Genomic DNA, 55,610 nt, shown 5'->3' on the forward strand with positions numbered 1-55,610 from the left:
AGGAGCGTCTGCGGGCGGCGCAGTCGCCGCGCACAGCCGACCTGGTGTCGGCGGGAGTGCGGGCCTTCGGGGAGGTGCCGAACGCGCCGGGCGCCGATGTGGTGAACGTCTACGAGCGCCTGCTGCCCTACGCGGTGCTGTTCGGCATGGAGCGTGAGTGGGTCGACGTCATCCGCAGCGCCGCGCCGGGCGTCACGGACTCCGCTCCGCTGTTCGACGCGGTGACGTCCAACGCGCTGTCCGACGCGTCGCGCTCGATCGGTCGACTCGCCGCGACTCCCGTCTCGAGCGGCCGCTCCAGCGGAAGCAGTTCGTCGTCGCGGTCGAGCTGGTCATCGTCGGGTGGATCGTCCGGTGGCGGCTTCTCCGGCGGAGGCGGTGGCGGCGGCGGGTTCGGCGGTCGCTGACTTCCGTAGACTCACCGGGTGGCAAAACTGTACTTCCGCTACGGCGCGATGAACTCCGGCAAGTCGACGTCACTGCTGCAGGCCGCGTACAACTACGAAGAGCGCGGGCAGCACGTCCTGCTCGCCAAGCCCGAGATCGACACCAAGGGCGCCGACCAGATCGACAGCAGGCTCGGCGTGAAGCGCACAGTCGACTTCCTCATCACCCCTGACGCCGACCTGCGGGTGCTCTTCGCCGAGCACCGCGCGCGGGTGCGAGCGCAGGCCGAGGACGCGCTCATCCCGGAGTCCGCCGCGACCGGCGCTGCGCCCGATGTGGCGTGTCTGCTCATCGACGAAGCACAGTTCCTCACGCCCACGCAGGTCGAGGACCTGTTGCGCATCGTCGTGCTCGACAGGGTTCCCGTGCTGGCATACGGCATCCGCACCGACTTCCAGACCCAGGCGTTCCCGGGCTCGCGGCGGCTGCTCGAGCTCGCCCACAGCCTCGAGGAGCTCAAGACGATCTGCCGCTGCGGCCGAAAGGCGCTCTTCAATGCGCGGCTCGTCGGAGGCCGCTTCGTCTTCGACGGCAGCCAGGTCGCGATCGACGAGCTCTCGGCGGATCGGGTGACCTACGAGTCGATGTGCGCCGAGTGCTACCTGCGCGAGTCCGGCGGCCGCATCGCCGGCTCCTGACGCCCGCGTAGGCTGGTTTCATGCGTGCACTTCTCGCCGGCGGCGCCGGCTACGTCGGGGCCCACACGGCCGTCGCCCTCCTCGAAGCCGGGCACGAGGTGGTCCTGCTCGACGACCTGAGCAACGCCTCGGCGGCGGTCGCCGAACGGATCGGCCGCATCACCGGCAAGGACGTGTCGCTGGTCAGCGGCGATGCGACCGACGAGGGCGCCATCGCCGCCGTCTTCGACGAGCACGGGCCCTTCGACGCGATCGTGCACCTGGCTGCGTTCAAGGCGGTCGGCGAGTCGACGCAGAAGCCGCTCGACTACTACGACAACAACCTCAACACGACGTTCGCGCTGCTCCGCGTGGGCATGGCGCGCGGCATCCGCTCGTTCCTCTTCTCGAGCACGGGCACGGTGTACTCCGACCCCGCCGATCTGCCCTTCACCGAGGAGTCGAAGACGAGCGTCGACCTGTCGAACGCCTACAGCAAGTCCAAGCGCATGAACGAGGTCGTGCTCGAGGACGTCGCGCGCGTCAATCCCGACCTCGACGTGACGGTGCTGCGCTACTTCAACCCGGTCGGCGCCCACCCGAGCGGTCTCATCGGCGAGGACCCGAAGGGCGTCCCGAACAACCTCATGCCGTACGTCCAGCGTGTGGCGATCGGCGAGCTCGATCGCGTCGGCGTGTTCGGCACCGACTACGACACCCCCGACGGCACCGGCCTGCGCGACTACATCCACGTGGTGGACCTCGCCGAGGGCCATGTCGCCGCCCTCGAGAAGGGCGAGCCGGGCTACACCGTCTACAACCTCGGCACCGGCGAGCCGGTCAGCGTGCTCCAGCTGATCGCATCGTTCGAGAAGGCGATCGGCCGCGAGCTGCCCAAGGATCTCCTCGAGCGCCGGGCCGGTGACGTCACGGCGACGTACTGCGATCCGTCGAAGGCCGAGCGCGAGCTGGGCTGGAAGGCGAAGCTCACGATCGACGACGCCTCGCGCGACGCGTGGAAGTGGCAGTCGCAGAACCCCCAGGGATTCGCGGGCGTCTGAGACGGGGCTCATTCCCCGCCGTCAGGCGGTCTTCGGCTCCTTCGACCCGCCGCGTCGGCGGGAGGGGAGCGGGACGAGCATCGACGTGGTCCGCTTGTAGCCGGCGTACGCTGGGTACTTCGCGGCGGTGATGGACTCGGTGAAGATGGTCGACCCGATGAAGAGCAGCGTGAGCAGCGCGGCGCCGGCGATCGTCCAGTTGAGGGCGCCGCCCCACACGCCGAGACCCGCCGAGACGGCCGCGGTCGCTCCGATCGCGTAGAACGCCCACCACTGCGCCTGCTCGAAGAAGAAGTTGGGGTGGCGGCTGTAGGCGAACATGCCCGTCGTGAGGAAGCCCGGTTCGAGCGTTCCGCCCGCGGCCTTCTTCGCCCGGTGGAAGTCCCACTGCTGCTGGTCGGCGATGAACTCGCCGACCAGGAACGCCGCGAAGAGCGCCGAGAACGCGGCATCCCACCCTCCGAACCGAACCGGGTGCAGGAACGCGATGTACGCGGGAAGCGTGATGAGCACCAGCAGCGCGTTCTGGTACAGCACGATGAAGAACAGGTTGAAGACCTGGAACTGCCACGGCTTCATGCGGCCCCGCAGGATCGCCCAGCGGTAGTCCTCCATGCCGGTGTACCCGCCCTTGCGGGCGAAGTTGAACGTGAGGCGCGCACCCCACGCGGTGACGAGGACGGCCATGACGACGAGCCGCACCGCATCGACCCCCGCGGCGATGCCGGCGATTGCGAAGATCCAGACGTAGACGACCGGGACGACCGACCAGAGGCGGTCGACCCACGAGGTGTCCTTGGTGATGAGAGACGCGATCCAGCAGAAGGCGCAGGCCACGCCCGCGACGATGACGACGAGGAGGAGGGGATCCATGGGCTCAGGGTAGTGCTTGCGTGTGGTCGGACCACAAGTTACTGTGGTCTGACCATAGGAGGTGAGTGTGGCCGAGACCCGCGCATGGCAGCTCGTGCTCGAGCGCATCGAGACCGAGCTGCTCGACGGCCGGCTTCGCCCTGGCGAGCGACTTCCTCCCGAGCGCGAACTGGCGGCCACCCTCGGCGTCGGCCGGTCGAGCGTCCGTGAGGCGCTCAGGGTGCTCGAGGTCATGGGCCTCATCCGCACCGGGACCGGGTCGGGGCCCTCGTCGGGCGCGATCATCATCGCCACGCCCCAGGGCGGCATGTCCGCGCTGCTGCGGCTGCAGGTGGCTGCTCAGGGCTTTCCGCTCGACGACGTCGTGCACACCCGCCTCGTGCTCGAGTCGGCCGTCGTGGAGGCGCTCGCGTCCGACGCGGGCAGCGACACGGGCGACGCGCGCGCCGTGGCCGACGCCATGGACGCCCCCGACCTCACCCCAGCCGAGTTCCTCGCGCTCGACGCCCAGCTGCACCTGGCCTTGGCCGAGGCATCCGGCAATGTCGTCATCGCCGCCATGATGGCGGGCCTGCGCACGGCGATCGAGTCGTACGTGCAGGCGGGTGCGGCTCGGATTTCGGATTGGGATGCCGCGGCCACCCGCCTGCGGATCGAGCACCGCCGCATCCTCGATGCGATCGACGCCGGCGACGCCGCCGCGGCCGGCACCCTCCTCCACGACCACATCACCGGGTACTACGCCGAAGCAGGCCTGGCCCGCGTGAGCGACTGACTCGCCAACTTTCCCTCAGACAGAAGGCTCTTCCGATGGTCCAGCGCCAGCTCCCCAACCCCGCCGAACTGCTCGAGCTCATGAAGTTCAAGAAGCCCGAGCTCGACGGACGCAAGCGCCGCCTCGAGTCGGCGCTCACCATCGCCGACCTGCGCAGGATCGCCCAGCGCCGCACGCCCAAGGCCGCGTTCGACTACACCGACGGCGCCGCCGAGGGCGAGCTGTCGCTCTCGCGCGCCCGCCAGGCGTTCGAGGACATCGAGTTCCATCCCGGCGTCCTGCGGCCGGCGCCCGCCGTCGACACGTCCGTCCAGATCCTCGGCGGCCCGAGCGCTCTTCCGTTCGGCATCGCCCCGACCGGGTTCACGCGGCTGATGCAGACCGAGGGCGAGGTCGCCGGCGCATCGGCGGCCGGCGCGGCCGGTATCCCGTTCACGCTGTCGACGCTCGGCACGACCTCGATCGAAGGGGTGAAGGAGGCGAACCCCCACGGCCGCAACTGGTTCCAGCTGTACGTGATGCGCGATCGCGAGATCTCGTACGAGCTGGCCCGGCGGGCAGCCGCCGCCGGATTCGACACCCTGCAGTTCACGGTCGACACCCCTGTCGCCGGCGCGCGGCTGCGCGACAAGCGCAACGGGTTCTCGATCCCGCCGCAGCTCACGCTGGGCACGATCATCAATGCGATCCCGCGGCCGTGGTGGTGGTACGACTTCCTCACCACCCCGAAGCTCGAGTTCGCCTCGCTGTCGACGACCGGCGGCACGGTGGGGGAGCTCCTGGATGCCGCGATGGACCCGACCATCAGCTACGACGACCTCGCCGTGATCCGCGACATCTGGCCCGGCAAGATCGTGGTGAAGGGCGTGCAGAACGTCGAGGACTCGGTGCGCCTCATCGACGCCGGGGTCGACGGCATCATCCTGTCGAACCACGGCGGACGCCAGCTCGACCGCGCGCCCATCCCGTTTCACCTGCTGCCGAAGGTCGTCAAGGAGGTCGGTCAGGACGCGACCGTGATGATCGACACCGGCATCATGAACGGCGCCGACATCGTGGCGTCGATCGCACTGGGGGCGAAGTTCACGCTGATCGGGCGTGCGTACCTCTACGGGCTGATGGCGGGCGGGCGCGAGGGTGTGGACCGCACGATCGCGATCCTGCGCAGCGAGATCGAGCGCACGATGAAGCTCCTGGGCGTGTCGACGCTGGACGAGCTCGAGCCGAAGCACGTCACGCAGCTGCAGCGGCTCGTTCCGGTCGCCGCACCGGGGGCACCGTCGCGCACGCCGCGGGCCACCAAGGCCGCCATGGCCACGTCCGGCACCTCGCGCAGCACGAAGGCCAACCCGGCTCCGCCGGACATCGAGGTCAGCTGAGCGGATCGATCAGACGGTGGGGCGCTCGGGAAGCGCGGGGAGCAGCGCTTCGAGGAACGCCGCAGTGTCCTCCCACCCTTCGACCGCCTGGCAGGTGACGCCCATCGCGAGGACCGGGTAGTCGTTGCCGTCGGGGTCGAGGCGGTCGCCGACGAACAGCATGTCGTCGAGCGAGATGCCGGTCTGCTCGGACAGCTGTCGCATGCCGTAGGCCTTGTCGATCCCGCGGTGGGTGATGTCGACCGACGTCGACCCGCCGGAGCGGACTTCGAGGTCGGGGATGCGCTCGGCCACGGCCGCGCGCAGGAGGCTCTTCTTCTCGCCGGTCGGATCCCACGCGGTCTTGGCGTGGAGCGGCGCGCGCTGACCGAGCGCCGAGAACGTGATCTGCGACCCGCGGTCCTCCAGGATGTCGCCCCAGGTCTCGGCCTCCCAGAGTCCCAGCCGGCGCGCTTCGCCTTCGACGGCCGCCAGCGCACGCAGCTTCTGGTCTTCGGTCAGGCTGTGCGCGTACACCGTCGTGACCCCGTCGGGGGTGAGGCGATAGTACTGCGTGCCGCAGGTGGGCAGGAGATGGAGCCGCGCGAGAGCGGCGGGCGAGGCAACCGGCAGCCTGTCGACGACCTGCGTCGTGAACTGCGCGAGCTGACCGCCCGAGATGATCGCCACCTCGACGCGCTCGGCGAGCGCGACCAGCAGTTCGCCGATGCGCGGGTCGATCTGGCTCTTGGAGGGGGCCAGGGTGTCATCGAGGTCGAAGGCGACGAGGAGCGGCGGGCTTCCTTCGGTCACGGCGGTTCTCCTTGCTGGACTCATGGAAGAGGCTCCGCCTTCCGGCGGAGCCTCTTGTCGGTCGGGGTGACAGGATTTGAACCTGCGGCCTCTTCGTCCCGAACGAAGCGCGCTACCAAGCTGCGCCACACCCCGTTTTGCAACCCCCCGAGTCTACCCGATGGAGGGGGGTGCTCCGAACCGCCGTCGTCGAGGATACGCGAACGCGGTGGCGCCGAGCGTGAGGACGGTCACGCCCGCCCCTGCGATCGTGCGGATCGCGTTGGGCTGTATGCCGGTCTTCGCGAGTCCGGGCGGCTCCGGCGGCGCGGGCGGGGCAGGAGGGGTGTGGGGAGTGCCGGGCACGGGCGGGATCAGCGTCGTCGACGGGGAGGGCTCGGGCGTCGGTGTGGGTGTCGGCTCGGGCGTGGGCGTGGGCGTGGGCTCCGGGTTGGGCGTCGGAGTCGGGGTCGGCGTCGGGGCCGGTGTGACGGTCGATGTCTCCGCCGCGATGCCGCACACGCCCAGGTGGACGACGGCCCCGCTGCTGTCGATCGCGCGCTCCTGCCAGTAGTAGGTGCCCGCGTCCGCGACGGCAGGGGCGGTCACTATGACCTCGCCCGGCAAGGTGACGCGCTGAAAGGGCGACGACCAGACCAGGCGCTCTTCCACGCACGTGTCCGCTGCGGCGACACCGTCGACGGCGCGGTAGAGCGCGGACCCGACGTCGAGTCCGGCCGAAGGTACCGGGCCGTCCACGACGATCGTGTCGCTCACGGCCTCGCCCGCCATCGCCGCAGCCTGGGCGCGCGACGAGATGCCCGGCACCATCGTGATCTGGGTGGCGACGCCGAAACGCTCCTTCCACGCGTAGCCGCGGGGGAGCCGCAATGCGGCCGCATCGGGCTGGGCCGACGCGCGGATGGTCCATACCGCGACGTAGTACCCGGGCTCGTCGGCCCGCCAGTCCGAGACCACGCGGTAGGGCGCCCGGGGTCCTCTGGAGCGGTCGGTGACGAGTTGCAGTTCGCCCACCTTGACGGCGCCGGCCGGAACCTTCGTCGATGGCGTCGGCTCCTTCAGCGTGCGGTAGACCGTCGCGGACACCCGGAGTGGCAGGTACGATCCCCGCGCGTCGCGCGGCCACTCGCCCTCCTCCACGCGCACCGTTACCTCATCCACGAACGGACCTCCGGCCGAGTACGCGGACGCCACCTGGGTCGTGATCACCGGCACGAAGCCGGCGGCGCGGGGCGCGGCATCCTTCCCCCTCACCGTGAACGAGGACGTGCCTCCCGGGCCGGCGGTGTCCTGGCCGCCGGACGTCGTGTAGTGGCGCACGGCGGGCGCCACGCCGGTCTCGAAGCGTCCTGATCCGGTGACGGTATGCGGTCGGCCGGGCTTGCCCGACGCGGACCGGAGGGCGTAGGCGACACCCGAAGCCGCCCCGCTCAGCGTCGCGGTGCCGGTCTTCGCGAAGACCGCGCCCTTCAGGGTCAGCGTGCCGGTCGCCGCGGTCGTCGTGCGCGCGGTCACCGTCCCTGTCCACGGGTCGTCGGGATCGGTCGTGAAGATGAGTTCGCCGCTGGCCTTGGCGGGCGCCCGCACCGCGCGGGCCTCGTCATAGTAAGCGACGGCGCGCTCCTGGATCGCGGCGTTGTGTCGCGGCGACAGCGCCGAGAACGTCCAGTTCACGGCGCCGGCGAGCGAGTCTCCGCGGTAGCCGTAGTGGTGGAGCGTGGCATTCCAATCCGCGATCGCCTTCACCGCCCACGCCACCGACGCGGCCTGCACCGGGTCGCCGGTCTGGCCGTACTTCGTCACGAGCAGGTTGATCCCCGCGAGCTGCTGCGCGCTGAGCCCGCGCACCGAGGTGCGCACACCGTGATCGGTCGTCGGCCCCGTCGGCGCGGGCGCGCCGGGAAGGATGCAGTACGTGTGGACGCCGTCGACCAGCATCGAGCCGTGCCAGCCGTACGCCGACACCGGTTCCCACGCGCCGAAGCCCACGCCGCGCGCGGCCGCCTGGGCAGGTGCCGCCGGCAGTATCACGGACGCAGCGATGAGGGCCGCGACGATCGCCACGATGAGCGTGGCGGGGCGGTAGCGGGCACGGGCGCAGCGATCCATGTCGACTCCTCTACTCGAGACGTCGACGATCCTGTTCGATCGCGAGGGAACATCGACGGCCGTCGCACCGCACTGTGGCGGCGGGAGCGCGCGTGGGCGCTGGGGAGGAGGCGCTGGTCAGCGTCAGCCGGCGGCGGTGAGCGTGATGAGGGATGCCTCGGGCCGGCATCCGAATCGCACGGGCGCGTAGATCGAGTGACCGAGTCCGGCGCTGACGTTGAGCGGCACCGAGCGGTCGAGTCGAGTCCACTGGCTCAGGCCACGCGCCTGGCGGAGGGGGATGTCGCAGTTGGCGACGAGTGCCGCGGGAGAGCCCGGAATGCGCACCTGCCCGCCGTGCGTGTGTCCGGCGAAGATCGCGTCAGCGCCGAGGTCGACGAACTCGTCGAGCACGCGACGGTACGGCGCATGCGTGACGCCGATCATCGGCACGGTGGGGTCTTGACCCCGCAGCTGCTGGATCAGATCGGGCAGCACCTCGAGGCGGTCCCAGCCGCGGTGCGCGTCACTGACTCCGAACGCGTCGAGCCGGCGGCCGGCGACCTCGAGCGTGCCGACCGCGTTGTTGAGGTCGATCCAGCCGAGCTCATCGGTGAGGTAGCCGTCGAGAGCCTGCGTGTCGAGCGGCTCCCATGCCTGCTCGGCTCCGCCCTTGGACGGGCCGAGGAAGTACTTGAACGGGTTGCGGGGCGAGGGTGCGATGTGGTCGTTGGAGCCGTGCACGAACGCGCCCGGAATACCGCGCAGCGGGTCGAAGGCTGCGCGCAGGCCGCGCAGGCCGTGCTCATGCCCGATGTTGTCGCCCGTGTTCACGATGAGGTCGGGCTCGAGGTCAGCCAGCGCGGCCATCCACCGCTGCTTGCGGTGCTGCCACGGCGCCATGTGGGCGTCCGAGAGATGCAGCACGCGCAGGGGAGCGGAGCCCGGGGGCAGAAGCGCCACTTCGTGGAAGCGCACGGTGAAGAGGTACCGCTCGATGGCGATGCCCCAGATCGCCGCCGCCGCGCCGACCGCCCCCACCGCGCCGAGCGCGGTGAGGGCGGTGCGTGGGCCGCTCAGGACCACTAGTCGTTTCCGCGGCCGTTGCCGCCGCCGCAGTCCGGAGAGGCGTAGTTCACGGTGATCCCGGTGTTGCGGTTGGTCACGGAGCCGCCCTTGGGGCTCGTGCTCGTCACGCGTCCTTCGTTGTCGACCTTGCCGTCGGGCTTGCACTTGCCGACCTGCACGTTGCCGAAGCCGGCCTGACGCAGTTGCGAGATCGCACTGTCCACTCCCATGCCGACAACGTCCGGGACCGTGAGACCGAGCCCGTTGCTCGGGCTGATGGTGATGGTCGATCCGCCGGCGACCTTGCCCGCTCCGGGGTTCTGACTGACGACAAGGTCCTTGGCCTGATCGGAGTCCACGGCTGGACCGACGATGACATCGAACCCGCGGCCCTCAAGCTCGGCCCTGGCCTGTTCGACGGAGAGCCCGACCACGTTGGGCAGATCGGTGAGGATGAACTTCGTCAGCTCGCTGTCCGCCTGGGCGAACGGACCCCCGCCGTACGCGGCATTCGCCGCCGCCTGCACGCGCCTGGCGATCTCGTAGCGGACCTGGTAGAGAGCCCTCCCGTGCTGGTTGTAGGAGTTGAAGACGTCACCGCCTCCGTCGGCGTTGCCGACCCAGGCCACGGTGGCGACCTTGGTGCTCGATTCGACCATCCACGTCTGGATCTCTTCGTGCGTTCCAGTTTTGCCGATGAGGGGCGTGCCGTCGTACGGGTTCCCCTGGTTGCCCGTGCCGCCGTCCATGACGCCCTTCAGGGCGTAGGCAGCGGTGGCGGCGACCTTGGGCTCGAGCACCGGCGTGCACTTCCGCTCCGGCTTCGGCAGGTCGTTCCCGTCGGCATCGGTGACACGGTCGATCGCCTGCGGCTGGCAGTAGACACCGTTGTTGGCCACGGTCGCGTAGGCGCTGGCCATCGCGAGTGGCGACACCGCGTTCGTGCCGATGACGGAGTTGAGGTTGTCCATCACGACCTCTTCGCCGTTCGGCTGAGTGACTCCCATGCGCGTTGCGACCTTCTGGATGTCGCACAGGTCGAGCTTCTCTGCCATGGCGAAGAACCCCGTGTTGAGCGAGTCCGCGGTGAAGCGAGTGGGGGTGCCGTAGTACCCGCCGTTGCCGCCGAAGTTCTTGGTCGGCTTGTCGGTCGGGTTCGTCCATGTCTCGCCGCACACCGTGAGGTTCTTGAAGAGTCGCACGCGGCCATTGAGGGTCTCGTTGACGGAGTGGCCCTTCTCGAGCCAGTCGATCAGCGTGAACAGCTTGAACGTCGATCCCGCCGGGAAGCCGCCGGAGTTGCCGAACTTCTTGTCACCGGCGAAGACGAGCGACGAGAAGTTCGGGTCGCCTGCCGCGGACGCGTCCTCGTTGAATTTCGTGTTCTGCGCGATCGCGAGGATGCGCCCTGTCGTCGCCTCAACGCTGACAGCTGTCGATCCGAAGCGGCCCTTGGAGGGCACAGTCTTCCCGGTCGGCATGTCGACCGACGTGGGCGCGACATCGGTCATCGCGCTCTCGGCGGCCTTCTGGATGCGCGAGTCAAGAGTCGTGTAGACGTTCAGACCACCGCGCGACAGCGTCTCCTGGCGCTCCTCGGGCGTCTCGCCGAAGGCGGGGTCGTTGAGGATGACGTACTTGACGTACTGGCAGAAGTACGCCGCGCCGCCGGCCGACCGGCAGCCGGTCTTGGCCGGATTGATCGCCGGCGTGATGGGCCACGCAGCGGCCTCGACATACTGCTCCCGGGTGATCTTGCCGTCGTCGAACATGCGGCTCAGCACGTAGAGCTGGCGCACCTTCGTCGAGGTGTAGCCGTCGGCCGCCGCCAGTCGCTGCTCTTCGGTGATCTCGCCGGACTGCACGAGCGAGTCGAGCACCCGGATGTTGGCGCCCTCGTCGATGACGCCGTCCGGCGCCTTGTTGAACGCGGTGCCGTCGGCTCCGAAGATCGACCCGCCGGGCTTGTCGATGCGGTAGTTGTTGGGGTTCTGCACCATGCCGGCGAGCGTGGCCGCCTGGGCGACCGTGAGCTTCGCCGCCGTCGTGCCGAAGTAGTAGCGCGCCGCGGCCTCGATGCCGTAAGTGGTGCCGCCGAAGTTGGCGATGTTGAAGTAGCCGAGGAGGATCTCCTCCTTCGAGTACTTCTGCTCGAGGGCGATGGCGTAGCGCATCTCCTGGAGCTTGCGCATGTAGCCCTCGTCGCCCTCTGCCGTCGTGGCATCCTGCCAGCACTGCTGCAGGGCTTCGTCGCGCGTGACGGCGACGATCTTCTGGCCCGCCTCGTCGAGGACGGGCTCGCCCTTCTCGTCGACCTCGTACTCGACGTCGGCGTTCTGCTCGCACTTCTGGATGAGGACGTTCTTCACGTACTGCTGGCTGACGGTCGAGCCACCCTGGGTCTCGCCGCCTCCCTGGGCGTTGGAGAGGATCGCTCGGGTGGTTCCGATCAGGTCGACGCCGCCGTGCTGGAAGTAGCGCGGGTCCTCACTGGACAGCAGCGCGTCGTACATGACAGGGGAGATCTGGTCGTACTTCACCGGCGTGCGGTCCTGCTCGAGGAACTTCGCCAGCAGCACCGGCTTGCCCGAGTCGGAGTCGGTGGCGTAGAAGTTGCTCGGCAGCATCAGATCGTCGATCTCGAGGACGCTGGGCAGGTTGTCGAACATCGTGATGGCGCTGGTCGCAGCGGCACCAGACAGCGCGATGGCGGGGGTCACCGTGGCGGCGACGAGAACACCCGCGACTGCGCTGAGGCCTACGAGGCCGGTGATCCCACCGAGCACACCGCTAGCCGTTCGTTTGGTATCAGGCATAGGGTTGATCGTAAGGGAATTACCTGGGCGATTCCCTGACGGACGTGCGCCCACGCGGGTGTTTCCCAGTCTTCACCAGCCCGATTCCGCTCGCCGACTCGAGGAGCCGCGATGACGACGTGGGAGTATCTCACCACGCCCCTTCTGATCCACAACACCGCCGCGATCCTCAACAACTGGGGCAAGCAGGGCTGGGAACTCGTGCAGGTCGTGCCGGGTCCCGAGGGTGGGCTGGTGGCCTATCTCAAGCGCCCCAGCGGCGGTGGAGTGGCGAATGCCGGACTGGATGCCGCGGCCCAGGCATCCCAGCAGTTCGAGGGGAACTGACCCGGTGACCGTCTCGCAGAAGCTCGCAGACCTGGGCATCTCGCTGCCCGATGTCGTCCCGCCGGTCGCCGCCTACGTGCCCGCCAAGGCGCACGGCGACCTCGTCTTCACCGCCGGCCAGCTGCCGATGGTCTCGGGCGCGCTGCCCGCGACCGGCAAGGTGGGGGAGGGCAGCGGGCTCGTCCCGGCGGCCGACGCCAAGGAGTACGCGCGCCAGTGCGCCCTGAACGCGATCGCCGCAGCCGCCGCGGCCGTCGGCGGGGTGGACAGGCTCACCGGGGTCGTGAAGGTCACCGGGTTCGTGGCATCCGTCCCCGAGTTCACCGGGCAGCCGGGCGTCATCAACGGCGCGAGCGAGGTGCTCGGCGACGTCTTCGGCGACGCCGGCCGCCATGCGCGCTCGGCCGTGGGCGTGCCCGTTCTGCCGCTCGACGCTCCGGTCGAGGTCGAGGTCGTCTTCTCCTTCGCCTGACCCTGCCCCGGTCCTCATCGGCCCCACCACTCCTCGCGAAACCGCAACGGTGCACCGAGACCGCGCCTACTGGCTGCTGTCTCGGTGCACCGTTGCAGTCTCGCGGAAGGATGGGGGCGGGCCGGGAGGGCCGGGCTACCGGACCTGGGCGGAGATGACGCTCATCACGGCGGTGTCGGCCAGCGTCGTGGTGTCGCCGACCTCCCGGCCCTCGGCGACGTCGCGCAGCAGGCGGCGCATGATCTTGCCCGAGCGGGTCTTGGGCAGCTCGCCCACGATGTAGACGTCGCGCGGCCGGGCGATCGGCCCGATCTGCTCGCCGACCCACGCGCGCAGGGTCTGTCCGAGGCCCTCGACCGTGTGCTCGTCGAGGTAGGACTGCTTGATGATGACGAATGCGACGACGGCCTGGCCGGTCGTATCGTCCGACGCGCCCACGACGGCGGCCTCGGCGACCGCCTCGTTGCCGACCAGCGCCGACTCGATCTCGGTGGTCGACAGCCGGTGGCCCGACACGTTCATGACGTCGTCGACGCGGCCGAGGAGCCACACGTCGCCGTCGTCGTCGAGGCGTGCGCCGTCCCCGGCGAAGTAGTAGCCCTGCTTCTGGAACTTCTCCCAGTAGGTCTCGACGAACCGCTCCGGGTCGCCCCAGATGCCGCGCAGCATCGCCGGCCATGGTTCGGTGATGACGAGCAGCCCGCCGTTCCCGTTGCCCACGTGCGAACCGTCCTCGTCGACGACGTCGACCGAGATGCCCGGCAGGGGCACCTGAGCCGCGCCCGGCTTCGTCTCGGTCACGCCCGGGAGGGCCGAGATCATCATCGCGCCGGTCTCGGTCTGCCACCACGTGTCGACGATCGGCGTGGTCTTGCCGCCGATGATCTTGCGGTACCACATCCATGCCTCGGGGTTGATGGGCTCACCCACCGAGCCGAGCAGACGCAGCGACGAGAGGTCGAACTGCTTGGGGACCGCGCGCCCGATCTTCATGAAGGAGCGGATGGCGGTGGGGGCGGTGTAGAGGATGCTGACGCCGTACTTCTGCACGATCTCCCACCAGCGACCCGGGTGCGGGCTGTCGGGCGTGCCCTCGTACATGACCTGGGTCGCGCCGTTGGCGAGCGGGCCATAGGTGACGTACGTGTGACCGGTGACCCAGCCGATGTCGGCGGTGCACCAGAACACGTCGGTCTCGGGGTGGATGTCGTGCACGACCTTGTTGGTGAACGCCGCCTGCGTCAGGTAGCCGCCTGACGTGTGGAGGATGCCCTTGGGCTTTCCGGTCGTGCCGGAGGTGTAGAGGATGAAGAGCGGGTTCTCGGAGGGGAACGGCTTCGCCTCGTGATCGACGGATGCCTGGGCCACGACGTCGTGCCACCAGAGGTCGCGGCCCTCGGTCCACTCGACGTCGTTGCCGCCGCGCTTGACGACGAGCACGTGCTCGACGGTCTCCTGCGCACCCTGTCCGCGGTCGCCGAGGGCGAGGTCGACGGCGGGCTTGAGTGCCGACACCTTGCCCTTGCGGTAGCCGCCGTCGGCGGTGATGACGAGCTTCGCCCCGGCGTCGTCGATGCGCGCACGCAGGCTGTCGGCCGAGAACCCGCCGAAGACGACGGAGTGGATCGCGCCGATGCGCGCCACGGCGAGCATCGCGGCGACGGCCTCGGGGATCATCGGCATGTAGATGGCGACGCGGTCGCCGTGCCCGATGCCGAGCCCTTCGAGCACGTTCGCCAGCCGCTTCACCTCGTCGGTGAGCTCGGCGTAGGTGACGCGCCGGTCGTCGCCGGGCTCGCCCTCCCACAGCAGCGCGACACGGTCGCCGTTGCCCGCCTCGACGTGGCGGTCGAGGCAGTTGTAGGCGACGTTGAGCTCGCCGTCGGGGAACCACTCGGCGAACGGCGGATTGGACCAGTCGAGCACGCGCGTGAAGGGCGTGTGCCAGTGGAGGTCGCGCGCCTGGTCCGCCCAGAAGCCCTCGCGATCGGCGGCGGCGCGCGCGTACAGGTCGGCGGTGGCGACCGCCTCGGCGGCGAATCGCTCGGACGGCGCGAATCGGCGGTCCTCGTTCAGCAGGTGATCGATCTGGCTGCTCATTGAGCGCGCTCCTTTGCGGCGGGTGGGCGAGTGCCGGTGCTCCGGCGAGTCTGTCGAGAAATGTAGTTCCGGGTTTCCCGGGTGACTACCCCCGTTAGTAGGTGAGCCGAATTCTTCGACTCGACCGATATATGAGTGAGAAGGCTCTCATGAAGTGTTTTGCGAGGACCCCTTCCTCGCATATGCTGTCCAGCGGCCGAACATCGATTCTGGCATTGCGGCACCCAAATCACCCCCCGAAGTGGTGTGTCGCACGTGGCGGCATCCCATTCCCCCCATGGGATGCCGCCCCTGTTTTTCCGGGAGCTTGTGCGCCGCCCCTCCTCCCCAGGTCGGCGATCCTCCGCGCGCTTCCCAGAACGACCGTCCGGACGCCGCCGGTACGGCGGGCGCTCGTAGCTTCGATCGCATGCCCGAGCCCTTCGTCGTCCGCCCGCGGACCGCTCCGTTCGTGAGCGATGGCCCCGTGCGGTCGGCGGTGGCGCCGGCACGTGTTCTCGAGCCGAGCGCGCCGTGGATCCCGGCTGCGCCGGCGGTCCGCGCGCGGGTGAGGCCGCGGCATCCGTCGCTCGAACCGCTCGCCGAGTACCTCGACGATCCCGACGTGACCGACCTGTTCGTCAACGGCGCGGCCGGCCTCTTCGTCGACCGGGGCTCGGGGCCGAAGCGCGAGCCCGCGTGGCACGCGAGCGAAGAGAACGTGCGCGAGCTGGCGGTCGCGCTCATCGGGCTCGGCGGGCGGCACATCGACGACGCGACCCCGTGCGTCGACGTCCGGCTCGACGGGGGCGTTCGGATCCACGCCGTGCTTCCGCCGGTCGCCGCTCAAGGCACGGCCATCTCGATCCGGGTGCCGAGGCTCGATCGGCCGAGTCTCGACGACCTCCACGCCGGCGGCATGTTCGGCGACGAGGCGCGCGCCGGCCTCGACGACCTGATCGCTCAGCGCGAGAACATCCTGATCACGGGAGCGGCGGGCGCCGGCAAGACCACGCTGCTGGCGAGCCTGCTGAGCGAGGCGCCTCCTCACGAGCGGATCGTCACGATCGAGGACGTCGCCGAGCTGCGGATCGACCATCCTCACCACGTCAGGCTCGAGGCGCGGCAGGCCAACCTGGAGGGAGCGGGGGCGATCGGGCTGGCACGCCTGGTGCGCGAGGCGCTGCGGATGCGGCCCGACCGCCTCGTCGTGGGCGAGTGCCGCGGAGACGAGGTGCGCGAGCTGCTGTCCGCGCTCAACACCGGCCACGACGGCGGTGCGGGCACGCTCCACGCCAACGGACTCCACGATGTGCCCGCGCGACTGGAGGCGCTCGGAGCCCTCGCCGGACTCGACGACCACGCGGTGGCGCGGCAGGTGGCGAGCGCGATCGGCTTCGTCCTGCACGTCGAGCGCGCGGAGGGCAGGCGTCGGCTCGGCGGGATCGGCCGTCCGCGCGTCGACCCGGCGACGGGCCGGCTGACGATCGAGGAGCTCGCGTGGGACGCACGGTGACCGGCGCGGCCGAGAAGGTCCGGCCCGGTCCGTCGGTCGCGTCGGCCGCCGCCGAGACGGTGCTGCGGCTCGCGGTGCTGTTGCAGGCGGGTCTCTCGCCGGCTCGCGCGTGGGAGCACCTCGCCGAGGCGGGCGATGCCGCTGCGGTCCGCGTCGCGGAAGCGCTGGGGGAGCGGATGCCGCTGGCCGACGCCATCGCGAGCGTCGCCGCTCCCGCTCCCCGGCGTCGTCTCCGGCGACATGAGGCCGGCCGCGACCCGTGGCCCGACGTCGGTGCGGCATGGCGGGTCGCCACCACCGTCGGCGCTCCGCTCGCGGAGAGCCTGCGCGGGCTCGCCACGGCGCTGCGCGACGCGCAGGAGGCGGCCGACGATGTGCGCGTCGCGCTCGCCGAGCCGGCGGGCACCGCACGGCTCATGGGGTGGCTCCCGATCGTGGCGGTCGCCCTCGGAGCCGCGCTCGGGTTCGACACGCTCGGAATCCTCGTGGGCCGGCCGCTCGGCGTCGCATGCCTGGTCGGCGGCGTGATCCTCATCATCGCGGCGCAGCGGTGGAGCGCTCACCTCGTGCGCCAGGCCCGCGTCGAGAGCGGCGTCCCCGGCCTCGACGCCGAGCTGCTGGCGATCGCGCTGAGCGGCGGCGTCTCGATCGAGCGGGCGACGGCGATCGTCGCCGGCGCCGGTGGAGAGAGAGCGGATGCCTCCACCGGCGCCGTGCTCGCGCTGTCGCGTTCGGCCGGTGTGCCCGCCGTGGAGCTGCTGCGCGCGACGGCGGCGCTCGCGCGACACCGGGCGCGGATCGACGGACGCCTGCGGGCCGCCCGGCTGTCGTCGCGCCTCCTCCTTCCGCTCGGAGTCTGCACACTGCCCGCATTCCTGCTTCTCGGCGTCGCGCCGATGCTCCTCAGCGTCATGTCCACGATGCCGCTCACGTTCTGATGCCTGCACCGGCATCCCCGACCGTGCCCACGACACACCGAACACACCCGACAGGAGAACCCGATGACCCTTCCCCTTCTGACCGCCCGCCGTGCGGCGAAGCTCTTCGCCGACACCCACGCCGACGATACCGGCGCCGCGACGGCCGAGTACGCGATCGCCACCATGGCGGCCGTGGCGTTCGCCGGGCTGCTGGTGGTGATCATGCGCAGCGACGAGGTGCGCGGCATCCTCACCGATCTCATCCGCCGCGCCCTCACGGTCGCGTGATCCGCCGCAGGCTCGGCGACGACCGCGGGTCGGTCGTCGCCGAGTTCGCGGTGGCTCTACCGGCGCTGATCGTCGTGCTCATCGTCGGTGTCGGCGTGCTGGCCGCCGGTGCGCGGCAGGTGCGACTCCAGGATGCGGTGGCCGACGCCGCCCGTCTGGCCGCCCGAGGCGAGCCCGCCGGTCGGGTCGGTGCCGTCGTCGCCTCCGTCGCGCCCGGCGCTGTCGCCTCGGTCGAGCCGCGCGGCGACCTGGTGTGCGTGACCGGCACCGTGGCGGCGGCGCTTCCGCTTCCGTTCGCCCTGACCGCGACGAGCTGTGCGCTCGCAGGAGGCCTCTGATGCCCGGTTCGACGTTGACCGTCGGCCTGATCGGCGCCGCGGCGGTGCTCACCGTGGGGCTCGCGACGGTCGGGTCGGCGTCGGTCCTCGGGCAGCGGCTCGCGGGTGCCGCCGACGCCGCAGCGCTCGCCGCCGCCGATGCCGCGTCCGGTGCCGTCACAGGCGTCCCATGCGAGCGCGCCGCCGAGATCGCCGCGGTCGCGGGCGTCGCGCTGGAGGCCTGCGAGCTTGACGAGCTGGTGGCCACCGTGACCGTGTCGGCCCGGTTCGGCATCCTCCCGGCGACGGCGTCGGCACGCGCAGGCCCACCGTCATGAGGCCGGCTCACAGCGACCACTCCGATAACCGGCGTGTATGGTTTGCGACGAAGAAAGGACGCCCCCGTTGGCAGAAGGCAAGAAGCTCGTCATCGTCGAGTCACCGACGAAGATGAGGTCGATCCAGGGTTACCTCGGCGACGGCTACGAGGTGCTCAGCTCGGTCGGGCACATTCGCGATCTCGCAGACAAGAAGGACATCCCGGCCGACAAGAAGCAGGCGTACGGCAAGTACTCCATCGACGTCGACAACGGCTTCACGCCCTATTACGTCGAGAGCGAGCGCGGCCGCAAGACCGTCGCCGAACTCAAGCGCGCGCTGAAGGGGGCGGAGGAGCTCCTGCTCGCCACCGATGAAGATCGCGAGGGCGAAGCCATCGCGTGGCACCTCCTCGAGACCCTGAAGCCCAAGGTTCCGGTCAAGCGGATGGTCTTCCACGAGATCACCAAGGACGCCATCCAGGCCGCCGTCGAGCACACGCGCGAGCTCGACCTCGCGCTCGTCGACGCCCAGGAGACCCGCCGCATCCTCGACCGCCTGTACGGCTGGGACGTCAGCCCCGTGCTCTGGTTCAAGGTTCAGCAGGGGACGTCCGCCGGGCGCGTCCAGTCCGCCGCGACCCGCATGGTGGTCGAGCGCGAGCGCGAGCGCATGGCGTTCGTTTCCGCCTCCTACTGGGACATCGAGACCCTCGCTCTCCCCGCCCGACCGCAGGGAGCAGCCGAGTCCTTCGCGGCCCGTCTCGCCCGCGTCGACGGCGCGGGCCTGGCACGCGGCACCGACTTCGACGACCGCGGTGAGCTGAAGAAGGCCGTGCTCGTCCTCGACGAGGATGCGGCGCGCGAACTCGCCGCTGCGATCGAGGCTGCGGGCGAGGCATCCGTCACCTCCGTTGAGGCGAAGCCGGGCACCCGCGGCCCGCGCGCGCCCTTCACCACGTCGACGCTGCAGCAGGAAGCCGGCCGCAAGCTCTCGATGAGCGCGAAGCACGCGATGAGCGTCGCCCAGCGTCTCTACGAGAAGGGCTTCATCACCTATATGCGCACCGACTCGACGGCGCTGAGCACGCAGGCCGTGAAGGCGGCGCGCGAGCAGGCCGTCGCGATGTACGGCGAGAAGGCCGTGCCGCTCAACCCGCGGGTCTACGCGAGCAAGAGCAAGAACGCGCAGGAGGCGCACGAGGCGATCCGCCCGTCGGGCGATGTCTTCCGCACTCCGGCATCGGTCGCCGGCGAGCTCGACCGTGACGAGCAGCGCCTGTACGACCTCATCTGGAAGCGCACGATGGCCAGCCAGATGTCCGACGCGAAGTACGAGACCACCACCGTCACGCTGAGCGTCGACGCGGGCGGCCGTCGCGCCGAGTTCACAGCGTCGGGCACCGTGTACACCTTCAAGGGCTTCCTCGAGGCATACGAAGAGGGCAAGGACGAGAAGCGCGGCGACGCCGATAAGGCCGACGACCAGTCGCTGCCCGCCCTCGCCGTCGGCGACGTGCTCCGGCTGAAGGACGTCGAGCCGAAGGGGCACGCGACCAGCCCGAAGCCCCGCTACACCGAGGCGAGCCTGGTCAAGGCGCTCGAGGAGAAGGGCATCGGCCGTCCGTCGACCTTCGCGAGCATCATCGACGTCATCCTCAATCGCGGCTACGTCACCAAGCGCGGCCAGGCGCTCATCCCGAGCTGGCTGGCGTTCAGCGTCGTGCGGCTGCTGGAAGAGCACTTCGCCGACCTCGTCGACTACGACTTCACCGCCGCACTCGAAGACGACCTCGACGCCATCGCGCGCGGCGAGCAGAAGCGCGAGGACTGGCTGAAGGAGTTCTACTTCGGCTCCGACGAGCAGGTCGGCCTCCGCAACATCGTCGACAACCTCGGCGAGATCGACGCCCGCGCGCTCAACTCCACGCCGATCGGCGACGTCGCGACGCTCCGCTTCGGCAAGTACGGTCCGTACCTCGAGATCGCCAATGCCGAGCAGCCCGACGGCGAGCCCCGGCGCGTGAACATCCCCGAGGATCTCGCCCCCGACGAGCTCACGCCCGCCAAGGCGCAGGAGCTCATCGACGCCCCCGTTGCGGGCGACCGCGTGCTGGGCGAGAACCCTGCCAACGGCAAGCTCATCGTCGTGAAGGACGGCCGGTTCGGGCCGTACGTGCAGGAGACCGACCCGCCCGCGGCCGAAGAGGTCGACGAGCGGACGGGCGAGGTCGTCGAGGCACCCGCCGCGGAGCCCGCGCCGAAGAAGCGCGGGGCGAAGAAGGAGGCGGCGCCCAAGCCGCGCACCGCGTCGCTGTTCAAGTCGATGTCGGTCGACACGATCGACCTCGACACCGCCCTGCGGCTGCTCGACCTTCCGCGCGTCGTCGGCGTCGACCCCGAGTCGGGCGCCGAGATCACCGCGCAGAACGGCCGGTACGGCCCGTACCTCAAGAAGGGCACCGACTCGCGCACGCTGCAGAGCGAGGACCAGCTCTTCGACATCACGCTCGAGGAGGCGCTCGCCGTCTACGCGCAGCCGAAGTACGGCGCCCGCGGGGCGAGCAGCGCCCTCAAGGAGTTCGAGAACGACCCGGTGAGCGAGAAGCCGATCAAGGTGAAGGACGGCCGGTTCGGCCCGTACGTCACCGACGGCGTCACCAACGTGACCATTCCGCGCGGTCAGACGCCGGATGACATCACGTATGAGATCGCCGTGCAGATGCTCGCCGAGAAGCGGGCGAAGGGTCCGGCTCCGAAGCGCGCCACGACGCGGAAGACGACGAAGAAGGCGCCGGCGAAGAAGTGACCGCTGCAGGGCACCCCGGGCTCTTCATCACGTTCGAGGGCGGCGACGGCGCGGGCAAGACCACGCAGGCGTCGCTGCTCGAGGAATGGCTGACGGATGCCGGGCACGCCGTCGTGCGCACGCGCGAGCCAGGCGGCACCGAGGTCGGCACGCTCATCCGCGACATCGTGCTGCACCACCGCGGCGAAGTCGCACCGCGCGCCGAGGCCCTCCTCTACGCCGCCGACCGCGCCCACCACATCGAGACCGTGGTGCGCCCCGCGCTCGAACGCGGCGACGTCGTGATCCAGGACCGCTACCTCGACTCGTCGATCGCCTACCAGGGCGCGGGCCGGATCCTCGGCCGCGACGAAGTGCGCGACCTCTCGCTGTGGGCGACCGCCGGACTCCTTCCCGACCTCACCGTGCTGCTCGACCTCGACCCGACGGTCGCACGTCAGCGGCTCGACGCCGACGACAAGCCCTTCGACCGCCTGGAGGCGGAGCGCGAGACCTTCCACGTCCGCGTCCGCGAGGAGTTCCTCGCTCTCGCGGCCGCCGAGCCCGGCCGATTCCTGGTGCTCGACGCGACCCTCGCGCCGGCCGAGCTGGCCGCCACGGTGCGCGAGCGCGTGGCCGGCGTCCTGGGGTGAGCGGACGGCTGCGTCCCTCCCCGCGACTAGGCTGACCAGCATGGAATCCACGGCGAGCACAGCGCCCTCGAGCGCTCTCGCGGAGGTTCCGTGGGGGGCGGTCTGGGGGCAGGACGCCGCCGTCGCGATGCTGCAGGACGCGGCATCCGATCCCGCCGCACTCACCCACGCCTGGCTCATCACCGGCCCGCCCGGGTCAGGTCGATCGACGCTCGCCTACGCGTTCGCAGCGGCCCTCATCGCCGAGCCGGGCGACGAGAACGCGATGCGCCAAGTGCTCGCCGGCACCCACCCCGACCTCGCCGCGCTGCGCACCGAAGGCGTGATCATCTCGATCAAAGACGCCCGCGCGCTCGTCGAGCGCTCGTACTTCTCGCCCTCGCTCGGCCGCTACCGCGTCATCGTCATGGAAGACGCCGACCGCATGGCCGAACGCACGTCCAACGTGCTGCTGAAGGCCCTCGAAGAGCCGCCCGAGCGCACCGTCTGGGTGCTCTGCGCCCCGAGCGACGCCGACCTCCTGCCCACGATCCGCTCCCGCGTGCGCACGCTTCGGCTGCGCGAGCCCGACGTCGCCGACGTCGCACGCCTGATCGTCGAGCGCACCGGAGCCGACGCCGCGACGGCCGAGCAGTCCGCCCGGCACGCCCAGCGCCACATCGGCATGGCGCAGCGATTGGCGACGGATGCCGCGGCCCGCGCCCGCCGCGACGACACGCTGCGCGCCGTCCTGCGCGTGCGCGGCGTCGGCGATGCGGTCGACGTGGCGGGGCGCATCGTGCAGGCCGCGACCGAAGACGCCAAGGCGCTCACGGCCGAACGCGACGAGGCGGAGCGCGCCGGTCTGCTGCGCACCCTGGGCATCGCCGAGGGCGCGGCAGTGCCCCCGGCCGTCCGCTCACAGCTGTCGGCACTCGAAGACGACCAGAAGCGGCGCGCCACTCGCAGCCTGCGCGACGGCATCGACCGCGTCCTCACCGACCTCGAGTCGATGTTCCGCGACGTGCTGATGCTGCAGTTCGGGCGCGACGCCGACCTCATCAACCGCGAGCTCGAACCCGACCTCCGCGCGCTGGCCGAAGCCTGGCCCATCGATCGCACGCTCACCGTCGTCGACCGCATCGCCGAGACGCGCGAGAACGTCGAGCTCAACGCCGCGCCCACGCTCGCCCTCGAGAGCATGCTCGTCACCGTCGCGAGCGGAAGGACCCCGTGAAAACTCCCCGTCGCGCCCGTCGCGTCTCCGCCGCCGTCGCCGGGCTCGTCGCCGCGTCGCTCGCGTTGAGCGGATGCCTCTACGCGATGATCCCCGAGAGCACCGGCCCCGCCTCCACAGCGAGCCCGGAGCCCGACACCGAGGGCGTCGCCGCCGACCTGCTGCCGTTCTACGGGCAGGAGCTCGACTGGGCGGACTGCGGTGACGGGCTGGAATGCACGACCGTGACGGCCCCGCTCGACTGGGCCGAGCCGTCCGCGGGCGAGATCGAGCTCTCCGTCATCCGCAGCCGCGCGACGGGCGGCGAGGCGATCGGGTCGCTCCTGACGAACCCGGGCGGTCCCGGCGCGAGCGGCGTCGGCCTCATCCGCGACTCCCTCGAGTTCGCGGTGGGCGAGCCGTTGCGCGAGCAGTTCGACGTGATCGGCTTCGACCCGCGGGGCGTGGGGGAGTCGACCGCGGTCCGCTGCTTCGACGCGCCGGAGATGGACGCGTACCTGTTCGACATCCCCGAGAACGAGCGGGGGACGGATGCCTGGGCCGACGAGCTGCGCGAACGCCACGCCGGGTTCGCCGAGGCGTGCGACGACAACAGCGACGGCATCATCCCCTTCATCACGACGGAGAACTCCGCCCGCGACATGGACCTGCTGCGCGCCGTCCTGGGCGACCGCGAACTCCACTACCTCGGCTATTCGTACGGCACCTTCCTCGGAGCGACCTACGCGAAGCTGTTCCCCGAGAAGGTCGGCCGCCTGGTCCTCGACGGCGCGGTCGACCCCGCCATCTCGAGCCTCGACGTCGACGTCGTGCAGGGGGTCGGCTTCGAGTCGGCGCTGCGCGCCTACATGGCCGACTGCCTCGAGGGCAGCGACTGCCCGTTCCGCGGCACCGTCGACGATGCGATGGCAGACCTCGGCACGCTGCTGGCCTCGGTCGATCGCGATCCGCTCCCGGCGGCGGACGGCCGCATGCTCGGGGCCGACTCGCTCATGACCGGCATCGTGGCTGCGCTCTACTCGCAGGAGAGCTGGCCGTACCTCTCGCTCGCCCTGGAGTCCGCGCTCGAGGGCGATCCTGAGACCGCCTTCCTGCTCGCCGACTTCTACTTCAACCGCGAGAGCGGCGCCTACCTCGACAATCAGACCGAGGCGTTCCGCACCTACAACTGCATGGACTACCCGAACGAGGCGACGCCCGACCAGCTCGCCGCAGCCCGGGACCGACTCGCCGACGAGGCGCCCACGGTCGCGCCGTACTGGTTCGGCGTGAACCCCTGCACCGACTGGCCGTACCCGCCCACCGGGGTGCGCGAGCCCATCGCAGCCGAAGGGGCAGCGCCGATCGTCGTCGTCGGCACCACGAATGACCCCGCCACCCCCTACGAGTGGTCGGTCTCGCTGGCCGAGCAGCTCGCCTCCGGCGTGCTCGTCACCCGGGAGGGCGAGGGCCACACCGGCTACAACAAGGGCAGCGACTGCGTCGACAGTGCCGTCGAGACCTACCTGCTCGAAGGGACCGTCCCGGAAGACGGGCTCACGTGCGGCTGAGCGGATGCCGCGGCATCCGCTCGACTATCGGCGAAGCACTCGGCGGGCCAGGGCGTTCCCGAGGAACTGGACGCCCTGCACGATGACGACGATCACGATCACGGCGGCCCACGTCACCCACGGATTGAACTGCTTGAACCCGTAGACGATCGCGAAGTCGCCCAGGCCGCCGGCCGCCACCGCACCGGCCATCGCCGTCATGTCGACGAGGGCCACGACGATGAACGTGTAGCCGAGGATGAGGGGTCCGAGGGACTCGCGCGGGATGAGGCGGAACAGGATGCGCGAGCGGCTGGCGCCGGCGGCGCGGGCCGCCTCGATCACGCCCGGGCGCACGGTGAGGAGGTTCTGCTCCACGATGCGGCTGATGGCGAAGAGCGACGCGATCGAGATCACGAAGACACCGAAGTTGGTGCCGATGCCCGGGATGCCGACGCTGCGCGCGAGCGGCTGCAGCGCTGTCAGGAGGATGACGAACGGGATGGGGCGCACCGTGTTGACGACGACGTTGAGCGTGCCGAACACGGCGCGGTTCGGGAAGAGGCTCCCGGCGCGCGTCGCGTAGAGCGCGACGCCGAGCACCAGACCGCCGAGACCGCCCAGCACGAGGCTGAACGTCACCATGTAGAGCGTCTCGGCGGTGGCCGCCCACAGCTCGGGGAGCAGGTCGATGAGCCTATCCACGGACGTCCTCCTCGATCAGCGGCGCGAACGCCGCGGCGGCGGAGATCGCGGCGTCGACGGCGGCGTCGTCCCCGCTCAGCGACAGCGTCAGGTGCCCGAAGACGCGGCCGCGGATGTCGTTGATGCCGCCGTGGATCAGCTCGAACCGCACGCCGTGCGCCGAGAGAGCCGCGAACACGTCGGCCTGGGTGACGTCGCCGTCCCGCACGGTGAACGTGACGATGCGCCCCGGGTGGCGGTCGCGGAGAGTGCGCAGCTGCGCGCCGGCGGGGACGTCCTCGATGATGCTCGAGACGAAGCGCCGGGTCGAGGGATGCTGCGGTGCGGACAGCACGTCGAAGACCTCGCCGCTCTCGATGATGCGCCCCGCCTCCATGACGACCACGCGGTCGGCCAGGGTGCGGATGACGTCCATCTCGTGGGTGATGACGAGGATCGTGATGCCGAGCTCGCGGTTGACGCGCTGGAGGAGGCCGAGCACATCCTGCGTCGTGTCGGGGTCGAGCGCGCTGGTGGCCTCGTCGGCGAGGAGGATGCGCGGGCTCGTGGCGAGCGCGCGTGCGATGCCGACGCGCTGCTTCTGGCCGCCCGAGAGCTGCTCGGGATAGCTGCGCGCCTTGTCGGCGAGTCCCACGAACGTCAGCAGCTCGCCGACGCGGGTCGCGATCTCGGCTCGCGACCGCCCGGCGATCTCGAGGGGATACGCGACGTTCTTGGCGACCGTCCGGGAGTCGAAGAGATTGAACTGCTGGAAGATCATGCCGATGTCGCCGCGCAGCTCGCGCAGATCCCGCTCGCGCAGTCGCGTGACGTCCCGCCCGTCGATCTCGACGGTGCCGTGCGTCGGCGTCTCGAGGGCGTTCACGAGGCGCAGCACCGTGCTCTTGCCGGCTCCGGAGTAGCCGATGATGCCGCACACCTCCCCGGCGGCGATCTCGAGGTCGACGGCGTCGACGGCCGTGACCGGCGGGGCGTCCTTGGCCGGGGGCGGGAACGTCTTGGAGACGCCGCTCAGTCGGATGAGGCTCATGGTTCTTCCTGGGACGTGCGCGTGCGGCCCGCTCGGTTCGAGCGGACCGCACGACGCGACGGGCTCACTGGGTGGCGCGGACGTCTTCCTCGACGTCGGTCAGCGACGCGACGAGGTCCTCGGCGGGGGTGTCGACGAACACCGCGGTGCCGCCGGAGGCGTCCTGCACGCCGTCGAGCACCTCCTGGGTGTTCTGGTAGATCTCGACGAGCTTCAGGTACGTCGGGTTGTCGGCGTCCTCGGCACGCGCCGCGAAGATGTTCACGTACGGCAGGGCGTTCGGGTCGGACGGGTCGTCGACCGCGATCGCATCCTGGAAGCTGAGACCGGCGTCCGCGACGAAGTCGTTGTTGATGATCGCGGCGGCCACGTCGGGCAGCGACGTCGCCGTGAGGGCGGCGTCGAGCGCCTCGACGGTGACCTTCGACGACGGCTCGACATCGGCGACCGTGGAGAAGATCGACCCGCCGTCCTTCAGCTCGATGAGGCCGGCCGACTGCAGCACCAGCAGCCCGCGGGCCTGGTTGCTCTCATCGTTGGGCACGGCCACCGTGGCGCCCTCCGGGATGTCCTCGACCGACTCGTACTGCGACGAGTACAGCCCGAGCGGGTAGATCGCCGTGGCGCCGATGGGCTGCAGGTCGTCTTCGCTCGCGACGTTGTAGGTCGCGAGGTAGATCACGTGCTGGAACTGGTTGAGATCCAGCTCCCCGGCCGAGAGCGCCGGGTTCGGCTGCGTGTACTCGCTGAAGTCGACGAGCTCGACCTCGATGCCCTCGGCGGCGGCCGCCTCCTTGTAGGTCTCCCAGTAGGGGTCGCCGGCGCCCACGACGCCGATGCGGATGACCTCGTCGGTTCCCGCGGCGTCCGCACCTCCGGTCTCGGCGCTCGCGCCGGCGCAGCCGGCGAGGAGGAGGGCGAGCGGGAGGGCCGCTGCGGCTGCGATCGTGAACTTCTTGGACATGTGTGCTCCTGTGCGTCAAAGCCGCGACGGGGGTGGACCACAAGCACGATCGGGCGGACCGCGCTCGCTTCGTCGCGGTACCCGTCGACGCTACGTCGGGGCGGGAAGGGGTCCGAATCGACGCGTAACACGTCGACACCGGGCGGGCGGGGGCGTGTTCGCGAGCACCCCCGCGCTCCTGTAAGATCGTTGATCGTGCATCGCGCAAGCGAAGCGCGCCACCTTAGCTCAGTCGGCAGAGCGATTCACTCGTAATGAATAGGTCAAGGGTTCGATTCCCTTAGGTGGCTCACACCGGAGAGGCCCGCTTCTGGCGGGCCTTCTTCGTACCCGCATAAACGAAGAGGACCGATGCACTCCACGATCGACGCCGTCGTCGAGATCTTCTCGTGGGTGGGGTTCGGTCTGGGCGCCCTGGTCGCCGGCGTCGCACTGGTGATGTACCTCTTCGACGGCACCTGGCTGCCCACTCGCGGAGTGCTCGACGACGGTGAGCACGGCCGGGTCGTGCGGTGGTTCGACGAGGACGGCGGTGTCAACGAGGCGCACCTGACCCACGAGCAGGAGCGCGCCCTCGCCGGCAAGAGCATGGCCGACATCTACTACCGCCGCGGCGGTCGTGGCCGCATGCGCCTGACGCAGGGATCCCCGGCCGTGAGGGCGGTCGCGTTCCTCTCGCTCGGCCTGCTCGGCGTGGGCATCGTCGCGCTCGCCACGTCGCTCGTCCTCCTCTTCATCCGCGGCTGATCCGCACGGCGAGGCGCGGTCAGCCCAGCGCGAGCATCCCGCCGGCGACCAGCGCCAGCGCCAGACCCAGCCACTGGATCCCCGCGACGCGCTCGCGCAGCACGATGGCTGCGAGCAGGATCGTCCCCGCCGGATACAGAGCCGTCAGCGCGGAGACGATCGACAGCTCGCCCCCGCGCAGCGCCACCAGCAGGAGGACGTTGGCCGCGGCATCCACGACTCCGCACACGATCGCGAGCCACCACGCCCGTGCGACCGGAGACGCCGGCTGAGGCACCGCGGTCGCGCCCGTCGATGCGTGCTCCAGGTCGGCGTGACCGCTCGGAGTGGCGCCGACGGATGTTCCGGCGGGAGTGAGGACGGATGCCGCGGCCAGCCCGCGCCGCACGGCGACCATCGCCAGCCCGGCGACGATCGCCGACGTCACCACGACCGTGGTGGCGCGGCTCATCACGAGCGGCACCAGCCCGCTGTCGGTGGCGGTCTGATCGAGGACGATCAGGAATCCGCCGATCGCCGCGCCGGCTCCGACGGCCATGAGGAGCCCGCGGGCGCTCGGGCGCACCACCTTCTCGCCGGGGATGAAGCCGACCAGCACGACGGCGACCAGTGCGACGCCGAGACCCGCATACGCCACGGGGGAGAGGGTCTCGCCGTCGATCAGCAGGCCCCAGAGCATCGGGGCGATGGCCGAGATGACGGCGGTCAGCGGCGAGAGGATGCTCATCGGCCCGACGGCGAGGCACGCGTAGAGGAGGGCGACGGCGATGAGGCCGAAGAGCCCGGCCAGCGCGCCCCACGCCATGTCGGCGAGGGTCCAGACCCCACCGACGAGCGGCAGGGCGATAGCGAGCGCGATCAGTCCCGACAGCCCCGCGACGGCCGTGACCACGATCGACCTGAGGCGCTTCGCCGCGACGCCGCCGAAGAAGTCGGCAGCGCCGTACAGCAGCGCGCCGACGAGGGCCAGAACGGCGGAGATCATCGGATTCAGCATAGGGATGGTCGCGATCACCTATTTCGCTAGATAAACTAGTGATATGTCGACCTCTGCGCGTACCGACCGTCAACCGACCCGATGGCTGCGCGTCGGCATCCCCGCCCTCCTCGTACTCGTGTGGCTCGCCGTCGGCGCCATGGGCGGCCCCTACTTCGGCAAGGTCGACGAGGTCTCCAGCAACGACCGGTCGTCGTTCCTGCCCGAGAGCGCCGACGCGACCCAGGTCAACGAGCGCCTGCCCGACTTCCTCGGCGGGGACAGCATCCCGGCCCTCGTGGTCGTGACGGGCGACGGCGAGCTCACTGAGGATCAGCTCGCCGACGTGCAGACCCTCGCTGACGACATCGCGGCGGTCGACGGCGTGCTGGACGACATCTCGCCTCCCATCCCGTCGGAGGACGGCGAAGCGGTGCAGATCTTCGTCCCGATCGACGCCGAGGGAGACGTGGGCGAGGTGATCGCGGAGATCCGCGCGCTCGTGGCCGAGGAGCTTCCGGACGGCATGGAGGGCTGGGTGACCGGCCCGGCGGGCTTCACCGCCGACCTCGTCGAGGGCTTCCTCGGGATCGACGGACTGCTGCTCGGCGTCGCGCTCCTGGCGGTGTTCGTCATCCTCGTGATCGTCTACCGCTCGCCGCTGCTGCCCGTGCTGGTGCTGCTGACCTCGGTGTTCGCGTTGTGCGTCGCGCTGCTCACGGTGTGGTGGCTGGCCAAGGCGGGCATCGTCGTGCTCAACGGCCAGGTGCAGGGCATCCTCTTCATCCTCGTGATCGGCGCTGCCACGGACTACGCCCTGCTGTACGTCGCACGGTTCCGAGAAGCCGTCGCCGAGGGCAGGAAGCGGTGGGATGCCGTGGTCACGGCCTGGCGCGGAGCCTTCGAGCCGATCCTGGCGTCGGGCGGCACGGTGATCGCCGGCCTGCTGTGCCTGCTGCTGTCCGATCTCGCGACGAACCGCGCGCTCGGACCCATCGCCTCGATCGGCATCGCGTTCTCGGTGCTCTCCGCGCTGACGTTCCTGCCTGCCCTGCTCGCGCTGGTCGGCCGCGCGGCGTTCTGGCCCTTCATCCCGAAGGAGCCGATGGCGACGATGCCCGACGACCTCACGAAGCCCGTCAAGGGCGTGTGGCCACGTCAGGCGCGCTTCATCGCCCGCCACGCCCGCGCGGTGTGGGTCGTGTGCACGATCGTGCTGCTCGTCGGCGCCGTCGGCATCACGCAGCTGAAGGCGGACGGGGTGCCGTCGAGCGACCTCGTGCTGGGGGCGTCCGAGGCTCGCGACGGCCAGGAGGTGCTCGCCGAGCACTTCCCCGCAGGGTCGGGCAGCCCGGTGTACGTCATCGTGCCCGAGGAGGACCTCGCCGAGACCGTCGAAGTTCTCGAGGCGTCGGACGGCGTCGAGTCGGTGGCGATCGCATCCGAGGACTCGCCCACCGGTCAGGCGTCCGTCGAGGTCGAAGACGGTGAGCCGGTCTTCACCGCCGTCGGCCCGCCGGGAACCCCCGCACCCGAGCCGACGGTCGCGGACGGCGACGTGCTCGTCATCGGAACGCTGACCGATGCCGCCGACTCGCTCGCGGCCGAGGACGTCGTGCGCGAGCTGCGCACCGACCTCGACGAGGCGCTGGGCGTGAGCACGGCGCTCGTCGGCGGCGAGACGGCGACCGACATCGACTCGAACGACACCTCGATCCGGGACCGCACCGTCATCATCCCCGTGGTGCTCGGAGTGATCCTGCTGATCCTCATGCTGCTGCTGCGGTCGATCATCGCGCCGGTCCTGCTGATCGCGACCGTCATCCTGTCGTACGCGACCGCGCTCGGCGTGAGCGCGCTCGTCTTCAACGGCGTCTTCGCGTTCCCCGGAGCGGATCCGGCGGTGCCGCTGTACGGATTCGTCTTCCTCGTCGCGCTCGGCGTGGACTACAACATCTTCCTGATGTCGCGGGTGCGGGAAGAGTCGCTCGTGCACGGCACGCGACGCGGCATCCTGCGCGGACTCGTGGCCACGGGCGGCGTGATCACGTCGGCGGGACTCGTGCTGGCGGCGACGTTCGCGGCCCTCGGGGTCATCCCGATCCTGTTCCTCGCGCAGCTCGCGTTCATCGTCGCCTTCGGCGTGCTGCTCGACACCTTCATCGTGCGCTCGCTCCTGGTGCCCGCCCTGTCGTACGACATCGGCCGGGCGATCTGGTGGCCGTCGAAGCTGTGGCGCAACGGCCCCGAGAAGGGAGAGCGGATGCTGCGGCCCGAGCAGTCCCCGTCGATTGGCACGGCTCCCGCCTCCGTGTCGGACGGCGAGCAGCCGATCCCTGCTGAGACGGCACCGGAAGTGCTCGCCGAAGACGGGCACCCGCTGACTCGCGAGGAGTACCGGCGTACGCTCGAATCATGAGCAAAGCGCTGTTCATCGTCGACGTCCAGAACGACTTCACGGAGGGCGGTGCGCTCGGGGTCGACGGCGGTGACGCCGTCGCGGAGCGCATCACCCGGTACCTCGGGGCGCACGCGGGGGAGTACTCCGTCATCGTCGCGTCGCGCGACTGGCACGACGGCCACAACGACAACGGCGGCCACTTCCACCCCGAGCCCGATTTCGTCGACAGCTGGCCCGTCCACTGCGTGAGCGGCACCGAGGGCGCCGAGTACGATCCGGGCCTCGACACCGCAGCCGTGACGCACCACGTAAAGAAGGGGCAGGGAGTGCCCGCCTACTCGCTGTTCGAGGGCACGACCGACGACGGGGTGAGCGTCGCGCACCTGCTGGAAGAGCACGGCGTGGTCGATGTGGATGTGTCGGGCCTCGCGACCGACCACTGCGTGCGCGCCTCCGCCCTCGACGCCATCGAGCACGGTCGGCACGTCCGCATCCTGACCGACCTCGTCGCGGGTGTCGCCGCCGAGAGCAGCGAGGCGGCGCTCGCCGAGCTCGCCCACGCCGGAGCCGAGCTCGCCGAGTCCGGTGTCTGACCCGCACGTCCGCCGCGTCCTCGCGAGCGACGGCGAGCGGCTCCGCGCGCTCCGGCTGGAAGCGCTGCAGGATCCCGCCGCCGGAATCGCGTTCCTCGAGTCCTACGACGAGGCTGCGGCCCGGTCCGGCGAGTTCTGGGACTCACGGGCGATCGCAGCGGCACTGTCGGGCTCGGCCGCGCAGTTCATCGCCGAGATCGGGTCCACCTGGGTGGGCACCGTGACGATCCTCATTCCCGACTCGGCGACGCCCGACTACTTCGGCCGCATCCGTGACGGCGGCACGGCGCTCGCCGTCGCGGTCTACGTCAGTCCGCCGTACCGCGGTCGCGGCGTCCTCGACGACCTCATGGCCGCTGGTGCGGTGTGGGCGCGCGATCAGGGCTGCGAACGCCTCCTCCTCGACGTCCACCAGGACAACGGGCGGGCGCGGGCGGCCTACCGACGTCTCGGGTTCGAGCCCACCGGCGGCACGATCGACGGCCAGAACGGCCGCGAGCTCGAAATGGAGCGGGCGCTCGCGGATGCCTGAGCCGCGGTGCGCGCGGCGCGCGGGGCTCGGGGCCGAGGCATCCGCTCAGGAGTGAGAGTGGGCCCCGTGGGGCTCGAACCCACGACCCGCGGATTAAAAGTCCGATGCTCTACCGACTGAGCTAGAGGCCCTCAGCGATCCAGCCTACTTGGCGCGGAAGGCTCGTCGGTGCGGCCGACGGCGATCAGCGGTTCCCGTTCCCGTTGCCGTTCCCGCTGTTCCCGTTGCCGTTGCTGCCGTTGTTGTTGCCGGGTCCGCGGTTGTCGCTGCCGCCGCCATTGCCATTGCTGCCACCGTTGTCGCTGCCCGGCCCGCTGCTGTTGCCACCACTGGTGTTCTGCACCGGGGCGGGCGCGTTCTCCGTCGGCGCGACGGCCGGCTCGACCGCGGGCTCGACCGACGGCTCGACCGAGGGCTGCACCGACGGCTCGACGGAGGGCTCGACGACGGCGGGTGTCTTCGGGGAGGGAGTGGCCGCGTCCGCCAGAGACAGCGACCACGCCGCCACCACGACGGCGACGATCACGAGCACAGCGGCGACGGCGGCACCGATGCCGATCCGCCGGCGATGCGCGCGCCGATTGCGGGGTGCGTTCGACCGCCGCGTCGGGATGGGACCGCTCGGATGCTCCGAGAGTGCGACCATCGCAGCCGCAACGGGAGAGGTGGCGCGCGGGGTCATGACACCCGTGGGCCCGGTCCCAGCCCCTGCTGCTGCCGGGGCGGCGGTCGCCGCGGCCACGAGCGCAGCGCGCGTGGCTGCCGGCAGGATCGCGGTGGCTCGCGTCGCCTGCGGCATGGCCGCGGTCACGTCGGGGAGCGGCTGGACGGCGGCGTCGTCGCTCTCAGCGAGACGGCGCGCCGTGACGGCAACGTCCAGGGCGGTCGGCCGGTCCTCGGGCCGCATCGCCGTCATCCCGCGGAGCAGGCCCTGCCACGCCGGGTGAAGAGTGTCGGGGATCGTGGGCGGTGCGGCCAGGCGAGCCATCACCGTGCCGATCCCTTCCGCCTCGGCGAACGGCCGCGCGCCGGTGAGAGCCTCGATCAGCATGATTCCGAGCGCGTAGATGTCGGCGGGCGGCGCCGGCGTCTCGCCGCGAGCCTGCTCGGGGGCGATGTACGCGACCGTGCCGACCGCGATGCCCGGACTCGTCATACGCGGCGAGTCCAGAAGGTACGCGATGCCGAAGTCGGCCAGTTTGGCGCGCCATTGCGGACCCGGCATGGGCGAATGCCAGAGCAGCACGTTGGACGGCTTGATGTCGCGGTGGACGACTCCCGCCGAGTGCGCGATGTGCAGCCCCTCGGCGATGTCGACGGCGATCGACGCCATGAGTGCCGCGTCCACGGGACCGTCCGCGATCAGTTCGCGCATCGTGATGCCGTCGACGTACTCCATCACGAGGTAGCTCGCGTCGTGCTCCGAGACGTGAGCGTCGAACAGCGTCACGAGCGAGTGGTGGCTGAGCGAGGCGAGGAGGGTGGTCTCCGACAGGGCTCTCTCGACCGAGCACACCTCGTCCACCTGACCGCGCAGCACCTTGATGGCGACGGTGCGCCGCAGCGCGGCATCCTCCGCCCGGAACACACGCGCCATGCCGCCTTCGCCGATGCGCGCCTCGAGCCGATAGCGCCCGTCGAGTATGGCGCCGGTCGAGACTTCTGTGGCTTCCCGCAGGTCAGTCATGATCCTCCCGTGCCGGGCGTCGCACCCCTCCGGCGCGCCCCAGCACTTGCCGTAAACGTACGCGCGGAGGGTGCCCACAACACGCCTCTTGACGGTTGGGGGTATGTAGTGCAAGCGCACGACGAAACCGCCGGTGCCACCTCGCAGGCACCGGCGGTTCGCCGCCCCGAGAACGCCGGACGCAGCCGGCGTTCGGTCAGGAAGTCGGCGGCATCAGCACCGCGTCGATCAGGTACACCGTGGCGTTGGCCGTCTGCACACCGCCGCAGATCACGTTGGCGCCGTTGACCATCAGCTCGTCGCCGCTGCCGGTGACTTCGAGGTCACCGCCCTGGACGGTCGTGTGCGTGCCGACGACGTCGGCCGGTGCAGCCTGGCCGGGCACCACGTGGTACGTGAGGATCGCGCTGAGCGTCGCGCTGTCGGTCTTGAGCGCCTCGATGGTGGCGGGATCGATCGCGGCGAACGCCTCGTCGACCGGAGCGAACACCGTGAACTCGTCACCGTTGAGGGTGTCGACCAGGTTGACGTCGGGGTTGAGCTGTCCGCTCACCGCGGCGACGAGGGTCGTCAGCAGCGGGTTGTTCGACGCGGCGGTGGCCACGGGATCGGCGGCCATGCCCTCGACCGATCCAGCGCCGTCCGGCACCGCTTCGGCGTAGCCGGCGCAGCCGGGGCCGACGAGGTTCGCGGCGGGGTCCATCTCCTCCATGTCCTCCATGGGCTCCTCGGACTCCTCGACCGCGGGGGTCGACGGCTCGTCCGCGGGCTCAGCGGCGGAGCCGCCCATCGAACAGGCCGACAGAGCGAAGGTGGCGGCGAAGGCGAGCGCGAGTCCCGCCGAGACGCGCTTCCGGGTGATGCGTGACATGACTTCCTCCTCAGTGAGGTCCGGTTGGACCGCAGTCCCCGGTGCGGGGAGCGAGCCGCAGGAGCGGCTGCACAGGGGTCTTCGGAGACCGGTCGGAAATTGGATTGGAATGAATACATCGCGGATGCCGTGCCCCGCCGGTCGCGGCATCCGCTCGCTTCTTCTTCGCTGCCAATCCGATGCGGTGATGTGCCGCGAACAAGAGGAGGGCGCGGCCTGTGCCGTGCACGAGAGGTGAGTAAGGCATGCTGGTGGACATGGTGATCGACGGGATCGACGTGCCGGAGGACGGCGCCGAGCCCATCGACCATGTCGGCGAACTGCTGCAGCGCGTCGCCACGGGCGATCAAGCCGCGTTCGGCCGCCTGTACGACATGCTCTCGCCGCGTGCCTTCGGTCTGATCGTGCGCGTGCTCGTCGATCGCTCCCAGAGCGAAGAGGTGCTGCAGGAGGTGTTCCTGGAGGTCTGGCAATCCGCTTCGCGGTTCGCGCCGAACAGAGGTCAGGGAAGATCCTGGGTCCTCACGATCGCGCATCGCCGGGCCGTCGACCGGGTGCGGGCGTCGCAGGCGAGCACGAACCGGGATGTGCGGGCGGGGTTCCGCGATCTCGAAGTGGCCCACGACGGGGTCGCCGAACAGGTCGAGCTGCGCATCGAGGGGGAGAGGGTCGCAACCGCCCTGTCCGCCCTGCCGGACGTGCAGCGGGAAGCGCTGACCCTCGCCTATTACGGCGGTTACAGTCAGAGCGAGATCGCGGTGCTGATGGGGGCGCCGCTGGGAACGATCAAGACCCGGATGCGGGACGGGCTGTCCCGACTGAGAGCAGAGATGGGGGTGACCGCGTGATGGACGAGCAGGAGTTCGCCGAACTGTCGGCAGGCTATGCGCTGAACGCGCTGTCGCCCGCTGACCGGCGCGCCTTCGAGGCGGCGCTGGCCGAGCATCCGGAGTGGGCGAAGCTCGCCGAAGCCGACGCGGACACCGCCGTCGCGCTCGCCGACGGCGTGTCGAAAGTCGCTCCGCCGCTGACCCTGCGGTCCACGCTGCTCTCGCGGATCTCCACCATGCCTCAGGTTCCCGACATGGATGCCTCGGCCGCCGCCGCCGTCGCCGATCCGGCGTCTTCGCAGCCTGCGCCGGCGCCGTCCGACGATGACGCGCCCGTCACCGACCCGTCCCCGACGACCACCACGATCCAGGCGATCTCGCGCCGCAACTGGACGCGCGGGCTGCTGACGCTCGCCGCCTCGATGGTGATCCTCGTGGTGCTCGGCTTCGGAGCGGTCACCATCAACCAGTACGTCAACCGCCCGCCCGAGGTCGCGGCGCTGGCTGAGATCGAGGCGGCGCCCGACGCGCAGGCGGCGACGGCCGAGGTGATCGACGGCGGCACGGCGACGGCGCACTGGTCGGCGTCGGTCGGCAAGGCGGTGCTCGTGTCGAACGGCCTGCCCGAGATCGCCGACGACCAGAGCTTCGAGCTGTGGCTCCTGCGAGAGGGTGCCGACCCGATGCCGGCGGGGGTCTTCGAGCCCTCCGCCGAAGGGGCGACCGTGGTGCTGGAGGGCGAGATGGAGCCGGGCGACACGATCGCCGTGACGGTGGAGCCGCAGGGCGGGTCGCCCGACGGCACGCCGTCTGCCGAACCGATCGTGGCCATCCCCACGGCCTGAGCGCTACCGTGAAAGGGTGGCCGGCCCGCAGACTCCGCAGACCCTCGCGCACCTCCGCCGTGCGCGCGATCTGATGGACCGCGACTACGCCGAGCCCCTCGACGTGCCCACCATGGCGGCGAAGGCGCTGATGTCGCCCGCCCATTTCTCGCGCGAGTTCAAGGCGGCATACGGCGAGACCCCCTACGCGTACCTCATGACCCGGCGCATCGAGCGGGCGATGGCGCTCCTGCGGAACGGGACGACGGTGACGGATGCCTGCACCGCGGTCGGCGCGACATCGCTCGGGTCGTTCAGCTCGACGTTCACCGAGATCGTCGGCGAGCCGCCGAGCGCGTATCGCGCGCGCTCGCACGAGGCTGCTGAGGCCATGCCGCTGTGCGTCGCGAAGATCCTCACGCGTCCCGCCCGCTACGCCTGATCCCCGCGTCACCCTCCTCGAGACCGAGCAGGATCGGAGAAGCGCCGCCCTGCGGGGCTGGCCTAGCGTGGCATCCATGACCACCACCGCACTCGCCTACTGCCCGATCACGGTCGACGACGTCGAGGCCGCGATCCCGTTCTACCGTGACGGTCTCGGCCTCGAGATCGTCAATGACGTGTCATACGACGGTCACCGCTGGCTCAGCTTCGGATTCGCGGGCCAGGAGGGACTGGCCGTCGTCCTCTCCGACCCGACCGCCGGCCGCTCGCCGGAAGACGGCGACGCCCTGCAGCGGCTCGTCGTGAAGGGCTCCGGCCCCGGCCCCTACGTGTTCACCACCGACGACATCGACGCGACGTTCGAGCGCCTGCGCGCGTCCGGCGCGGAGGTGCTGCAGGAGCCGATCGTGCAGGACTGGGGGCCGCGCGACTGCGCGTTCCGCGATCCTGCGGGCAACCACATCCGCATCAATCAGGCCTGAGTCGGGGCGACGGCATGTGCCTCCCGTGGGAAGCCGCCGCCCGCCTCGCCGCGGCGGCTTCCGACTCGGCGACGGAGGAATCCGGACGCCGCGACGCCGGACTCGCGCTCGTCGGGAGCGAGCCCGAGAACCGGCCTCGCACGGAGAACCGGCCGGTAGCCTGGATCGGGTGAGCGACGAGTCCAGGGACTTCCACAAGCCCGTCAAGCGCCCCGCCGAGCTCTTCGACCGGCTGTTCGCCGCCGAGGATCCGGCCGAGGTCTCCCGGGTCGCCCACTCGACCGCTCACGCGCTGCTGGCGCGGGTGAGGGAAGACCCCGACGGGCAGGTCGTCGACCGGCTCGTGGCGTTCACCGACGAGCACGGTATCGACGACATCGCCGAGCTGTGGTCGAGGTCGCCCGCGAAGACCCTGCCGGGGGCGCTCTGGCGCCTCTACCTGCTGCAGCTCATGATCCACGACGATCCGCGCACTGCGGCGCTGCTGTACGAGCGCGGCCGCGACGAGCTGGCGTCGGCCGACGCCGTGGTCGCCGGGGCGCCGTCGCCGGCCGGACCCGATGAGCTCGTGGCGCTGATCGACCAGATCCTCCGGGGGCTGTTCGAGGGGGACTTCGCCGTCGCGCTCGACCGGGCGGCGGCGTTCTGCCGCGTGCAGGCGTCCGGGGCGACGCATCTCGCCGACGACTACGAGAACACCGAGCCCGAGCGGGCGTCGGCCTTCACGACGCGTGCCCTGCGCCTCGCCGACTACGGAATCGATCTGACTGCGTGCGCCGCGCTGTGGCGCCGGGACTCGCTGACCTGACGGCTGAGCCGGGTTGTCCGGTGCCCGGAGACGATGGTGCCGGGCCGCAGAACGCCTCTCGGCGCGAGGCCGCTCGCAGCGGCAGAAGATGGAGCCCGGGGTTACTGCGGCCCGGCCGAACAAGTGTAACCGAGTGCGTCGCGACGGTATTCCCGACGGCTTAGGCTCGGACGCATGGCCCTGAGTTTCGCGCTCGTCATCGACCCCGCGGCATCCGATGACTCCCGCACCGACTTCGCCGGCACGTTCCGCGTGATCGACGCCACCGCCCCCGCACTCAGCGTCGGCGAGCTCAGCACGCAGCGCGGCGACGGCATCTTCGAGTCGGTGGGCGTCGTCGACCGGCACCCGCAGGAGCTCATCGCCCACCTCGACCGGCTCGCGCACTCCGCGTCGCTGTGCGACCTTCCCGTGCCGAACCGCGAGCAGTGGCGCCAGGCCGTCTTCACGGCGGCCGAGCACTGCCCGGAGCAGGGCGAAGGCGTGATCAAGCTCATGCTCAGCCGCGGCATCGAGCACGGCCCCACGCCGACCGCGTGGGTCACCGCTGCCCGGGCACCCGACAACACCGGGGTGAGGGAGCGCGGCATCCGCGTCGTGACGCTCGACCGCGGCTACTCGATCGACACCCCCGCCCGGGCGCCGTGGCTGCTGCTCGGCGCGAAGACCCTGTCGTACGCGGTCAACATGGCCGCGCTGCGCGAGGCCAAGCGCCGCGGCGCCGACGACGCGATCTTCGTCTCCTCCGACGGCTTCGTGCTCGAGGCGCCGACGTCGTCGCTGGTGCTCAAGGAGGGCGACCGGTTCGTCACGCCGGCGCCGAACGGCGGCATCCTGCACGGCACGACCCAGCTCGGGCTCTTCGACCATCTCGCGAGCCTCGGCCACGAGACGGCGTACGAGACGATCCCCGTCGGGCGCCTCGCCACCGCGGATGCCGCGTGGCTGCTCTCCAGCGTGCGCCTGGCCGTGCCGATCATCGCGATCGACGGCGCCGAACTGACGGCCGACCGCGAGCTGACGGCATCCTTCAATCAGTTCCTGCTGAGCCCCCGCGCCTGATCGGGCGCCGCCCGCGCCTCGCCTCGCCTCGTCGCAACATCGGAGATCGTGTCCGACACGCCGGTGGAGGGATGCCGCGCCCGGCGTGCCGCAGACGATCTCCGATTCTGCGGCACGCGGTCGACAGGGGTCAGGCCAGATGCAGACCGCGGTCGATTGCGCCGAGGATGGCGAGCTCGACCGTCTCCCAGTCGTGGACGACCATCGCGTAGTCGAACCGGAGGGTGACGAACCCCCACGCCGCGGCGTTCGCATCGCGGACGAGATCCTTGTGCCGGTGCGACTCGCCGTCATGATTGACGACTCCGTCGACCTCGATGATCAGCCGCTCGCCGATCAGGAAGTCCACGACGCCGACCGAGGCGAGGCGCACCTGCGTGCGGATCGCGAGGCCGTAGGGCCGCAGGCGCCATCGGAGGAGCGACTCGAGTCCGCTGTCGGCATCGGAGCGGGAGAACGCGATGGCGTCTCGGCCCGCGTCGTTCGTGTGAGCCCGCAGCCACGCCAGCCCGCGCCGGGAGATGCGCCGCTGGCGCCGGGCCGACTCGAGCGCGACGAAGAAGTCCTCGACCCCGCGGCACAGCAGGATCTGCCGCAGCACTCTCGGTACCGACGGGATGCCGAACACGTTCTTCGCGCCCGCCGCGTCCCAGTGGCCGATGCAGGCGCAGTCGTCGTGGGCGTACGCGCGTCCGTGCGCTCGCAGCCAGACGTGCACCTGCTCCTCCTCCTCCTCCTGTCCGCAGACCCAGAGCCCCAGATGCCGTGCGGCGCTGACGCACGCGAGCGACCCACCATGCTCCGCCGCCCGGCGAATCGCATCGCATGCACCGTCGGAGGCGTAGACGCCCCGACGCAGCCGCACCAGCGATCCGTCGCGGAGTCCTGCGGTGACAGCCCCGCGACCGAGCCCCGCCCCGCGCAGCTCGCGCAGCGAGCGCACGGCCGGCTGGGTGGTGGAGCACATCGCTCCAGCGTGCGCGGGCCGCGGCATCCGCTCGCTGCCGAAGGCTCCGCCCGTGGACAGCCGACGGCCCAGGCCCCCTCGGGAGGAGGCGCCGCCGCCGCAACATCGGAGATCGTGTCCGACACGCCGGTGGAGGGATGCCGCGCCCCGGCGTGTCCCCAAGATCTCCGACGTTGCGGCAACGGACAGGGGCTGGGCGCCGGTCAGGCCGACGACGGTCGTGGCCCTCAGGAGGAGGCGCCGTCGTCGCAACATCGGAGATCGTGCCCGACACGCCGGTGGTGGGATGCCGCGCCCCGGCGTGTCGCGGGGATATCCGAGGTTGCCACAGTCGGGCGGGCTACCCGTGTCTCGATACGCGCTGGCGCGCTACTCGACAACCGGGTTCGGGTAGCGCTGGCGCGCTACCCGAACCGGCCGGAGACGTAGTCCTCGGTGGCCTGCACCGACGGGGTCGTGAAGATCGACCGGGTCTCGTCGTACTCGATGAGCTTGCCGGGCTTGCCGGTGCCGGCGATGTTGAAGAACGCCGTCTTGTCGCTCACGCGCGAGGCCTGCTGCATGTTGTGCGTCACGATGACGACCGTGTAGTCGTTCTTGAGCTCGCCGATGAGCTCCTCGATCGCGTAGGTCGAGATCGGGTCGAGGGCCGAGCAGGGCTCGTCCATCAGGATGACCTCGGGCGAGACGGCGATCGCCCGGGCGATGCACAGACGCTGCTGCTGACCGCCCGAGAGGCTCGAGCCGGGCCGGTCGAGGCGGTCCTTGACCTCGTTCCACAGGTTCGCGCCCCGCAGCGACTTCTCGACGAGCGCATCGGCGTCGGACTTGGCCATGCGCTTGTTGTTGAGTCGCACTCCCGCGAGCACGTTCTCCTTGATCGACATCGTCGGGAAGGGGTTCGGGCGCTGGAAGACCATGCCCACCTGCCGGCGGACGAGCACCGGGTCGACGTTGGCCCCGTACAGGTCGTCGCCATCGAGCAGGACCTTGCCCTCGACCCGCGCGCCGGGGATGACCTCGTGCATGCGGTTGAGAGTGCGCAGGAAGGTCGACTTCCCGCAGCCGGAGGGGCCGATGAAGGCCGTCACGCTGCGCGGTTCGATGTCGAGCGAGACGCCCTCGACGGCCAGGAAGTCGCCGTAGTAGACGTTCAGATCGTTGACTTCGATGCTCTTGGACACGATTCCTCGGGTTTCGATTCGGTTCGGGGGGCCGTCAGCGGCCGAGCTTGGGGGAGTAGATCTTCGCGACGAGACGCGCGACCAGGTTGAGCAGCATCACGATGACGATCAGGACGAGCGCGGCCGCCCAGGCTCGGTCGTGATATGCCTGCACGGGAATGCCGGCGTTCATGTACTGCGTGTACGCGAACACGGGCAGCGTCATCATGCGGCCCTCGAAGAGGTTGTAGTTCATCGACGTCGCGACGCCGGCCGTCAGCAGCAGGGGGGCCGTCTCGCCGATGACGCGCGAGATCGACAGCATGACACCCGTGGTGATGCCGGCGATGGACGTCGGCAGGACGACCTTGGTGATCGTGAGCCACTTGGGCACGCCGAGGGCGTATGACGCCTCACGCAGCTCGTTCGGCACGAGGCGCAGCATCTCCTCGCTCGAGCGGACCACGACGGGGATCATGAGCACCGAGAGCGCGATCGAGCCCATGATGCCCATGCGGATGCCCGGTCCGAAGATCAGCGCGAACAGCGCGTAGGCGAACAGACCCGCGACGATCGAGGGGATGCCGGTCATGACGTCCACGAGGAACGTGATGCCCTGGGCCAGACGCTTGCCCGCGCCGTACTCGACCAGGTAGATCGCCGTGAAGATGCCGATCGGGATCGAGATGACGGCCGCAGCGAGCGTGATGAGAAGGGTGCCGACCACCGCGTGCAGCGCACCGCCGCCTTCGCCGACGACGTTGCGCATCGAGCTCGAGAAGAACTCGGCGCTGAGGCCCGCGATGCCGTTGACGAGGACGGTCCAGGCCACCGAGACGAGCGGCACCATGGCGACGGCGAATGCAGCCGTCACGACGCCCGTGACGAGGCGGTCGACGCCCTTGCGGCGACCCTCGACGAGGCTTGAGATCGCGGTGATGAGTACGAGGTAGACGACGGCGGTGACGACGGCCCACCCCGCGACGCTGAACTCCGAGCCGCCGGCCATCGCGAGGATGCCGAAGACCAGCGCCGTGATGAGGGTGCTCGCCCCGAGGATCGCCCACGGCGCCCAGACCGGAAGGTGGCCGCTGGTGAGGCGCTGGTGTTCGCGCACCGGTGCCGGCGACGGCGCCTGGGTCGAGGGAGCGGTCAGAGTGGTCATGTCAGTTGGCTCCCGAGAATTCCTTGCGCCGACTGACGATCCAGCGTGCGATCGCGTTCACGGCGAAGGTGACGACGAAGAGGATGAGACCCGTCGCGATGAGCACGTTGATGTTCGCGCCGTACGCCTCGGGGAAGGTCAGCGCGATGTTCGCCGGAATCGTGCTGGGGTTCTCGGAGGTGAAGAGCTTGAAGGTGACCACGCCGGTCGCCGAGAGCACCATCGCCACGGCCATCGTCTCGCCGAGGGCGCGGCCGAGGCCGAGCATCGAGGCCGAGACGATTCCGCTCCGCCCGAATGGGAAGACCGCCATCCGCACCATCTCCCAGCGCGTGGCCCCGAGCGCCAGGGCGGCCTCCTCATGCAGCACGGGCGTCTGGAGGAAGATCTCGCGGCAGATCGCGGTGATGATCGGCACCACCATGACGGCGAGCACGATGGCGGCGGTGAAGATCGTCCGGCCGGTGGCCGAGACGGTCCCGCCGAACAGCGGGAACCATCCCATGTGGACGTTCAGCCACGCGTACACGGGCTGCACGGCGGGGGCGAGCACGATGATGCCCCACAGGCCGAAGACGACGGAGGGCACCGCGGCGAGCAGGTCGACGACGTAACCCAGCCCCTGCGCGAGACGGCGCGGCGCGTAGTGCGAGATGAAGAGTGCGACCGAGACGGCCAGCGGCACGGCCATGAGCAGTGCGAGGAGGGAGGCCCACACGGTGCCGAACACGAGCGGCCACACGTAGTCCCAGAAGTCCGTCGCGAGCAGCGAGGCGGTGTCGCCGGTGGCGGTCAGGCCGGGGATCGACTGGACGATGAGGAAGATCGCGACGGCGGCGAGCGTCACGAGGATCATGCTGCCCGCAGCGAGCGCCGTGCCCGAGAACCAGCGGTCTCCGCGCCGTTGCCTGACCTTGCCCGGTGCCGGGGCTGTGGTCGTCGTCATGGTGTCCTTCTGGTTCGCTTTGCTGGGGGTGAGACCCGGCCCGGCGATGCACCGGGCCGGGTCTCAACGGTTCTAGTCCGTGACGATCGTCTCGATCGCCGCGTCGATCTGCTCGCGCAGCGTCTCCGAGATGGGTGCGTTGCCGGCGGCGGCTGCTGCGGCGTCCTGGCCCTCGGGGCTGGCGACGAACTGCAGGTACCCCTTGACGATCGGCGCGACAGCCGGGTCGGCGTACTCCTGGCACGCGATCATGTAGCTCACGAGCACGATCGGGTAGACGCCGGCCTCCTCCGAGGTGCGGTCGAGGGCGATGGCGAGGTCTCCCTCGCCGCGACCCTCCTCGAACGGCGACGCGTCGACGATGGCGGCTGCGGCCTCGGGCGAGTAGGCGACGAACTCATCGCCGACCTGCACGGCCGCGGTCGACAGGCCCTCCTCGGCAGCGCGCGACGCGTCGGCGTAGCCGACGGTGCCGTTGCCGCCGGCGACGGCGGACACCACGCCCGACGTGCCCTGCGCGGCCTCACCGCTGTCGAGCGGCCACACGCCGTCCGGCTCGGCGGTCCACGCCTCGGGCGCGGCCTGGAAGAGGTAGTCGGTGAAGTTCTCGGTCGTGCCCGAGTCGTCGGCGCGGTGAACCGGCGTCACGGCAAGGTCGGGAAGCTCGACGCCCTCGTTCAGGGCGGCGATCGCCGGGTCGTTCCACTTCGTGATCGCGCCGGAGAACATGCCGGCGATGGTCGCTGCGTCGAGGTTCAGCGCGTCGACGCCTTCGACGTTGAAGATGACGGCGATCGGCGAGATGTAGGTCGGCAGCTCGATGATGCCCGATCCGTCGACGCAGCCGTCGAAGGGACCGGCCTCGAGCTCTTCGATCTTGAACGCGCGGTCCGATCCGGCGAACGGGAAGGCGCCGGCCTGGAACGACTCGCGGCCCGCGCCCGAGCCGGCCGGGTCGTAGGTGATGGTGACGTCGGGGTTCGCGATCTGGAAACCGGACGTCCATGCGGTGACGGCGACTTCCTGCGACGACGCGCCGCCGCCGGCGATCTCGCCGGACAGGTCCGAGGTGGTGGGTGCGTCGGTGCTGCCACCGGCGGGCACCTCGTTTGCGGCGCAGCCGGCGAGGGCGAGGGCCGCGACTGCGGCGACAGCGCCCACCTGGGCGATGCGGGAGATCTTCACTGTGTGAATCCTTCACGTGTCAGGGAATTGAGGCCCCGGAATTCGGGGCTTCGGGTGATGGCCCGGTGCAGGGCTCGCCTGAAACGTAGGCGCGGACTCTTAAGAGAGTGCGCTCGGAGGGTGAACGGGAGGTGAACGGGATGCCGCCATCGGGCCGCGCGGGCACGCCGCGACGGTCCCCACCCGTCGGCGCTCCCACCCGCGGTTCGCCGCCGAGGTGCCCGTCAGACCTTGGGAGTGTGGGTCTCGATGGCGACGATGCCCGAGCCCGGTGTGTCCGCCGAAAGGTGCACGACCGAGAACGCGGCGGGCTCGAGCGCCGAGGCGCTGCCGAGGTACGAGCCGCGCAGCGTGCCGGTGGCCAGCGCGATCTCGGTGAGGATCTCGGGGAGCACCGGACCGTGGCTGCACAGGACAGCGGGTTTGCGCGCGCGGACGCGCTGCCCGACCACGGTGCGTGCGTCGGACCTCCCCTCCTCCCAGGCGTCCTGGCTGATGAGGTCGGACGTGTCGATCTTCCGCGCGAGCGCAGCCGAGAGCGGCACGACGGTCTTCATGCATCGCTTGGCGGGGCTGGAGATCAGCTTGCGGGCTCCGAACGCGAGGAGCGGCCCGACGATCGACGCCGCCTGCTTCCGGCCGCGCGGTGCGAGCGGGCGCGCGGCATCCTTCCCCTCCCACTCCTCGCGGTTGATCGCCTTCGCGTGCCGGAGCACGATGATCGGGAAGGTCTGCAGCACGCCCTCGTCGACGAGCCGCATGAAGTTCTCCACGATCTCCGCGTCGACCGGATAGCTCAACCGCGCGAGGGCCTTCTTGGGGGTGACCCACTCGAGCGCCGCGATCTCCTTGTTCGGGACGAAGGCGGATGCTCGGATCGCGGCATCCGTCGCCTCCGCCGCCCAGTAGTGGACGATCTTCTGCCGCTTGCTGGGCAGCCGGTAGCGCGAGACCCCGACGGGGATGCCGAGGGCGACGCGGATGCCGGTCTCCTCGAAGATCTCGCGCGCGGCGGTCTCGGCGAGCATCTCGCCCGGGTCCACCTTGCCCTTGGGGAGCGTCACGTCGCGGTATTTCGTCCGATGGATCAGCAGCACGAGCAGCTTGTCCTCGACGACGCGCCAGACGACGCCTCCCGCGGCGTAGACGGCGGTCTCGGTCATCGCACCGCGCGTGCTCGCCGGCGGCGCTGCACGTTGGCCATGGTGCGGTCCTGGATGTCGACGAGGAGCTTGCCGTCCTTGCCCGTATTGTGGCGGACCCACTCGCCGTCGGGGCCGAGATGCCACGAACTGGATCCGTCGCTCATGGCGAGGTCGAAGAAGTCCGTCAGTTCCTTGATATGGGCCGGTGCCACCACTCGCACCAGCGCCTCGACGCGACGGTCGAGGTTGCGGTGCATCATGTCGGCGCTGCCGATGAACACCTGCGGGTCGCCGTCGTTGTGGAAGGCGAAGATGCGCGAGTGCTCGAGATAGCGGCCCAGGATGCTGCGCACTGTGATGTTCTCGCTCATTCCGGGCACCCCGGGCTTGAGCGAGCAGATGCCGCGCACCCACACCTCGATCTTCACGCCGGCCTGGCTCGCGCGGTACAGCGCGTCGATGATCTGCTCGTCGACCATCGAGTTGACCTTGATCCGCACGCCGGCGGCCTTGCCCGCGAGGGCGTTGCGACGCTCCTTGTCGATCAGCCGCAGCAGGCCCTTGCGCAGGTGGAGAGGGGCGACGAGGAGGCGCTTGAACTTCTTCTCGATCGCGTAGCCGCTCAACTCGTTGAACAGGCGGGTGAGGTCGCGGCCGACCTGGTCGTCGGCGGTGAACAGGCCGAAGTCCTCGTAGATCCGGCTGGTCTTCGGGTTGTAGTTGCCGGTGCCCACGTGGCTGTAGCTGCGCAGCTTGCCGCCCTCTTCGCGGATGACGAGGGCGAGCTTGCAGTGCGTCTTCAGACCGACGAGCCCGTACACGACGTGCACGCCCGCCTTCTCGAGCTTGCGCGCCCACAGGATGTTGTTCGCCTCGTCGAATCGCGCCTTGATCTCGACGAGCGCCAGCACCTGCTTGCCGGCCTCGGCCGCGTCGATCAGCGCCTCGACGATCGGGCTGTCGCCCGAGGTGCGGTACAGCGTCTGCTTGATGGCGAGCACGTGCGGGTCTTTCGCCGCCTGCTCGAGGAAGGCCTGCACGCTCGTCGCGAACGACTCGTAGGGGTGGTGCACGAGCACATCGCCCTTGCGGATCGAGGCGAAGATGTCGGGCCGCTCGTTGTTGTCGCCCGGCTGGAACGCCATCGCCGTGGTCGGAACGTGGGGCTTGAAGCGGAGGTCGGGGCGGTCGATGCGCAGGTCGAACAGGCCGCGGAGGTCGAGGGGTCCGGGGAGCCGGTAGACCTCCTGCTCGGTGATGTCGAGCTCGCGGATCAGCAGATCGAGCGTCACCTCGTCCATGTCGTCGGTGATCTCGAGGCGGATCGGCGGGCCGAAGCGGCGCCGCAGCAGCTCGGCTTCGAGGGCCTGGATGAGGTTCTCCGACTCATCCTCCTCGATCGCGACGTCCTCGTTGCGGGTGAGGCGGAAGGCGTGGTGATCGAGCACCTCCATACCGGGGAAGAGATCGTCGAGGTGGTTGGAGATGAGGTCTTCCAGCGGCAGGTACCGCACGGCTCCGCCGGTCGCCCGGACCTCGACGAACCGGGGGAGCATGGGCGGCACCTTCAGGCGCGCGAACTCCTGCCGCCCGGTGCGGGCGTTGCGGATGCGGATCGCGAGGTTCAGCGAGAGGCCGGAGATGTACGGGAACGGGTGCGCCGGGTCGACGGCGAGCGGCATCAGCACCGGGAAGACCTGCGCCTGGAAGTAGTCGTACAGCGCTTCGCGGTCGTCGGAGCTGAGGGAGTCGTAGGACACGACATCTACGCCCGCCTCGGCGAGGGCGGGCATGACGAGGTTCGTCCAGGCGGCGGCGTGCCGGAGCTGGAGGCGGTGAGCCTCCTGCGAGATGTCGGCCAGCACCTCGGCAGGAGCCCGGCCGACATTGGTGGGAACGGCGAGACCCGTGACGATGCGGCGCTTCAGGCCGGCCACGCGCACCATGAAGAACTCGTCGAGGTTGCTGGCGAAGATGGCGAGGTAGTTCGCACGTTCGAGGACGGGGAGCGTCGGGTCTTCGGCCAGCTCGAGCACGCGCTGGTTGAACGCGAGCCAGCTCACCTCGCGGTCGAGGTACCGGTGGTCGGGCAGCTGCGCGTCGACCTCTTCGTCCATGTCGAAGTCGTCGTCGTCCGCATCGCCGAGGCCGGCGTCGAGCACTTCGTGTTCGATCATCCCCTCATCATTGCAGGGACCCGTGACGAGAGTGTGAACGGTTCGTCACGCTCATCCGAGCGGGGGTGATGCCGATCCGCTACGCGTCGGTGCGCTCGCGCGGGGCAGGCAGCTGGTCGTCCTCGTAGACGTTGAACCGGTAGCCGACGTTGCGCACGGTTCCGATGAGCTGCTCGAGGTCGCCGAGCTTGGCGCGGAGGCGGCGCACATGCACGTCGACCGTGCGCGTGCCGCCGAAGTAGTCGTAGCCCCACACCTCGCTGAGCAGCTGCTCGCGGGTGAAGACCCGCGACGGGTGGGTCGCGAAGAAGTGCAGGAGCTGGAACTCCTTGTACGTGAGGTCGAGCGGCTTGCCGTGGACCTTCGCCGAGTAGGACGACTCGTCGATCGAGATGCCCGACGTCTGGATGCGCGTCGAGACCTGATCCTTGGTCATACGGCCGATGGCGAGCCGGATGCGGGCGTCGACCTCTGCGGGGCCGGCCGTGACGAGGATGACGTCGTCGACGCCCCAGTCGGTCGACACGGCCGTGAGACCGCCTTCCGTGACGACGAGGAGGAGCGGGGCATCGAGGCCGGTGGTGTTGAGGATCTTGCAGAGCGACTTGGCGCCGACGAGATCGACCCGCGCGTCGACGAAGATGACCTCGGCGCTCGGCGCGTTGACGAGCTGCGCCGGCTCGGCGGGGATCTGGCGCACGCGGTGGCTCAGCAGCTCGAGCGACGGCAGGACGGGGCCGCCTCCGTGCGTGGAGCTCAGAACCAGGAGCTGTGCCAAAGGATCGCCTTCCCGGCGCGCGGGGGCCCGCCGTGACCCCAGTGTAGAGCGTGGCGGGAAGCGGCTTCTGCGCCGCGACATCCGGGCACTCGGGGTCGATCCGTGCGGGGACGGTCGTCGTGGGGGAGAATGGCCCCGTGGCTGTTCCAGAGCTCGCTCCTCGCCGGACGTTCGGCGGAATCATCGCCGTGTGGGTCGTGGCGGCCGTCATCGGCGTTCTCGTCGGCCTGTTCGCCGGCGACGACTGGCGTGCGCAGTGGCTGGCGGTAGGACTGGGCGGATGCCTCATCCTCGCGTTCGTCGTGCAGCTCTGGTCGGGGCGCTCCCAGGGCTTCACCGAGCGCGTCGCCGCGAGCACGCTCGGCGCGCTTCTGGTGATGGGGGTCATCAGCCTCGGATTCGGGCTGGCCGCGATCGTCCCGGGCTGACACGCGGGGCGCTGTCATGCCGATCCGGTTTAGGCTAGGGGCCATGGATCTCTTCGCGCTCGAGCTGTTCTTCGTGGGTCTCCTCGGTCTGGCGTCGCTCGCGATCGCCTTCGTCTCCGTCGTCGTCCTCAAGAACCTCTACCGCGGCCAGCGCTGAACGGTCGCGCGATGTTCGATCTGCCGACCGACCTCCCCGCCGACCTCGCTCCGCTCTCGTGGCTCATCGGGGTGTGGGAGGGCACCGGCGTCATCGACTACGCCGACCACGCGTACGCGGGCGAGTTCACGCATCGCGTGAGCTTCAGCCATGACGGCGGTGACTACCTGAACTACTCGGCCACCGCCTGGCTCCACGGCGAAGGCGACGCCCGCACGCCCCTGGTGGCGGAGATGGGCTACTGGCGCCTCTCGCGCCCCGCGACCGCCGCCGACGCCGGGCCGGGACTCCTGCCCGCGCTCGAGACCGCGGCCGCCCGCACCGCCGACGACGTCGAGCTGCTCCGCAACGACGAAGGCGGATTCGACATCGAAGTGGTCCTCGTCCACGCCGACGGCGTGAGCGAGCTGTACCTCGGGCAGATCCGGGGTCCGCGCATCGACATCGCCACCGACGCCGTCGTGCGTCCCGCCGGCGCGAAGACCTACGCCGCGGCGACCCGCATGTACGGGCTCGTCGAGGGTCACCTGCTCTGGGCGTGGGACATGGCCGCGCTCGGCGAGGAGCTCGGCGCGCACGCGTCGGCTCGCCTCGCCCGGGCGGAGTGATGGACACCCCGTTCGCCTCGCTGCCCGGTGCCGTGATCGACGACGCCGGCCTCCAGCACGTCGGCAACCCGATGGTCGAGCAGCGCGCGCTGGCCGAAGGACGCGCGGTCGCGCCGCTCGCCGACCGGACCGTGCTGGCCGTGCCGGGCGAGGACCGGCTGAGCTGGCTCGACTCGCTCACGTCGCAGGCGCTGACGTCGCTCGCGCCGGGCGTCAGCACCGAGCTGCTGGTGCTCGACCCGCAAGGACACGTCGAGCACGCGGCATCCGTCCTCGATGACGGCGAGACCACGTGGCTCATCGTCGACCGCGCCGACGCCGAAGGACTCCTCGCCTGGCTGCTGCGCATGCGGTTCCGCCTTCGCGTCGCGCCGCGCGACGCCGGCGACGAGTTCGCCGTCTTCGGCGGCACCGCCGCTGCGGTGGCCGCGCTGACGGCCGCCGAGCCGAGCGGCATCCCGCTCGTATGGACCGACCCGTGGCCCGACGTCTCGCCGGGCGGCTGGGCCTACGCCGCCGTCGACCCCCACCCGGGCGTCGAGCGCGACTGGGCGGAGGTGCTCGTCTCCCGCGAGGAGGAGCGAAGGATCGCGGATGCCGCGGCCGCCGGTGACCTCGCCATCGCGGGTCTCTCCGCCGCCGACGCGCTGCGTGTCGCCGCGTGGCGCCCCCGCTGGTCGGCCGATGTCGACGAGCGCGTGCTGCCGCACGAGCTCGACTGGCTGCGCACCGCCGTCCACCTGACCAAGGGCTGCTATCGCGGCCAGGAGACGGTCGCCAAGGTGCACAACCTCGGCCATCCGCCACGGCGCCTGGTGGCGCTTCAGCTCGATGGCAGCGGGAGCGTACTCCCCGAGCGGGGCGCCGCCGTCCGCATCGGCGAGGATGCCATCGGCACCGTGACCTCGACCGCACGGCACTTCGAGGAGGGCCCGATCGCGCTCGCGCTCGTCCGTCGCTCCACGCCGGTCGATGCGACGCTGCTCGTCGACACCGAGGACGGGCCGGTATCGGCCGCGCAGGAGGTCGTCGTGCCGCCCGAGGCGGGGGCGACGGCCAACGTCCCCCGTCTCACCAGACTCTCGCGCCGGGCTCCCGCGAAATGACCCGGCGCCGGGGGAGCGGACCGACCCCGTGAGCGGGCCGCCGACCACCACGGCGATCCCGACCGGGTGGCGATCCCGCCTCGACCCGCGCCCCGCGCTGGTGCGCGTGCGCGACTCCGGCATCCCGATCCTGCAGATCGTGGTCGCGGCGACAGGGTCTTACGCGGTCGCTCACTACGTGCTCGGCCATCCGGCGCCGCTCCTCGCGGCCACCGTCACCGTGGGCAGCCTCGGGCTCGTCCGCGACGCGCGGCCACGGCGCGTGCTCGAGACCGTGCTGGGCATGCTCGTCGGGATCCTGGTGGCCGAGCTTCTGCTGATGCTCACGGGGACGGGGTGGTGGCAGCTCGCTCTGGCACTGGGCGTGACCCTGGTCATCGCGCGGCTGCTCTCGGCGCAGGCGGGGTTCGCGATCGCGGCGGCGATCCAGTCGCTCATCGTCATGGTCATCCCGGCCACGGCGCCGTTCCTCCGGCTCATCGACGGGATCATCGGCGGCATCGCGGCACTCCTCGTCACCGCGCTGATCCCGCGCAACCCGCTGCGCGAGGCGCTGCGCGAAGGACGCGCGGTCTTCGCCGCTGTCGAGAAGACCTCGGCCGCGCTCATCCAGGCGCTCCGCCGCGGCGACCGGCTGCGGGCCGAGCGCGGCCTCGAGAAGGCGCGGGCGATGCAGCCCCTTCTCGACGAGTGGCGGACGTCGCTCGAGTCGGGTCGCGCGATCGCCCGCATCTCGCCGTTCCTGCGCCGCCAGCGCGTGGAGCTCGAGCGTCAGGACGGCATCCGCGAGTCCACCGAACTCGCCACCCGCAACCTTCGGGTGATCGCGCGCCGGATCGTCTACCTCTGCGACGACGGCGTGCCGCGGCCGGTGTCGGCCGACGTGCTGTCCGACATCATGCGCGGAGCCGCGCTCGTGTCGGACTCGATCGACGACATCTCGTCCGGGCCGGCTGCCCGCGCGACCCTCACGGCCGTCGCCTCGCGTCTCGACCCGGCCGCGCTGCTGCCCGGTGCATCGCTCGGCGACCAGAACCTGATCGGGGCACTGCGCCCGCTCGTGGTCGATCTGCTGACGGCGACGGGAATGCCTCCCGCCGAGGCCAGAGCGACCGTGCCGCGCATCTGAGCGGCACCCTCGTCAGGTCAGCGGTGCGACGGCGTCCCACGGGAGTGTGATCTCGCCCAGCCGCCACCGCGAGCGGTCGAGAAGTGGCCAGCCGGATGCCGCGAGCCCCGCGAGCGCCGTGCGCCAGCGCTCGACCGGACCGAAGGGCGACACCGCCGCGGCGCGAGCCCACTCGGCGTCGAGCTGCCTCAGCAGGTCGTGGATGCGCTCGCCCGGCACGTTGCGGTGGATCAGCGCCTTGGGCAGACGCTCCGCCGCGATCGACGGCTGCTCCAGCTCCGCCAGCCGCAGCGAGATCGTGAGCGTGCGCGGCAGGCCGTCGTCCCCCAGAGCGACCCACGTCGCGATGCGCCCGACCTCGTCGCAGGTGCCCTCGACGAGCAGACCGCCGGGTGCCAGTCGCGCCGTCATCGAGCGCCAGGCAGCCGGAACGTCGGCCTCGTCGTACTGACGCAGCACGTTCATCGCGCGGATGATCGCCGGGCGCCTCCCGCCGGCCACGGGCACCTCGAAGCCCCCGCGCGCGAACGAGACGTGAGCGTGCGGGGCGAACGGCGTCGATCCCGTCCGCACGCGCTGCAGCTGCGCCCGCGCTCGGGTCACCCGCGCGGGGTCGATCTCGAGGCCGAGCACCTCGACGTCGGGCCGCGCGGCCGAGAGCCGGGCCCAATGCTCGAACGCCGTCACGCCGCTCGCACCGTAACCGAGGTCGACCACGAGCGGGTCCGCGGCACGGCGCAGGGCGGAGTGCCGCGCGATCCAGCGATCGACGCGGCGCAGGCGATTGGTACCCGTGGTGCCGCGCGTGATCTGCCCGACCACCGGCCCAGCCGGGGGTCGGACGGAGCTCACCCTTCCATCGTGCCATCGGGCACCTGAGAGCCTCCGTGGAGCACAGGGGCTCGTCATCGGCCCGGAGGGTCGCCTGCCGCGCCGATATCATGGGGGCCATGAGTGCGCCCTACACGCTGATCCTCCTCCGCCACGGCCAGAGCGAGTGGAACAAGACCAACCAGTTCACGGGATGGGTCGACGTCCGCCTCACCGAGCAGGGGAAGGCCGAGGCCGCGCGCGGCGGCGAGCTGATGGCCGAGTCCGGCATCCTTCCCGATGTCCTCCACACCTCCGTGCTCAGCCGCGCCATCCAGACCGCCGACATCGCGCTCGACTCCGCCGACCGCCTGTGGATCCCCGTCAAGCGCACGTGGCGCCTCAACGAGCGCCACTACGGCGCGCTGCAGGGCAAGGACAAGGCGCAGACCCTCGAGGAGTTCGGCAACGAGCAGTTCATGCTGTGGCGCCGCTCGTTCGATGTGCCGCCCCCGCCCCTGCCGGCCGACGACCAGTACAGCCAGGTCGGCGACCCGCGCTACGCCGGCATCGACGGCGAGGTGCCCGACACCGAGTCGCTCAAGATCGTCATCGATCGCATGCTGCCCTACTGGCACAGCGACATCGTGCCCGATCTGAAGGCCGGCAAGACGGTGCTCGTGACCGCCCACGGCAACTCGCTGCGGGGTCTGGTCAAGCACCTCGACGGCATCAGCGACGCCGACATCGCCGAGCTGAACATCCCCACCGGCATCCCGCTGGTCTACCGTCTCGACGAAGACCTCAAGCCCATCGGCGCGGGCGAGTACCTCGACCCCGAGGCGGCAGCGGCCGGCGCCGCAGCGGTGGCGGCACAGGGCAAGAAGTAGAGCGACGAAAAGGACCGGATGCCTCGGCTCGAGGCATCCGGTCCCTTCGTCGTGAATCGAGCTCAGTCCTGCGTGATGATGTCCAGTGCGTCGGTGGACGGCGTCCAGTCGCCCGTCGACAGGTAGGCGACCTTCTTCGCGACCGAGACGGCGTGGTCGGCGAAGCGCTCGTGGTAGCGGCTCGCGAGGGTGGCATCGACGGTGGCGGATGCCTCGCCCTGCCAGCTGTCGCTGAGCACCTTCTCGAACACCGACACGTGCAGGTCGTCGATCTCGTCGTCGGCATTGCGGATGTGCTCGGTGAGAGCGAGGTCCTGCGTGCGCAGCAGCTCGGTCAACTGCCGCGCCACCTCGACGTCGAGCGCCCCCATCTGGCGGAACGTGGACTTGAGTCCCTTGGGAATGGCCCGCTCGGGGAAGCGCATGCGGGTGAGCTGGGCGATGTGCTCGGCGATGTCGCCCATGCGCTCGAGTGACGCGCTCATGCGCAGTGCGCTGACGACGATGCGCAGGTCGCGCGCAACCGGCTGCTGGCGGGCGAGGATCTCGATCGCGAGCTCGTCGAGTGCGACTGCCTTCTCGTCGATGACGGCGTCGGCCTCGATGACCTCTTCGGCCAGTGCGACGTCGCTCGTGCCGAACGCCCGCGTCGCCTTGTCGATGGCGACCGTGACGAGCTCGGCGATCTCGACGAGGCGACCCTGGACGTCTTCGAGGGACTGATGGAAGACTCCGCGCATTCCGACGCACCTTTCGTGATTCGGGCAGGCATCCGCCTCCGCGACCCGGCGATTGTCGCCCGCGAAGGTTAACGGACGGTGCCGCCGCGGTGAATAGTACCCGGCGCCATCAGCCGCAGGCCGGTTCCTGGCGACCTGGCGCATTCGCGGCCCCTACGCTGGTGCCATGGATACGACGCAGCTCGCGCTGCTCGCCCTCCTCGCCGGAATCGTCATCGGGGGCTCCGTCGCCGCCGTCATCGTCATCGCGCTGCGTGCCCGCGATCGCGCCCGGGTGGAGACCTCGCTCGCGATCCCCGAGGGTGTGCGCGAGGTGCTGCACGGCATGGACGACGCCGCCGTCGTCGTCGACGCCTCTTTCACGGTGCTGGCCGCCTCGACGGCGGCGGGGCCGTTCCACCTCGTCGAGGGCCGCACGATGCCCGATGACCAGCTCCGCGCGATGGCGCGCCGTGCTCGGTCGGAGTCGTCGCCCGCGACCGAGACGCTGCGGGTGCAGCGGGGGGCGCCGCCCGCTGAGCCGCGGCTGGTCGTCGTGCGTGCGACGCGGATCTCTCCCCGCCTGACGCTCCTGGTGCTGCGCGACATCACCGAGCGCGAACGCGTCGAGCAGATGCGCCGGGACTTCGTCGCCAACACCAGTCATGAGCTCAAGACCCCGGTGGGCGCGGTGACCCTTCTGGCCGAGGCGATCGAATCCGCCGCCGATGATCCGCCGCAGGTGCGGATCTTCGCGTCGCGGCTGACCGCCGAGGCCAACCGGCTCGCCCTCTTGACCTCGCGCATCATGAACCTGTCGCGCCTGCAGTCCTCCGACGAGCTCACCGAGGACCGGGACGTCTCGATCGACGAGGTGGTCGCCGCGGCGCTCGACGCGCACGCCATCCAGGCGGACTCGGCCGGCGTCGACGTCGTGCGCGGC

At 70.4% G+C, this 55,610-nt stretch carries 54 protein-coding genes and 3 tRNA genes (2 of these 57 only partly in view); 33 read left to right on the forward strand and 24 right to left on the reverse strand.

The window, feature by feature from the left end; all coding sequences use genetic code 11:
• The 3 genes in view from JX005_RS05010 to galE are tightly spaced (at most 20 nt apart) and all read left to right on the forward strand, a layout consistent with a single transcriptional unit that may run on beyond the window.
• Positions 1-407, forward strand: partial view of a DUF2207 family protein gene (locus tag JX005_RS05010; protein ID WP_214466323.1) — the 3' portion only. Its footprint begins 1,633 nt before the window's first position; only the last 407 of its 2,040 coding nucleotides appear in the window; the start codon falls outside the window, past its left edge; its stop codon occupies positions 405-407.
• An 18-nt stretch (positions 408-425) separates the two neighbouring features.
• Positions 426-1,085, forward strand: coding sequence for a thymidine kinase (locus JX005_RS05015; RefSeq protein ID WP_214466324.1), 660 nt, complete (start codon positions 426-428; stop codon positions 1,083-1,085).
• A gap of 20 nt (positions 1,086-1,105) precedes the next feature.
• Positions 1,106-2,125, forward strand: coding sequence for a UDP-glucose 4-epimerase GalE (gene galE, locus JX005_RS05020; RefSeq protein WP_214466325.1), 1,020 nt, complete (start codon positions 1,106-1,108; stop codon positions 2,123-2,125).
• Positions 2,126-2,146: 21 nt separating this feature from the next.
• On the opposite strand, the gene JX005_RS05025 is transcribed toward galE, so the two are convergent.
• A complete protein-coding gene (locus JX005_RS05025; RefSeq protein WP_214466326.1) occupies positions 2,147-2,998 on the reverse strand; it encodes a DUF1295 domain-containing protein in 852 nt (283 codons plus the stop codon).
• 61 nt (positions 2,999-3,059) lie between these two features.
• On the opposite strand from JX005_RS05025, the gene JX005_RS05030 reads away from it, so the two are divergent.
• On the forward strand, positions 3,060-3,773 hold the full coding sequence (locus JX005_RS05030; protein WP_214466327.1) for a FadR/GntR family transcriptional regulator: 714 nt from the start codon (positions 3,060-3,062) through the stop codon (positions 3,771-3,773).
• Between the two features lie 35 nt (positions 3,774-3,808).
• On the forward strand, positions 3,809-5,152 hold the full coding sequence (locus JX005_RS05035; RefSeq protein ID WP_214466328.1) for an alpha-hydroxy acid oxidase: 1,344 nt from the start codon (positions 3,809-3,811) through the stop codon (positions 5,150-5,152).
• 9 nt (positions 5,153-5,161) lie between these two features.
• Here the strand turns inward: JX005_RS05035 and JX005_RS05040 are convergent, their stop codons facing one another.
• The 5 genes from JX005_RS05040 to JX005_RS05060 all read right to left on the reverse strand — a co-directional run bounded on the left by JX005_RS05040 (position 5,162) and on the right by JX005_RS05060 (position 11,916).
• Positions 5,162-5,944, reverse strand: a complete 783-nt coding sequence (locus JX005_RS05040; RefSeq protein WP_214466329.1) for an HAD-IIB family hydrolase — start codon at positions 5,942-5,944, stop codon at positions 5,162-5,164.
• A gap of 61 nt (positions 5,945-6,005) precedes the next feature.
• Positions 6,006-6,079 (reverse strand) — tRNA-Pro (locus tag JX005_RS05045).
• 18 nt (positions 6,080-6,097) lie between these two features.
• Positions 6,098-8,053, reverse strand: a complete 1,956-nt coding sequence (locus tag JX005_RS05050; RefSeq protein WP_214466330.1) for a hypothetical protein — start codon at positions 8,051-8,053, stop codon at positions 6,098-6,100.
• A 123-nt stretch (positions 8,054-8,176) separates the two neighbouring features.
• Complete coding sequence (locus JX005_RS05055; protein ID WP_214466674.1) at positions 8,177-9,112, reverse strand: metallophosphoesterase; 936 nt, start codon at positions 9,110-9,112, stop codon at positions 8,177-8,179.
• A gap of 5 nt (positions 9,113-9,117) precedes the next feature.
• Positions 9,118-11,916: a transglycosylase domain-containing protein gene (locus JX005_RS05060; protein WP_214466331.1), complete on the reverse strand. Its 2,799-nt coding sequence runs from the start codon at positions 11,914-11,916 to the stop codon at positions 9,118-9,120.
• A gap of 111 nt (positions 11,917-12,027) precedes the next feature.
• Between JX005_RS05060 and sp36 the strand changes: the two genes are divergently transcribed.
• On the forward strand, positions 12,028-12,243 hold the full coding sequence (sp36, locus tag JX005_RS05065; RefSeq protein WP_214466332.1) for a Sp36 family protein: 216 nt from the start codon (positions 12,028-12,030) through the stop codon (positions 12,241-12,243).
• Entirely contained in the window at positions 12,203-12,715 is a 513-nt protein-coding gene (locus JX005_RS05070) for a RidA family protein (protein WP_246533619.1), read from the forward strand. The genes sp36 and JX005_RS05070 overlap by 41 nt, the downstream gene beginning before the upstream one ends.
• Positions 12,716-12,850: 135 nt before the next feature.
• Here the strand turns inward: JX005_RS05070 and acs are convergent, their stop codons facing one another.
• Positions 12,851-14,815: an acetate--CoA ligase gene (gene acs / locus JX005_RS05075; RefSeq protein WP_214466334.1), complete on the reverse strand. Its 1,965-nt coding sequence runs from the start codon at positions 14,813-14,815 to the stop codon at positions 12,851-12,853.
• A gap of 409 nt (positions 14,816-15,224) precedes the next feature.
• Between acs and JX005_RS05080 the strand changes: the two genes are divergently transcribed.
• The 9 genes from JX005_RS05080 to JX005_RS05120 all read left to right on the forward strand — a co-directional run bounded on the left by JX005_RS05080 (position 15,225) and on the right by JX005_RS05120 (position 24,359).
• The gene (locus JX005_RS05080; protein ID WP_214466335.1) at positions 15,225-16,310 is read left to right on the forward strand and encodes a TadA family conjugal transfer-associated ATPase; all 1,086 of its coding nucleotides are present in this window, start codon (positions 15,225-15,227) and stop codon (positions 16,308-16,310) included.
• Positions 16,295-17,248, forward strand: coding sequence for a type II secretion system F family protein (locus tag JX005_RS05085; RefSeq protein WP_307858497.1), 954 nt, complete (start codon positions 16,295-16,297; stop codon positions 17,246-17,248). Before JX005_RS05080 ends, JX005_RS05085 begins: the two co-directional genes overlap by 16 nt.
• 63 nt (positions 17,249-17,311) lie before the next feature.
• Positions 17,312-17,518, forward strand: a complete 207-nt coding sequence (locus JX005_RS05090) for a DUF4244 domain-containing protein (protein ID WP_214466336.1) — start codon at positions 17,312-17,314, stop codon at positions 17,516-17,518.
• Positions 17,515-17,856: a TadE family type IV pilus minor pilin gene (locus tag JX005_RS05095; RefSeq protein ID WP_214466337.1), complete on the forward strand. Its 342-nt coding sequence runs from the start codon at positions 17,515-17,517 to the stop codon at positions 17,854-17,856. Before JX005_RS05090 ends, JX005_RS05095 begins: the two co-directional genes overlap by 4 nt.
• Complete coding sequence (locus tag JX005_RS05100; protein WP_214466338.1) at positions 17,856-18,173, forward strand: Rv3654c family TadE-like protein; 318 nt, start codon at positions 17,856-17,858, stop codon at positions 18,171-18,173. Before JX005_RS05095 ends, JX005_RS05100 begins: the two co-directional genes overlap by 1 nt.
• Positions 18,174-18,240: 67 nt before the next feature.
• Entirely contained in the window at positions 18,241-20,961 is a 2,721-nt protein-coding gene (gene topA / locus JX005_RS05105) for a type I DNA topoisomerase (protein ID WP_214466339.1), read from the forward strand.
• Positions 20,958-21,593 carry a dTMP kinase gene (gene tmk, locus JX005_RS05110; RefSeq protein ID WP_214466340.1) on the forward strand — a complete coding sequence of 212 codons (636 nt, stop codon included), beginning with the start codon at positions 20,958-20,960 and terminating at the stop codon, positions 21,591-21,593. The genes topA and tmk overlap by 4 nt, the downstream gene beginning before the upstream one ends.
• 40 nt (positions 21,594-21,633) lie before the next feature.
• Positions 21,634-22,809: a DNA polymerase III subunit delta' gene (locus JX005_RS05115; RefSeq protein WP_214466341.1), complete on the forward strand. Its 1,176-nt coding sequence runs from the start codon at positions 21,634-21,636 to the stop codon at positions 22,807-22,809.
• Entirely contained in the window at positions 22,806-24,359 is a 1,554-nt protein-coding gene (locus JX005_RS05120; protein WP_307858498.1) for an alpha/beta hydrolase, read from the forward strand. The genes JX005_RS05115 and JX005_RS05120 overlap by 4 nt, the downstream gene beginning before the upstream one ends.
• A gap of 24 nt (positions 24,360-24,383) precedes the next feature.
• On the opposite strand, the gene JX005_RS05125 is transcribed toward JX005_RS05120, so the two are convergent.
• The 3 genes from JX005_RS05125 to JX005_RS05135 form a co-directional block, all read right to left on the reverse strand.
• Complete coding sequence (locus tag JX005_RS05125; RefSeq protein ID WP_214466342.1) at positions 24,384-25,043, reverse strand: ABC transporter permease subunit; 660 nt, start codon at positions 25,041-25,043, stop codon at positions 24,384-24,386.
• The gene (locus tag JX005_RS05130) at positions 25,036-26,073 is read right to left on the reverse strand and encodes a methionine ABC transporter ATP-binding protein (RefSeq protein ID WP_214466343.1); all 1,038 of its coding nucleotides are present in this window, start codon (positions 26,071-26,073) and stop codon (positions 25,036-25,038) included. The genes JX005_RS05125 and JX005_RS05130 overlap by 8 nt, the downstream gene beginning before the upstream one ends.
• 64 nt (positions 26,074-26,137) lie before the next feature.
• On the reverse strand, positions 26,138-27,037 hold the full coding sequence (locus tag JX005_RS05135; RefSeq protein WP_214466344.1) for a MetQ/NlpA family ABC transporter substrate-binding protein: 900 nt from the start codon (positions 27,035-27,037) through the stop codon (positions 26,138-26,140).
• 217 nt (positions 27,038-27,254) lie between these two features.
• On the opposite strand from JX005_RS05135, the gene JX005_RS05140 reads away from it, so the two are divergent.
• Positions 27,255-27,327 (forward strand) — tRNA-Thr (locus JX005_RS05140).
• A gap of 61 nt (positions 27,328-27,388) precedes the next feature.
• A complete protein-coding gene (locus tag JX005_RS05145; RefSeq protein ID WP_214466345.1) occupies positions 27,389-27,784 on the forward strand; it encodes a hypothetical protein in 396 nt (131 codons plus the stop codon).
• A gap of 19 nt (positions 27,785-27,803) precedes the next feature.
• Here the strand turns inward: JX005_RS05145 and JX005_RS05150 are convergent, their stop codons facing one another.
• Positions 27,804-28,769 (reverse strand): EamA family transporter, encoded by a 966-nt coding sequence (locus JX005_RS05150; protein WP_214466346.1) that lies wholly within the window; start codon positions 28,767-28,769, stop codon positions 27,804-27,806.
• A gap of 55 nt (positions 28,770-28,824) precedes the next feature.
• On the opposite strand from JX005_RS05150, the gene JX005_RS05155 reads away from it, so the two are divergent.
• From JX005_RS05155 to JX005_RS05165, 3 genes are read left to right on the forward strand one after another with little or no spacing between them, the layout of a single operon-like run.
• Positions 28,825-31,179 (forward strand): MMPL family transporter, encoded by a 2,355-nt coding sequence (locus tag JX005_RS05155; protein WP_214466347.1) that lies wholly within the window; start codon positions 28,825-28,827, stop codon positions 31,177-31,179.
• Positions 31,176-31,754: an isochorismatase family protein gene (locus JX005_RS05160; RefSeq protein WP_214466348.1), complete on the forward strand. Its 579-nt coding sequence runs from the start codon at positions 31,176-31,178 to the stop codon at positions 31,752-31,754. The genes JX005_RS05155 and JX005_RS05160 overlap by 4 nt, the downstream gene beginning before the upstream one ends.
• Positions 31,747-32,286, forward strand: a complete 540-nt coding sequence (locus tag JX005_RS05165; protein ID WP_214466349.1) for a GNAT family N-acetyltransferase — start codon at positions 31,747-31,749, stop codon at positions 32,284-32,286. Before JX005_RS05160 ends, JX005_RS05165 begins: the two co-directional genes overlap by 8 nt.
• A 58-nt stretch (positions 32,287-32,344) precedes the next feature.
• Here JX005_RS05165 and JX005_RS05170 read toward each other — a convergent pair.
• The 3 genes from JX005_RS05170 to JX005_RS05180 form a co-directional block, all read right to left on the reverse strand.
• Positions 32,345-32,417 (reverse strand) — tRNA-Lys (locus tag JX005_RS05170).
• 53 nt (positions 32,418-32,470) lie between these two features.
• Positions 32,471-33,973 (reverse strand): serine/threonine-protein kinase, encoded by a 1,503-nt coding sequence (locus JX005_RS16245; RefSeq protein ID WP_214466350.1) that lies wholly within the window; start codon positions 33,971-33,973, stop codon positions 32,471-32,473.
• Between the two features lie 196 nt (positions 33,974-34,169).
• Positions 34,170-34,844 (reverse strand): fasciclin domain-containing protein, encoded by a 675-nt coding sequence (locus JX005_RS05180; RefSeq protein WP_214466351.1) that lies wholly within the window; start codon positions 34,842-34,844, stop codon positions 34,170-34,172.
• 245 nt (positions 34,845-35,089) lie between these two features.
• Between JX005_RS05180 and sigK the strand changes: the two genes are divergently transcribed.
• From sigK to JX005_RS05210, 6 genes are all read left to right on the forward strand, one after another.
• Positions 35,090-35,692, forward strand: coding sequence for an ECF RNA polymerase sigma factor SigK (gene sigK, locus JX005_RS05185; protein ID WP_214466352.1), 603 nt, complete (start codon positions 35,090-35,092; stop codon positions 35,690-35,692).
• Entirely contained in the window at positions 35,692-36,519 is an 828-nt protein-coding gene (locus JX005_RS05190; RefSeq protein WP_214466677.1) for an anti-sigma factor, read from the forward strand. Before sigK ends, JX005_RS05190 begins: the two co-directional genes overlap by 1 nt.
• 73 nt (positions 36,520-36,592) lie before the next feature.
• Positions 36,593-36,940 (forward strand): helix-turn-helix transcriptional regulator, encoded by a 348-nt coding sequence (locus JX005_RS05195; RefSeq protein WP_214466678.1) that lies wholly within the window; start codon positions 36,593-36,595, stop codon positions 36,938-36,940.
• Between the two features lie 76 nt (positions 36,941-37,016).
• A complete protein-coding gene (locus JX005_RS05200; protein ID WP_214466353.1) occupies positions 37,017-37,424 on the forward strand; it encodes a VOC family protein in 408 nt (135 codons plus the stop codon).
• A gap of 169 nt (positions 37,425-37,593) precedes the next feature.
• The gene (locus JX005_RS05205; RefSeq protein WP_214466354.1) at positions 37,594-38,232 is read left to right on the forward strand and encodes a DNA-directed RNA polymerase subunit beta; all 639 of its coding nucleotides are present in this window, start codon (positions 37,594-37,596) and stop codon (positions 38,230-38,232) included.
• Between the two features lie 174 nt (positions 38,233-38,406).
• Positions 38,407-39,294, forward strand: a complete 888-nt coding sequence (locus JX005_RS05210; protein WP_214466355.1) for an aminodeoxychorismate lyase — start codon at positions 38,407-38,409, stop codon at positions 39,292-39,294.
• Between the two features lie 130 nt (positions 39,295-39,424).
• Here the strand turns inward: JX005_RS05210 and JX005_RS05215 are convergent, their stop codons facing one another.
• From JX005_RS05215 to JX005_RS05250, 8 genes are all read right to left on the reverse strand, one after another.
• The gene (locus JX005_RS05215; protein ID WP_214466356.1) at positions 39,425-40,261 is read right to left on the reverse strand and encodes a type IV toxin-antitoxin system AbiEi family antitoxin domain-containing protein; all 837 of its coding nucleotides are present in this window, start codon (positions 40,259-40,261) and stop codon (positions 39,425-39,427) included.
• A 404-nt stretch (positions 40,262-40,665) separates the two neighbouring features.
• Positions 40,666-41,445 (reverse strand): phosphate ABC transporter ATP-binding protein PstB, encoded by a 780-nt coding sequence (gene pstB, locus JX005_RS05220; protein WP_214466357.1) that lies wholly within the window; start codon positions 41,443-41,445, stop codon positions 40,666-40,668.
• Positions 41,446-41,479: 34 nt separating this feature from the next.
• Positions 41,480-42,589, reverse strand: a complete 1,110-nt coding sequence (gene pstA / locus JX005_RS05225) for a phosphate ABC transporter permease PstA (protein WP_214466358.1) — start codon at positions 42,587-42,589, stop codon at positions 41,480-41,482.
• A gap of 1 nt (position 42,590) precedes the next feature.
• The gene (gene pstC, locus JX005_RS05230; protein WP_214466359.1) at positions 42,591-43,535 is read right to left on the reverse strand and encodes a phosphate ABC transporter permease subunit PstC; all 945 of its coding nucleotides are present in this window, start codon (positions 43,533-43,535) and stop codon (positions 42,591-42,593) included.
• A gap of 72 nt (positions 43,536-43,607) precedes the next feature.
• The gene (gene pstS / locus JX005_RS05235) at positions 43,608-44,720 is read right to left on the reverse strand and encodes a phosphate ABC transporter substrate-binding protein PstS (protein WP_214466360.1); all 1,113 of its coding nucleotides are present in this window, start codon (positions 44,718-44,720) and stop codon (positions 43,608-43,610) included.
• 224 nt (positions 44,721-44,944) lie between these two features.
• Complete coding sequence (locus JX005_RS05240) at positions 44,945-45,883, reverse strand: NUDIX hydrolase (protein WP_214466361.1); 939 nt, start codon at positions 45,881-45,883, stop codon at positions 44,945-44,947.
• On the reverse strand, positions 45,880-48,042 hold the full coding sequence (locus JX005_RS05245) for an RNA degradosome polyphosphate kinase (protein ID WP_214466362.1): 2,163 nt from the start codon (positions 48,040-48,042) through the stop codon (positions 45,880-45,882). The genes JX005_RS05240 and JX005_RS05245 overlap by 4 nt, the downstream gene beginning before the upstream one ends.
• A gap of 79 nt (positions 48,043-48,121) precedes the next feature.
• Positions 48,122-48,820, reverse strand: a complete 699-nt coding sequence (locus JX005_RS05250; protein WP_214466363.1) for a response regulator transcription factor — start codon at positions 48,818-48,820, stop codon at positions 48,122-48,124.
• Positions 48,821-48,957: 137 nt separating this feature from the next.
• Here JX005_RS05250 and JX005_RS05255 point away from each other — a divergent pair, with 137 nt between their 5' ends.
• The 4 genes from JX005_RS05255 (at position 48,958) to JX005_RS05270 (ending at position 52,248) form a co-directional block, all read left to right on the forward strand.
• The gene (locus JX005_RS05255) at positions 48,958-49,248 is read left to right on the forward strand and encodes a hypothetical protein (protein WP_214466364.1); all 291 of its coding nucleotides are present in this window, start codon (positions 48,958-48,960) and stop codon (positions 49,246-49,248) included.
• A gap of 168 nt (positions 49,249-49,416) precedes the next feature.
• Entirely contained in the window at positions 49,417-50,013 is a 597-nt protein-coding gene (locus JX005_RS05260) for a nitrobindin family protein (protein WP_214466365.1), read from the forward strand.
• Complete coding sequence (ygfZ, locus tag JX005_RS05265; RefSeq protein ID WP_214466366.1) at positions 50,013-51,119, forward strand: CAF17-like 4Fe-4S cluster assembly/insertion protein YgfZ; 1,107 nt, start codon at positions 50,013-50,015, stop codon at positions 51,117-51,119. The genes JX005_RS05260 and ygfZ overlap by 1 nt, the downstream gene beginning before the upstream one ends.
• Before the next feature lie 28 nt (positions 51,120-51,147).
• The gene (locus tag JX005_RS05270; protein ID WP_307858499.1) at positions 51,148-52,248 is read left to right on the forward strand and encodes an FUSC family protein; all 1,101 of its coding nucleotides are present in this window, start codon (positions 51,148-51,150) and stop codon (positions 52,246-52,248) included.
• 12 nt (positions 52,249-52,260) lie between these two features.
• On the opposite strand, the gene JX005_RS05275 is transcribed toward JX005_RS05270, so the two are convergent.
• Positions 52,261-53,100 carry a class I SAM-dependent methyltransferase gene (locus JX005_RS05275; protein WP_214466367.1) on the reverse strand — a complete coding sequence of 280 codons (840 nt, stop codon included), beginning with the start codon at positions 53,098-53,100 and terminating at the stop codon, positions 52,261-52,263.
• 98 nt (positions 53,101-53,198) lie between these two features.
• Here JX005_RS05275 and JX005_RS05280 point away from each other — a divergent pair, with 98 nt between their 5' ends.
• Positions 53,199-53,948, forward strand: coding sequence for a phosphoglyceromutase (locus JX005_RS05280; protein ID WP_214466368.1), 750 nt, complete (start codon positions 53,199-53,201; stop codon positions 53,946-53,948).
• 62 nt (positions 53,949-54,010) lie between these two features.
• Here JX005_RS05280 and phoU read toward each other — a convergent pair whose 3' ends face one another.
• Positions 54,011-54,688 (reverse strand): phosphate signaling complex protein PhoU, encoded by a 678-nt coding sequence (gene phoU / locus JX005_RS05285; RefSeq protein ID WP_214466369.1) that lies wholly within the window; start codon positions 54,686-54,688, stop codon positions 54,011-54,013.
• 166 nt (positions 54,689-54,854) lie between these two features.
• On the opposite strand from phoU, the gene JX005_RS05290 reads away from it, so the two are divergent.
• Positions 54,855-55,610, forward strand: partial view of a sensor histidine kinase gene (locus JX005_RS05290; RefSeq protein WP_214466370.1) — the 5' portion only. The gene runs 462 nt beyond the window's last position; the window shows 756 of its 1,218 coding nt (coding positions 1-756); its start codon is at positions 54,855-54,857; the stop codon falls past the right edge of the window.

The organism is Microbacterium flavescens, assembly GCF_018588945.1.
Taxonomy (GTDB): domain Bacteria; phylum Actinomycetota; class Actinomycetes; order Actinomycetales; family Microbacteriaceae; genus Microbacterium; species Microbacterium flavescens.

Excerpts from the sequence above, each read along its gene's own strand:
- galE (WP_214466325.1), top strand. The coding sequence starts at position 1,106 with ATGCGTGCACTTCTCGCCGGCGGCGCCGGCTACGTCGGGGCCCACACG.
- JX005_RS05025 (WP_214466326.1), bottom strand. The coding sequence starts at position 2,998 with ATGGATCCCCTCCTCCTCGTCGTCATCGTCGCGGGCGTGGCCTGCGCC.
- JX005_RS05035 (WP_214466328.1), top strand. The coding sequence starts at position 3,809 with ATGGTCCAGCGCCAGCTCCCCAACCCCGCCGAACTGCTCGAGCTCATG.
- JX005_RS05050 (WP_214466330.1), bottom strand. The coding sequence starts at position 8,053 with ATGGATCGCTGCGCCCGTGCCCGCTACCGCCCCGCCACGCTCATCGTG.
- JX005_RS05060 (WP_214466331.1), bottom strand. The coding sequence starts at position 11,916 with ATGCCTGATACCAAACGAACGGCTAGCGGTGTGCTCGGTGGGATCACC.
- sp36 (WP_214466332.1), top strand. The coding sequence starts at position 12,028 with ATGACGACGTGGGAGTATCTCACCACGCCCCTTCTGATCCACAACACC.
- JX005_RS05070 (WP_246533619.1), top strand. The coding sequence starts at position 12,203 with ATGCCGCGGCCCAGGCATCCCAGCAGTTCGAGGGGAACTGACCCGGTG.
- acs (WP_214466334.1), bottom strand. The coding sequence starts at position 14,815 with ATGAGCAGCCAGATCGATCACCTGCTGAACGAGGACCGCCGATTCGCG.
- JX005_RS05080 (WP_214466335.1), top strand. The coding sequence starts at position 15,225 with ATGCCCGAGCCCTTCGTCGTCCGCCCGCGGACCGCTCCGTTCGTGAGC.
- JX005_RS05090 (WP_214466336.1), top strand. The coding sequence starts at position 17,312 with ATGACCCTTCCCCTTCTGACCGCCCGCCGTGCGGCGAAGCTCTTCGCC.
- JX005_RS05100 (WP_214466338.1), top strand. The coding sequence starts at position 17,856 with ATGCCCGGTTCGACGTTGACCGTCGGCCTGATCGGCGCCGCGGCGGTG.
- JX005_RS05115 (WP_214466341.1), top strand. The coding sequence starts at position 21,634 with ATGGAATCCACGGCGAGCACAGCGCCCTCGAGCGCTCTCGCGGAGGTT.
- JX005_RS05130 (WP_214466343.1), bottom strand. The coding sequence starts at position 26,073 with ATGAGCCTCATCCGACTGAGCGGCGTCTCCAAGACGTTCCCGCCCCCG.
- JX005_RS05135 (WP_214466344.1), bottom strand. The coding sequence starts at position 27,037 with ATGTCCAAGAAGTTCACGATCGCAGCCGCAGCGGCCCTCCCGCTCGCC.
- JX005_RS05145 (WP_214466345.1), top strand. The coding sequence starts at position 27,389 with ATGCACTCCACGATCGACGCCGTCGTCGAGATCTTCTCGTGGGTGGGG.
- JX005_RS05150 (WP_214466346.1), bottom strand. The coding sequence starts at position 28,769 with ATGATCTCCGCCGTTCTGGCCCTCGTCGGCGCGCTGCTGTACGGCGCT.
- JX005_RS05155 (WP_214466347.1), top strand. The coding sequence starts at position 28,825 with ATGTCGACCTCTGCGCGTACCGACCGTCAACCGACCCGATGGCTGCGC.
- JX005_RS05160 (WP_214466348.1), top strand. The coding sequence starts at position 31,176 with ATGAGCAAAGCGCTGTTCATCGTCGACGTCCAGAACGACTTCACGGAG.
- JX005_RS16245 (WP_214466350.1), bottom strand. The coding sequence starts at position 33,973 with ATGACTGACCTGCGGGAAGCCACAGAAGTCTCGACCGGCGCCATACTC.
- JX005_RS05180 (WP_214466351.1), bottom strand. The coding sequence starts at position 34,844 with ATGTCACGCATCACCCGGAAGCGCGTCTCGGCGGGACTCGCGCTCGCC.
- sigK (WP_214466352.1), top strand. The coding sequence starts at position 35,090 with ATGCTGGTGGACATGGTGATCGACGGGATCGACGTGCCGGAGGACGGC.
- JX005_RS05190 (WP_214466677.1), top strand. The coding sequence starts at position 35,692 with ATGGACGAGCAGGAGTTCGCCGAACTGTCGGCAGGCTATGCGCTGAAC.
- JX005_RS05195 (WP_214466678.1), top strand. The coding sequence starts at position 36,593 with ATGGACCGCGACTACGCCGAGCCCCTCGACGTGCCCACCATGGCGGCG.
- JX005_RS05200 (WP_214466353.1), top strand. The coding sequence starts at position 37,017 with ATGACCACCACCGCACTCGCCTACTGCCCGATCACGGTCGACGACGTC.
- JX005_RS05210 (WP_214466355.1), top strand. The coding sequence starts at position 38,407 with ATGGCCCTGAGTTTCGCGCTCGTCATCGACCCCGCGGCATCCGATGAC.
- JX005_RS05215 (WP_214466356.1), bottom strand. The coding sequence starts at position 40,261 with ATGTGCTCCACCACCCAGCCGGCCGTGCGCTCGCTGCGCGAGCTGCGC.
- pstA (WP_214466358.1), bottom strand. The coding sequence starts at position 42,589 with ATGACCACTCTGACCGCTCCCTCGACCCAGGCGCCGTCGCCGGCACCG.
- pstC (WP_214466359.1), bottom strand. The coding sequence starts at position 43,535 with ATGACGACGACCACAGCCCCGGCACCGGGCAAGGTCAGGCAACGGCGC.
- JX005_RS05240 (WP_214466361.1), bottom strand. The coding sequence starts at position 45,883 with ATGACCGAGACCGCCGTCTACGCCGCGGGAGGCGTCGTCTGGCGCGTC.
- JX005_RS05245 (WP_214466362.1), bottom strand. The coding sequence starts at position 48,042 with ATGATCGAACACGAAGTGCTCGACGCCGGCCTCGGCGATGCGGACGAC.
- JX005_RS05260 (WP_214466365.1), top strand. The coding sequence starts at position 49,417 with ATGTTCGATCTGCCGACCGACCTCCCCGCCGACCTCGCTCCGCTCTCG.
- ygfZ (WP_214466366.1), top strand. The coding sequence starts at position 50,013 with ATGGACACCCCGTTCGCCTCGCTGCCCGGTGCCGTGATCGACGACGCC.
- JX005_RS05280 (WP_214466368.1), top strand. The coding sequence starts at position 53,199 with ATGAGTGCGCCCTACACGCTGATCCTCCTCCGCCACGGCCAGAGCGAG.
- phoU (WP_214466369.1), bottom strand. The coding sequence starts at position 54,688 with ATGCGCGGAGTCTTCCATCAGTCCCTCGAAGACGTCCAGGGTCGCCTC.